The 57,671-nt window shown below is 32.6% G+C and carries 51 protein-coding genes and 1 tRNA gene (2 of these 52 cut by a window edge); 24 read left to right on the top strand and 28 right to left on the bottom strand.

Annotated elements, in window-relative coordinates; all coding sequences use genetic code 11:
* The 4 genes from AC2TDS_RS12940 to AC2TDS_RS12925 form a co-directional block, all read left to right on the top strand.
* Positions 1–156, top strand: partial view of a hypothetical protein gene (locus AC2TDS_RS12940; protein ID WP_484735998.1) — the 3' end only. Its footprint begins 783 nt before the window's first position; the window shows 156 of its 939 coding nt (coding positions 784–939); the start codon falls outside the window, past its left edge; the stop codon is at positions 154–156.
* Positions 157–322: 166 nt separating this feature from the next.
* The gene (locus AC2TDS_RS12935; RefSeq protein WP_484735997.1) at positions 323–874 is read left to right on the top strand and encodes a TetR/AcrR family transcriptional regulator; all 552 of its coding nucleotides are present in this window, start codon (positions 323–325) and stop codon (positions 872–874) included.
* A 3-nt stretch (positions 875–877) separates the two neighbouring features.
* Positions 878–1,270 carry a hypothetical protein gene (locus AC2TDS_RS12930; RefSeq protein ID WP_484735996.1) on the top strand — a complete coding sequence of 131 codons (393 nt, stop codon included), beginning with the start codon at positions 878–880 and terminating at the stop codon, positions 1,268–1,270.
* Entirely contained in the window at positions 1,263–1,706 is a 444-nt protein-coding gene (locus AC2TDS_RS12925) for a hypothetical protein (RefSeq protein ID WP_484735995.1), read from the top strand. The genes AC2TDS_RS12930 and AC2TDS_RS12925 overlap by 8 nt, the downstream gene beginning before the upstream one ends.
* A 103-nt stretch (positions 1,707–1,809) precedes the next feature.
* On the opposite strand, the gene AC2TDS_RS12920 is transcribed toward AC2TDS_RS12925, so the two are convergent.
* Positions 1,810–1,891: transfer RNA gene (locus tag AC2TDS_RS12920), tRNA-Leu, on the bottom strand.
* A gap of 740 nt (positions 1,892–2,631) precedes the next feature.
* On the opposite strand from AC2TDS_RS12920, the gene AC2TDS_RS12915 reads away from it, so the two are divergent.
* The 5 genes from AC2TDS_RS12915 (at position 2,632) to AC2TDS_RS12895 (ending at position 10,542) form a co-directional block, all read left to right on the top strand.
* Positions 2,632–4,020 (top strand): dipeptidase, encoded by a 1,389-nt coding sequence (locus AC2TDS_RS12915; protein WP_484735994.1) that lies wholly within the window; start codon positions 2,632–2,634, stop codon positions 4,018–4,020.
* 466 nt (positions 4,021–4,486) lie between these two features.
* Positions 4,487–4,858: a BlaI/MecI/CopY family transcriptional regulator gene (locus tag AC2TDS_RS12910; protein ID WP_484735993.1), complete on the top strand. Its 372-nt coding sequence runs from the start codon at positions 4,487–4,489 to the stop codon at positions 4,856–4,858.
* Positions 4,855–6,264 carry a M56 family metallopeptidase gene (locus tag AC2TDS_RS12905; protein WP_484735992.1) on the top strand — a complete coding sequence of 470 codons (1,410 nt, stop codon included), beginning with the start codon at positions 4,855–4,857 and terminating at the stop codon, positions 6,262–6,264. Before AC2TDS_RS12910 ends, AC2TDS_RS12905 begins: the two co-directional genes overlap by 4 nt.
* A 348-nt stretch (positions 6,265–6,612) precedes the next feature.
* Positions 6,613–8,523, top strand: a complete 1,911-nt coding sequence (locus AC2TDS_RS12900) for a DUF3858 domain-containing protein (RefSeq protein WP_484735991.1) — start codon at positions 6,613–6,615, stop codon at positions 8,521–8,523.
* Positions 8,524–8,529: 6 nt separating this feature from the next.
* A complete protein-coding gene (locus AC2TDS_RS12895) occupies positions 8,530–10,542 on the top strand; it encodes a DUF3858 domain-containing protein (RefSeq protein ID WP_484735990.1) in 2,013 nt (670 codons plus the stop codon).
* Positions 10,543–10,576: 34 nt separating this feature from the next.
* On the opposite strand, the gene AC2TDS_RS12890 is transcribed toward AC2TDS_RS12895, so the two are convergent.
* From AC2TDS_RS12890 to AC2TDS_RS12870, 5 genes are all read right to left on the bottom strand, one after another.
* Positions 10,577–11,443, bottom strand: a complete 867-nt coding sequence (locus tag AC2TDS_RS12890; protein WP_484735989.1) for an acyl-CoA thioesterase — start codon at positions 11,441–11,443, stop codon at positions 10,577–10,579.
* A 20-nt stretch (positions 11,444–11,463) separates the two neighbouring features.
* Positions 11,464–12,657, bottom strand: a complete 1,194-nt coding sequence (locus AC2TDS_RS12885) for a GNAT family N-acetyltransferase (protein ID WP_484735988.1) — start codon at positions 12,655–12,657, stop codon at positions 11,464–11,466.
* A 610-nt stretch (positions 12,658–13,267) separates the two neighbouring features.
* Complete coding sequence (gene leuS, locus AC2TDS_RS12880) at positions 13,268–16,081, bottom strand: leucine--tRNA ligase (RefSeq protein WP_484735987.1); 2,814 nt, start codon at positions 16,079–16,081, stop codon at positions 13,268–13,270.
* Positions 16,082–16,355: 274 nt separating this feature from the next.
* Entirely contained in the window at positions 16,356–16,784 is a 429-nt protein-coding gene (locus tag AC2TDS_RS12875) for a hypothetical protein (protein WP_484735986.1), read from the bottom strand.
* Positions 16,785–17,055: 271 nt separating this feature from the next.
* A complete protein-coding gene (locus AC2TDS_RS12870; RefSeq protein WP_484735985.1) occupies positions 17,056–18,153 on the bottom strand; it encodes a LytR/AlgR family response regulator transcription factor in 1,098 nt (365 codons plus the stop codon).
* A gap of 314 nt (positions 18,154–18,467) precedes the next feature.
* Here AC2TDS_RS12870 and AC2TDS_RS12865 point away from each other — a divergent pair, with 314 nt between their 5' ends.
* Genes AC2TDS_RS12865 through AC2TDS_RS12855 form a run of 3 tightly spaced genes read left to right on the top strand, consistent with a single transcriptional unit; the run spans position 18,468 to position 20,341 of the window.
* The gene (locus tag AC2TDS_RS12865; RefSeq protein WP_484735984.1) at positions 18,468–18,905 is read left to right on the top strand and encodes an OB-fold protein; all 438 of its coding nucleotides are present in this window, start codon (positions 18,468–18,470) and stop codon (positions 18,903–18,905) included.
* Positions 18,898–19,452 carry a YceI family protein gene (locus AC2TDS_RS12860; RefSeq protein ID WP_484735983.1) on the top strand — a complete coding sequence of 185 codons (555 nt, stop codon included), beginning with the start codon at positions 18,898–18,900 and terminating at the stop codon, positions 19,450–19,452. Before AC2TDS_RS12865 ends, AC2TDS_RS12860 begins: the two co-directional genes overlap by 8 nt.
* Positions 19,436–20,341, top strand: coding sequence for a DUF5777 family beta-barrel protein (locus AC2TDS_RS12855; protein WP_484735982.1), 906 nt, complete (start codon positions 19,436–19,438; stop codon positions 20,339–20,341). The genes AC2TDS_RS12860 and AC2TDS_RS12855 overlap by 17 nt, the downstream gene beginning before the upstream one ends.
* Positions 20,342–20,386: 45 nt before the next feature.
* Here AC2TDS_RS12855 and AC2TDS_RS12850 read toward each other — a convergent pair whose 3' ends face one another.
* Together AC2TDS_RS12850 and AC2TDS_RS12845 are read right to left on the bottom strand one after the other, a co-directional pair.
* Positions 20,387–21,151 (bottom strand): hypothetical protein, encoded by a 765-nt coding sequence (locus AC2TDS_RS12850; RefSeq protein ID WP_484735981.1) that lies wholly within the window; start codon positions 21,149–21,151, stop codon positions 20,387–20,389.
* Positions 21,152–22,674: 1,523 nt separating this feature from the next.
* On the bottom strand, positions 22,675–23,220 hold the full coding sequence (locus AC2TDS_RS12845) for a DUF2911 domain-containing protein (protein WP_484735980.1): 546 nt from the start codon (positions 23,218–23,220) through the stop codon (positions 22,675–22,677).
* Between the two features lie 904 nt (positions 23,221–24,124).
* Here AC2TDS_RS12845 and AC2TDS_RS12840 point away from each other — a divergent pair.
* The 5 genes from AC2TDS_RS12840 to AC2TDS_RS12820 all read left to right on the top strand — a co-directional run bounded on the left by AC2TDS_RS12840 (position 24,125) and on the right by AC2TDS_RS12820 (position 28,360).
* Complete coding sequence (locus AC2TDS_RS12840) at positions 24,125–25,141, top strand: hypothetical protein (RefSeq protein WP_484735979.1); 1,017 nt, start codon at positions 24,125–24,127, stop codon at positions 25,139–25,141.
* Positions 25,142–25,218: 77 nt separating this feature from the next.
* On the top strand, positions 25,219–26,244 hold the full coding sequence (locus AC2TDS_RS12835) for a serine hydrolase domain-containing protein (protein ID WP_484735978.1): 1,026 nt from the start codon (positions 25,219–25,221) through the stop codon (positions 26,242–26,244).
* Positions 26,245–26,399: 155 nt separating this feature from the next.
* On the top strand, positions 26,400–27,281 hold the full coding sequence (locus AC2TDS_RS12830; RefSeq protein WP_484735977.1) for an alpha/beta fold hydrolase: 882 nt from the start codon (positions 26,400–26,402) through the stop codon (positions 27,279–27,281).
* Positions 27,268–27,774: an RNA polymerase sigma factor gene (locus tag AC2TDS_RS12825; RefSeq protein WP_484735976.1), complete on the top strand. Its 507-nt coding sequence runs from the start codon at positions 27,268–27,270 to the stop codon at positions 27,772–27,774. Before AC2TDS_RS12830 ends, AC2TDS_RS12825 begins: the two co-directional genes overlap by 14 nt.
* Positions 27,767–28,360 (top strand): hypothetical protein, encoded by a 594-nt coding sequence (locus tag AC2TDS_RS12820; RefSeq protein ID WP_484735975.1) that lies wholly within the window; start codon positions 27,767–27,769, stop codon positions 28,358–28,360. The genes AC2TDS_RS12825 and AC2TDS_RS12820 overlap by 8 nt, the downstream gene beginning before the upstream one ends.
* 168 nt (positions 28,361–28,528) lie before the next feature.
* On the opposite strand, the gene AC2TDS_RS12815 is transcribed toward AC2TDS_RS12820, so the two are convergent.
* The 4 genes from AC2TDS_RS12815 to tyrS form a co-directional block, all read right to left on the bottom strand.
* Positions 28,529–29,779 (bottom strand): PepSY-associated TM helix domain-containing protein, encoded by a 1,251-nt coding sequence (locus AC2TDS_RS12815; RefSeq protein WP_484735974.1) that lies wholly within the window; start codon positions 29,777–29,779, stop codon positions 28,529–28,531.
* 23 nt (positions 29,780–29,802) lie between these two features.
* The gene (locus AC2TDS_RS12810) at positions 29,803–32,154 is read right to left on the bottom strand and encodes a TonB-dependent receptor (RefSeq protein WP_484735973.1); all 2,352 of its coding nucleotides are present in this window, start codon (positions 32,152–32,154) and stop codon (positions 29,803–29,805) included.
* 451 nt (positions 32,155–32,605) lie between these two features.
* Entirely contained in the window at positions 32,606–32,950 is a 345-nt protein-coding gene (locus AC2TDS_RS12805) for a hypothetical protein (RefSeq protein WP_484735972.1), read from the bottom strand.
* A gap of 377 nt (positions 32,951–33,327) precedes the next feature.
* Positions 33,328–34,632 carry a tyrosine--tRNA ligase gene (tyrS, locus tag AC2TDS_RS12800; RefSeq protein ID WP_484735971.1) on the bottom strand — a complete coding sequence of 435 codons (1,305 nt, stop codon included), beginning with the start codon at positions 34,630–34,632 and terminating at the stop codon, positions 33,328–33,330.
* Positions 34,633–34,694: 62 nt separating this feature from the next.
* Between tyrS and AC2TDS_RS12795 the strand changes: the two genes are divergently transcribed.
* The gene (locus AC2TDS_RS12795; protein ID WP_484735970.1) at positions 34,695–35,750 is read left to right on the top strand and encodes an NAD-dependent epimerase/dehydratase family protein; all 1,056 of its coding nucleotides are present in this window, start codon (positions 34,695–34,697) and stop codon (positions 35,748–35,750) included.
* On the opposite strand, the gene AC2TDS_RS12790 is transcribed toward AC2TDS_RS12795, so the two are convergent.
* Genes AC2TDS_RS12790 through AC2TDS_RS12780 form a run of 3 tightly spaced genes read right to left on the bottom strand, consistent with a single transcriptional unit; the run spans position 35,687 to position 38,194 of the window.
* Entirely contained in the window at positions 35,687–36,103 is a 417-nt protein-coding gene (locus AC2TDS_RS12790) for a DUF4296 domain-containing protein (RefSeq protein ID WP_484735969.1), read from the bottom strand. The two genes, AC2TDS_RS12795 and AC2TDS_RS12790, sit on opposite strands and share 64 nt — an antisense overlap.
* A 32-nt stretch (positions 36,104–36,135) precedes the next feature.
* Positions 36,136–37,473 (bottom strand): dihydroorotase, encoded by a 1,338-nt coding sequence (locus AC2TDS_RS12785; protein ID WP_484735968.1) that lies wholly within the window; start codon positions 37,471–37,473, stop codon positions 36,136–36,138.
* A 1-nt stretch (position 37,474) separates the two neighbouring features.
* On the bottom strand, positions 37,475–38,194 hold the full coding sequence (locus tag AC2TDS_RS12780) for a polyprenol monophosphomannose synthase (protein WP_484738951.1): 720 nt from the start codon (positions 38,192–38,194) through the stop codon (positions 37,475–37,477).
* 85 nt (positions 38,195–38,279) lie between these two features.
* On the opposite strand from AC2TDS_RS12780, the gene AC2TDS_RS12775 reads away from it, so the two are divergent.
* The 6 genes from AC2TDS_RS12775 (at position 38,280) to arsM (ending at position 43,427) form a co-directional block, all read left to right on the top strand.
* Positions 38,280–38,921: a DUF4271 domain-containing protein gene (locus AC2TDS_RS12775; RefSeq protein WP_484735967.1), complete on the top strand. Its 642-nt coding sequence runs from the start codon at positions 38,280–38,282 to the stop codon at positions 38,919–38,921.
* Between the two features lie 12 nt (positions 38,922–38,933).
* Complete coding sequence (locus AC2TDS_RS12770) at positions 38,934–39,680, top strand: uroporphyrinogen-III synthase (RefSeq protein WP_484735966.1); 747 nt, start codon at positions 38,934–38,936, stop codon at positions 39,678–39,680.
* A gap of 177 nt (positions 39,681–39,857) precedes the next feature.
* Entirely contained in the window at positions 39,858–40,739 is an 882-nt protein-coding gene (locus tag AC2TDS_RS12765) for a sterol desaturase family protein (protein ID WP_484735965.1), read from the top strand.
* A 51-nt stretch (positions 40,740–40,790) separates the two neighbouring features.
* A complete protein-coding gene (locus AC2TDS_RS12760; protein WP_484735964.1) occupies positions 40,791–41,393 on the top strand; it encodes a TIGR04282 family arsenosugar biosynthesis glycosyltransferase in 603 nt (200 codons plus the stop codon).
* An 8-nt stretch (positions 41,394–41,401) separates the two neighbouring features.
* Positions 41,402–42,217 carry a purine-nucleoside phosphorylase gene (locus AC2TDS_RS12755; protein WP_484735963.1) on the top strand — a complete coding sequence of 272 codons (816 nt, stop codon included), beginning with the start codon at positions 41,402–41,404 and terminating at the stop codon, positions 42,215–42,217.
* 241 nt (positions 42,218–42,458) lie between these two features.
* Positions 42,459–43,427, top strand: coding sequence for an arsenosugar biosynthesis arsenite methyltransferase ArsM (arsM, locus tag AC2TDS_RS12750; protein ID WP_484735962.1), 969 nt, complete (start codon positions 42,459–42,461; stop codon positions 43,425–43,427).
* Positions 43,428–43,893: 466 nt separating this feature from the next.
* Here the strand turns inward: arsM and AC2TDS_RS12745 are convergent, their stop codons facing one another.
* The 13 genes from AC2TDS_RS12745 to AC2TDS_RS12685 all read right to left on the bottom strand — a co-directional run.
* Entirely contained in the window at positions 43,894–44,454 is a 561-nt protein-coding gene (locus tag AC2TDS_RS12745; protein ID WP_484735961.1) for a lipocalin family protein, read from the bottom strand.
* 95 nt (positions 44,455–44,549) lie between these two features.
* Positions 44,550–44,960 (bottom strand): hypothetical protein, encoded by a 411-nt coding sequence (locus AC2TDS_RS12740; RefSeq protein ID WP_484735960.1) that lies wholly within the window; start codon positions 44,958–44,960, stop codon positions 44,550–44,552.
* Positions 44,961–45,610: 650 nt separating this feature from the next.
* Complete coding sequence (locus AC2TDS_RS12735) at positions 45,611–46,420, bottom strand: tetratricopeptide repeat protein (protein WP_484735959.1); 810 nt, start codon at positions 46,418–46,420, stop codon at positions 45,611–45,613.
* Between the two features lie 2 nt (positions 46,421–46,422).
* Positions 46,423–46,932 carry a hypothetical protein gene (locus AC2TDS_RS12730; RefSeq protein ID WP_484735958.1) on the bottom strand — a complete coding sequence of 170 codons (510 nt, stop codon included), beginning with the start codon at positions 46,930–46,932 and terminating at the stop codon, positions 46,423–46,425.
* 92 nt (positions 46,933–47,024) lie between these two features.
* Entirely contained in the window at positions 47,025–47,930 is a 906-nt protein-coding gene (locus AC2TDS_RS12725; protein ID WP_484735957.1) for a 2OG-Fe dioxygenase family protein, read from the bottom strand.
* The gene (locus AC2TDS_RS12720) at positions 47,884–50,658 is read right to left on the bottom strand and encodes an AAA domain-containing protein (RefSeq protein WP_484735956.1); all 2,775 of its coding nucleotides are present in this window, start codon (positions 50,656–50,658) and stop codon (positions 47,884–47,886) included. Before AC2TDS_RS12720 ends, AC2TDS_RS12725 begins: the two co-directional genes overlap by 47 nt.
* An 11-nt stretch (positions 50,659–50,669) precedes the next feature.
* The gene (locus tag AC2TDS_RS12715) at positions 50,670–52,568 is read right to left on the bottom strand and encodes an AAA family ATPase (RefSeq protein WP_484735955.1); all 1,899 of its coding nucleotides are present in this window, start codon (positions 52,566–52,568) and stop codon (positions 50,670–50,672) included.
* 16 nt (positions 52,569–52,584) lie between these two features.
* Positions 52,585–53,112: a hypothetical protein gene (locus AC2TDS_RS12710; protein ID WP_484735954.1), complete on the bottom strand. Its 528-nt coding sequence runs from the start codon at positions 53,110–53,112 to the stop codon at positions 52,585–52,587.
* A 7-nt stretch (positions 53,113–53,119) separates the two neighbouring features.
* Complete coding sequence (locus tag AC2TDS_RS12705) at positions 53,120–53,929, bottom strand: ABC transporter ATP-binding protein (RefSeq protein WP_484735953.1); 810 nt, start codon at positions 53,927–53,929, stop codon at positions 53,120–53,122.
* A 2-nt stretch (positions 53,930–53,931) separates the two neighbouring features.
* The gene (locus AC2TDS_RS12700) at positions 53,932–54,903 is read right to left on the bottom strand and encodes an ABC transporter permease (RefSeq protein WP_484735952.1); all 972 of its coding nucleotides are present in this window, start codon (positions 54,901–54,903) and stop codon (positions 53,932–53,934) included.
* Positions 54,903–56,450, bottom strand: a complete 1,548-nt coding sequence (locus AC2TDS_RS12695; protein ID WP_484735951.1) for a phosphate ABC transporter substrate-binding/OmpA family protein — start codon at positions 56,448–56,450, stop codon at positions 54,903–54,905. The genes AC2TDS_RS12700 and AC2TDS_RS12695 overlap by 1 nt, the downstream gene beginning before the upstream one ends.
* A gap of 21 nt (positions 56,451–56,471) precedes the next feature.
* A complete protein-coding gene (locus AC2TDS_RS12690; RefSeq protein WP_484735950.1) occupies positions 56,472–57,479 on the bottom strand; it encodes a PspA/IM30 family protein in 1,008 nt (335 codons plus the stop codon).
* Between the two features lies 1 nt (position 57,480).
* Positions 57,481–57,671, bottom strand: partial view of a coiled-coil domain-containing protein gene (locus tag AC2TDS_RS12685; RefSeq protein ID WP_484735949.1) — the 3' end only. The gene runs 475 nt beyond the window's last position; 191 of the gene's 666 nt are visible here — the last part of the coding sequence; its start codon lies beyond the right edge, outside the window — the gene reads right to left on this strand; it ends in the stop codon at positions 57,481–57,483.

Genomic DNA, 57,671 nt, shown 5'->3' with positions numbered 1-57,671 from the left:
TACTTAGATATGACTCCTCAAAATGAGTTATTTGATTACACCGATGGCAACCACTTATATAAAAATTCTACCACAAAAGTTTCTACGATTGTAGCAAACTGGATATCACAAAAAGAGAAAGCACAAATGCACAACAACTTAGATACGAAATATTGAAATAGTAGCCTACGCTTACTTTACTTTTTTTCTTCAGGAGCCTATAAAATAAAAACCGAGACCTAGTTCTGAAAATCATTTTTTGTTTATAAACAAACCTTATAGACGTTACCGTTTATTAAAAATTATACCATACATTCGCATTATTAAACGATAACGTCTAATAATGCCAAAAATAATAGCAAAAAAGGAAGACTGGATAGTTCTAGGATATTCGTTATTTTCTGAAAATGGAATTAACGGAATAGTCATTGAAAAAATGGCTTTAAAACTGAAGGTAAATAAATCAAGTTTTTACTGGTATTTCAAAACAAAGAAAGATTTTTTAAACGAAATAATTGCTTTTTGGGTTGCTACGGATACAGACAGAATAATTACAACGGTAGAAAGTAATCCCCCAGGTAAAGAAAAATTTAATGCATTAATAAAATTAGCATTTAAGAAAGAACCTAATTTGGATTTCATTTTTTTTCTAAAAAGGTATGCTCTTAAAGATCAGGCAATCCAAATGCTAATAGACAAAATAGATCGCCAAAGAATTGATTACACTAAGAATATTTTGATTGAAATAGGGTTTACAGAAAATGAAGCCTTGATAAAATCAAGATTATTCTACAAATATTTAATCGGTTACCACGAAATGATTCGCTACAAAAACCAAAGTGTAAACTATATGGTTGAAGTGAAAAACGAACTACATCAATTTATAAAATACTAATACATGAAGACAAAAAATAACTATTGGATAATTGCAGGAATTTTAAATACGGCAACCTTATTTCTACATCTAATTGGTGGTCAATTAGACCTCGTAAATCCTATGATTGACACATCATTAAGCCTAGAAAAAAGTTCACAACTAGTAGGTGCTTGGAATATGGTTACCATTATTCTTTTAGTGACTTCCTACATTTTATTGTCAGCCGGATTTGGAAAAAAATACTCTACAAATACTGAAATGATAAAATCAATTGGGTATCTAAATTTATTATTCTGCTTACCATTTATTATAACTGGTTTTTATTATGCGATATTAGTACCTCAATGGATATTTTTTCTTCCTATTGGAATATTTACAATGATCGGACTCAATACAATAGATAAAAATGCTTAAAATAGGCGGAATATTAAACATCGTAATTGCTGTTGCTCATATGATTGGATTATTATGGGCAGAACAAATGTTTGAAAAAACCGGTGCAGGAGAAGGAATGCAAGGACTTTCTAAAATTCATCATACATTGCCATACCTACTAACAGTTATTGTAGCAATTATATTCTTTATTTTCGGAATATATGGGCTATTTGCAGCTAGTAAAACTAGAAAATTACCATGTTTAAAATTGGGAATTTTCACAATTGCATTTATTTACCTTTTTCGTGCAATCGCAGAACAATCATACGCTATATCAAAAGGAATAACTACAACATCTGAAACTATTCAATCTAGTATAGCCTTAACTATTGGCTTGTTATTTTTATTTGGTGGGTTGAAAAAATGGAAGTCAAAAAATAAAAAACATGTGCAACATACTAGACAGCTCTCCTAATAACTAAAAAGCATAAAGTGTCTAGTTTTTATTGTTGTACCCAAGAAAAAAAATAAAGCATTTTTAAATGAAAAAAGCTCTCAAAAATTTGAGAGCTTTTTTGTACGGGTGGGGAGACTCGAACTCCCACACCTTTCGGCACCAGATCCTAAGTCTGGCGTGTCTACCAATTCCACCACACCCGCATTTATATATTTTTATGAACTTTTTCTTGCTTAAATCCTAAGTCTATCGGGTCTACCAATTCCGCTACACCCGCGTACTTTTTCGAATTGTGCGTGCAAATATAAATAAAATATTCAAAAGACAAAGACATTAATACTATTTATTGTTTTTTCTTAACACTACCTTTTTGGGAGTCTTCAATTTTATAAAAAATAAAGGCTCTACAAAAACAAAAAGCTCTCCGAAGAGAGCTTATCGCTAATTCTATTTTAAAACCCTTCTAAAAATTTTAAATAGATAACTAATGTGGTGCAAAAATAAACAAATCCACCCTATAAAAGTAAATAAATCATTATCTATTTTTTAAAAAAATAAACCACGTTTTGTATTAAAACGTGGCTATCTAAGAGAAATTCTCTTAAAGGGAAACTAAATATTTGGAAATTAAAAAAAAACTTCCCTTGTTAGAAACAAAAAACAAAAAAGAGTCACATTTTAGCAGATTATAAAAAGCTATTCTAAAAGAGCACTTTACTATAATCCCATTTCTGATATTAATTTACCGACCATAATTATCTATGCTAACTTCGAACTGGTATGTACTATATTATGAGATAGATTATATGCTAGAATTTCGAAACAGCACCATTTTAAGGTTTATTTTTGTTGACTATCGCAACGCTATACTCTTTTCTATTTTTAGGTTGTGAAAATACATTTCCTGAAAAATAAGTAACTTAGCCTACTTAATTATTTTTCTATGCAAACTATCCAAGAATATATAGCTCAGCACAAACAACGTTTTTTAGATGAGCTTGTAGATTTATTAAAAGTTCCTTCAGTAAGTGCTGACCCTGCTTATAACCAAGACGTATTAAATACCGCCGACATTATTAAAGAAAGTTTAGAAAAAGCGGGCTGTGACAATGTAGAAATTTGTGAAACTCCTGGTTACCCAATTGTTTATGGTGAGAAAATTATCGATCATAATTTACCAACCGTATTGGTGTATGGCCATTATGATGTACAACCTGCTGATCCGATAGACTTATGGGACTCTCCTCCTTTTGAGCCCATCATAAAAAAAACCAATATTCATCCAGAAGGCGCTATTTTTGCAAGAGGTGCTTGTGATGACAAAGGTCAGATGTACATGCATGTAAAAGCATTAGAATACATGACGCATACAGGAAACCTTCCTTGTAATGTTAAGTTCATGATAGAAGGTGAAGAAGAGGTAGGGTCTGAAAGCTTGGCATGGTTTGTACCGAGAAACAAAGAAAAGTTAGCGAACGATGTTATTTTAATCTCAGACACAGGAATGATCGCTAACAATATCCCTTCAATAACCACTGGTTTACGAGGTTTAAGCTACGTAGAGGTAGAAGTTACTGGACCTAATAGAGATTTACACTCAGGGTTATATGGCGGTGCGGTCGCTAACCCTATTAATATCCTAACCAAAATGATTGCCTCATTGCACGATGAGAACAACCATATAACCATTCCCGGTTTTTATGACACCGTAGAAGAACTATCGAAAGAAGAACGCGATGAAATGGCAAAAGCACCATTTTCATTAAAAGAGTATAAAGATGCTCTAGATATTGATGAAGTATATGGAGAAGAAGGGTACACTACCAATGAACGCAATTCTATTAGGCCTACCTTAGACGTCAATGGTATATGGGGAGGTTATACAGGTGAAGGAGCTAAAACAGTTATTGCAAGTAAAGCCTACGCCAAGATATCTATGCGTTTAGTACCCAATCAAAATTGGCAAGAAATTACTACATTATTTAAAACCCATTTTGAAAGTATAGCTCCTACTGGTGTGAGTATAAAAGTAACGCCTCACCATGGTGGTCAGGGCTATGTCACTCCTATAGATAACATCGGTTATCAAGCAGCTAGCAAAGCATATCAAGAAACATTTGGCGTAACTCCTATACCGCAAAGAAGTGGCGGAAGTATCCCTATTGTAGCTTTGTTTGAAGAAGAATTAAAAAGTAAAACTATTTTAATGGGATTTGGGTTAAATTCTGACGCTATTCATTCTCCGAATGAACACTTTGGTGTTTGGAATTACTTAAAAGGAATTGAAACAATCCCTTTTTTCTATAAATACTTCACAGAATTATCTGAATAAAAATTTCATTTCTTATCACATCATAAAAGCCTACAATTTTCACAAAACTGTAGGCTTTTTAATATCTCTCTAGTCTTATACCATTTCTATTGTTAATTCACCTACCCTAATTATTTGTGATAAACACCAATCTATAGGTGATACAATTTTAACGCTGAATTTTTCTCTATTACTTCACTGGTATAAAACACAAGGATCACTGCAAGGAAATGGTTGTATAATACGATTTAATCTTACTCTTAAAGCCATAGTTTTCAATGATTTACACCGATGCTTTTTTTCAAAATTTTCTTTCGAAAAACAGTCCCAGGAAACATTACAACATTAGTTCAAGAAATTTCATTTCCAAGCTTTTATAGAAAGTTAAAAATATACAATATATATTTTTTCAAAATTTTAACATCTCTACACTTGTAGAACACAAATAATACTCTACATTTGTAGAGCAATAAAATCAAAAGCACCCATGCAACTATCAAAAACCGAAGAACAACTTATGCAGTATTTATGGAAACTAGAAAAAGCTTTTATGAAAGATTTATTAGAAGCGTTTCCTGAACCTAAACCTGCAACCACAACCGTTGCTACTTTATTAAAACGAATGCACGATAAAGGATTTGTAGATTATAAGCTCTTTGGTAAGTCACGAGAATACTTTCCATTAGTACAGAAATCAGACTATTTTTCAAAGCACGTTAATGGTTTAATTAAAAATTTCTTTAACAATTCTGCGAGCCAATTCGCTTCCTTCTTTACATCAAAAACAAAATTGTCTATTTCTGAATTAGAAGAATTAAAAGAATTGATTGACACCCAAATAGAAGCACAAAAAAAATGATTATTTATTTACTCAAATCTTCAACTTGTTTAGCCCTATTCTTACTTTTTTATCGTTACTTTTTAGTTCGTGAAAAAATGTATCAGTTTAATAGATTTTATCTATTAGGAAGCACTCTATTTGCCTTCCTAATTCCTTTCCATACCATCTATACAAACTCTTTACCAAGCGCTGATATTACTCTTTTCAGAAATGAAAACCTAGTATTATCTCAAGAAGTATATCTCATTGAAACCCCAACAAATTACGTTCAGTACCTTATTGTGTTTTCATTGTTAGTTTCGAGTATTTTACTCATTCGATTTGGCAAAAACCTTTTATCTATTCTAAAAAAGATCAAAAATAATGACCAAATCCATTACCAAAACGCAACTCTTATTTTGGTCACAGATAGCATAAGCCCTTATACCTTCTGGAATTATATCTTTATAAATAAGAACGAATTTAAGCTTCAGAAAATAGAAGAAGAGTTATTTACGCATGAACTCACGCACGCCACACAAAAACATACACTAGACATTCTATTCATTGAATTTATACTAGTGCTATTTTGGTTCAACCCCCTATTCTATTTATTAAAAAAATACACACAACTTAATCACGAATTCTTAGCCGATAACAAAGTGATTAGTTTACATAAAAATATTTCTGAGTATCAATATTTACTACTAAATAAAACCTCTTGGAACAACGATTATTACTTGGCCAGTAATTTTAATTATTATTCATTAACAAAAAAACGATTACTTATGATGACTTGTAAAAGTTCGAAAACAAAAATACTACTAAAAAAACTAGCCGTACTTCCGTTACTTATGGCGTTTACGTTTCTGTTTGCGCAAAGAGTTGAGGCTCAAAAGAAACAAAACCATCAAACGGTTCATGTAAAAAAAGTGCCCAATACAGATTTAAGTTCTAGTAGCAGTAAGCACGAGAGCACTGAGGTAACCTATACTTCTGAAAATGGCATAAAAACTACTAAAAACATTTCGGAACTAACCGCAGAGGAAAAACGTCTTCTTCCTCCGCCTCCTCCGCATAGTATGACTCACAAAAAAGAAGAGCGTTCAATGATCCCTCCACCACCACCAAGCAAGAAAATCATTAAAGAAGGAGAAACTTCGGTTATTCCACCGCCACCGCACAGCAACAAGGTCATTAAACAAGGAGAAGTATCAGTTATTCCCCCACCGCCAAGCAAGGAAGGAAAGATCAGTAGTTTAATAACTAAACATCATAGTTCATCAACACTAGGGAATGAAAACACGAAAACAAGCTATTTTTTAGATAACACCTTAATTACTAAAAAACAACTGACGACTATAGATTCTAAACATATTGCCAGTATTTTTGTCAAAAAAACCAAGGACAACTCACAACGGGTATATATCACAACTAAAAAGTAGCCCTATTAATTAACTCAATTCTGATGTTAATTTACCGACCGTAATCATTTATGGTAAATGCTGCTCTTTAGGTAACACGCAAGCATGACTGCAAGGAAATGGTTGTGTAATGCCATTTACCATTTGAATTTACCGTAAATTCAAACAATAACTGGCATAACTTAAGAGACGGTATGATTGAGAAAAATCACCTGAAAATCAATATAAAAGCCTCACACAAGAGGCTTTTTTGTACGTCAAGGGTAACACTTCTTGAAAAACGGACTCCAATACTTCTCCATAAATACCTTGTTTTTTTATTCCCTCAATTTTTCATACTTTTGCACGGCTATTTAATCTAAAAACTGCATGAAAAATTTAACACCGCTTATTTTAGTAATTATTTTCCTATTACCTAAAATTATCTTTTCGCAAGATCTTGACGTATCAGCGCTTTTTATTCCTGATGAGTTAAAAGACAAGGCAAACGCTGTCATACGATCTTCTGAAAGAACAATTGAAATAGGAGCTACTGATAAACTTATCATTAAAGAAAAAAGAATTGTAACGGTGCTAAATGAGCTAGGTAAAACACATGTCAATGCCTATCAACACTATAATGAAGACACGAAAATAACCAAATTATCCGCTGTTGTTTTTAATTCCTTCGGTAAAAAAATCAAAAAATATTCTAAAAACGACTTTGAAGATGTAAGTGCTGTTAGTGGAGGTACATTATATTCTGATGCTAGGGTAAAATATTTAGACTACACCCCTACAGGTTATCCATATACTATTGTCTTTGAATCGGAACGCAAAAATACATCCACGGCCTTTATACCTTCTTGGTTTCCAATTGAAGGGTATAATGTCGCTGTAGAAAAAAGTGTTTACACAATACTGAACCCTTCCAATATTGCGTTGAGAAAAAGAGAACACGGTTTTGAAGGATATACCGTAGAAAAATCTACAATTGACTCAGGTTTAACATATAAATTAACAAATCAACCTGCAATTAAACATGAAAGCAATACCATTCGTTTTAGTGAATTTACTCCTAACTTATCAATTGCTTTAAATTTATTTGCTTACAAAGGTGTTAAAGGCGCTGCAAAAAACTGGGAAGAATTAGGTATATGGGAATATAATACATTTTATAAAGATATTGATAAAATATCGGAATCTACTAAATCAAAAATATTAACCTTAACAAAAGGAATTAATGACCCAAAAGAAAAAATCAAAGTAGTATATGAATTTGTTCAGAATAAAACTAGATATATAAATGTAAGTATAGGTATAGGTGGTTTACGTCCTATGAAAGCTAGCTATGTTGATAAGGTTGGTTATGGTGATTGTAAAGGCCTTACCAATTACACAAGAGCCTTATTAAAAGTAGTAGGAGTTGATTCCTACTTTACTGAGCTATTTGCAGGAAGTCAAAAAGAAAACATGAACTATAGTTTTCCGAAAATAGAAGGAAACCATGTCATTTTAAATGTACCAAATGATGGTGAAGATATTTGGTTAGAATGTACCAGTCAAACCATGCCCTTTGGATTTTTAGGTGATTTTACTGATGATAGAGATGTGCTTGTTGTGACCCCAGAAGGCGGGGTTTTAAAAAGAACGCCAAGCTATAAAAACAATAGTTTACAAACCATTAATGCCGATATTCAATTAAAAGAAAACGGCGATGTAGCAGTCACCTTGAACAGAAAATCATACGGTATTCAATACAATCATAAATTCTTTATCGAAGACTACACTCAGAAAGAATTGGAAAAACACTATAAGTCGAGCGTTTGGGATTATAATAACAATTTAGAGCTTATTAAAGTTGACCTAAAGAATGATAAAGACAAAATAGAATTTACCGAAAACATTGAACTAGCCATTGCTGATTTCGCCACTGTAAACACAGATAATTACTTAGTTAAAGTAAATATATTAAATAGATTTACCAATATCCCTAAAAGGTATAGAACTAGAAAAAGACCCTTAAAAATATATCGAAGTTTCACTGATGAAGACACGTATACCTTGCAACTACCCCCAGGCTTCGCTTTAAACAAAGTACCAGAAGCCAAGGAGATCACCAATAAATTTGGGCATTATAAAATGGCTATTGAAAAAATTAACAATACCACCCTTAGGTATACAAGAGAGTTTTCTTTAGTTGAAGGTGTTTACCCGAAAGAAGATTACAAACCTTATAGAAAATTTATGAAAACAATTGCCAAATACGACAACCAAAGAATTGAGTTAAATAAACTATAAAAAAACATGAAAAAACTAATCATCATCCTCATTTTTTTTCTGGGGGCCCTTACATACGCACAAGAAATAAAATTCGGTAAAATTGCTAAAAAAGAGTTAGAAGAAAAAATACATCCCATTGACTCAACAGCAGACGCTGCTTATCTATACAAGAAAAGAAAAACGTATTTCGAATACGATACTAATAAAGGTTTTGTCCTTGTAACAGAATATCACGATCGCATAAAAATATATACCAAGGAGGGGTTTGAATATGCCAATAAACAGATAACTTACTATACGCCCGAATCGGGTGAAAGAGAAAAAGTATCTGGTTTAAAAGGCTATACTTTTACCCTTATTGACGGCAAAATCAACAAACAAAAATTATCGAAGAAAGATATTTTTGACGAAAAATTAAACAAGTATAGAACTCAGAAAAAAATTGCCTTCCCAAATTTAAAAGAAGGATCTATTATTGACTTGAAATACAAAAACACCTCTCCTTATTGGAGCATTAAAACATTGAATTTCCAATATGGGATTCCAGTTGACAAGTTAGATTATCAAGTTAAAATTCCTGAGTATTTTATTTTTAACAAGAGGTCTAAAGGTTATTACAATGTTCCACTAAAAGAGAGTTCTTCTAGTGAATCCTTCGATTACACCACAAAACAAAGAGTTAGTAGTTCTAACCAGACAAGTACAACTTTCCATCAAAATAGCCACTCCTATTCAACTAAAACCTATTCTTTTAATGACACCAATATTCCTGCATTAAAAGATGACGAACCTTATGCGGGTAATATTAACAACTATCGAGGAGGTATTGATTTTGAGCTCTCTGGTACAAGATTTCCTAATGCCATGTATCAAAATCACGCTACTTCTTGGGAAGCTATTTGCAAACGCATATATGCATCTTCTGATTTTGGTGGTCAGTTAGAAAAACAACGCTATTTTAAAGATGATTTAGCAACTATTACTAAAGATGCTAAAAATGACTTAGAAAAACTATCTTCCATATTTAATTTTGTTAAAAACAAGGTAAAATGGAACGAATACCGCAGTAAATGGGTAGAAAAAGGCGTAAAAAAAGCTTACAAAGAAGGCACAGGAAATGTAGCTGAAATTAACCTGATTCTAACAACGATGTTACGTACTGCAGGCTTAAATGCAAACCCTGTTCTGGTGAGTACTAAATCAAATGGAATACCTATGTTTCCAACAAACAACGGATTTAATTATGTTATTTGTAAAGTTAATTTTCCAGATCAATCATACATGCTTCTAGATGCGACTGAAAAATATGCAATTCCCAATATACTTCCTAGCCGATGTTTAAATTGGAACGGAAGAGAACTTTTAGACAGTAAAACCTCTAACTGGGTTAGTTTAACACCTACCAAACACGCAATACAAAGCAATACGTTACATATTAAGATGAATGACGATCTTTCTATTAACGGGATGCTAAGAACTTCTTATAGCGGACATAATGCTATGTATTACAGAATGAAAAACAACGTAAAAAAGGAAGAAGATGTTATTACTAAACTGGAAGAAAACTACCATATAGAAGTTGACATTTTTAAAACTAGTAATTCAAAGAATCTTTCAAAAAACATCGTACGATCTTTTAAATTTGACGGAGATGACTTTATTGAAGAGCTCAACGGTAAACTATACTTTACACCCTTATTTTTTCTTACAGAAAAAGAAAATGTTTTTAAATCAAATGAACGTAATTTCCCTGTAGATTTCGTCTATCCTCAGCTCGACAAAAATATCATATCGATAAGTATTCCTGAGAACTATACGGTAGCATCTGCACCAAGTACACTGGCCATTGAATTACCAGAAAACATAGGGGTGTTCAAATATCAAATATCTCATAAGAATGGTAAAATCAAATTAATTTCCATTTTACAGATAAACAAAAGCATTGTAACTCCAACGCATTACCCGAACCTAAAAGATTTCTACAAACAACTTGTAGCGAAGCAACTGGAAAAAATAGTATTAGTTAAGAAACAATAAATAAAAAAGAGGTTGCTAAAAAGCAACCTCTTTTTTATTTTCTTTCTGGCCTCATCAATCCTTCTTGAGCCACGGAAGCTACTAGTTTGCCATCTCTTGTAAAAATATTTCCACAAGCAAAACCACGAGCTCCAAAAGAATTTGGGCTTTCTACAGAAAACAACATCCAGTCGTCAAAATCAAAATCACGATAAAACCACATAGAATGATCTAAACTCGCCATTTGAGTATTGCCAAAATGAGCTTTACTTGCATTGGGATATAAACAAGCTGTTAAAATATTATAATCCGAAATATAGGTTAAAATCTGTTGTTTAACCGCTAAAGCTAAATCATTGCTATGACCCTTTAACCTAAACCACACATCAACAATCGGTGGTAGGTCTTCGTTATCAAAGGGGTTTACTACTTGAACCGGTTTAAACTCTATAGGTCGGACTATACTTAAAAAAGCTTTCATCTTTTTTGGCAAAAACCCACCAAATTGATCTAACATATCCGTCCAACTTAACAATTCTTCAGGCTGCTTTATATCCTTCTTTATGGGTATTTGGTGTTCATGCCCTTCTTCTTTTTTATGAAATGAACAAGCCAGTATAAAAATCGTTTTTTCACCTTGATAGGCGGTAACACGCCTTGTTGAAAAACTACCCCCATCACGTATTGTTTGAACATTATACGTAATGGGGATTTCTAAATTTCCTGGTTCTAAAAAATAAGAATGTAATGAATGTAATATACGTTCTTCCGGAACCGTTCTATAGGCCGCATTTAACGATTGCGCCAGTACTTGTCCACCAAAAACATTAGGACTTCCAATGTCTTTACTGATTCCGTTAAAGTTGCCGTTTCCAATATCATCCAATATTAGAACTTTTAATAATTCTTGCGTATCCTTCATGATCGTTTGCTACTTTTAAATTATTGTTTGTTTTTAAACGGGTGTTTTTGTTTAAATGGGGTTGGTTTAATTTTGTTTAAAAACAACTTTAAAATTTTATTTGGTATTGTTTTCTTATGCCGTATGTAGATGGTCATTTCTTGTGGAGTTGCCCCAATAGAACTTTTAATTTCACTTGCCGTTCTTCCAAAATTTATGGTTGTTAATTTCTTGGAGATTCCAAGAGATATGTAATCGTAAAGCATACGCTGATAGATAGCATATTCTTTATTTAAATCATAATTAATACCTACAAAATGGGCATCTAATGAATGTTGATTTATAATTCCTGATGAAAACCCAACCAAGGTGTCTTCTAACCAATATCCTTTAACAAAGTAACTCTCTTTCAAATTTTCTTTAAGGGTCTTATAGGTTGCTAGATTGAAATCCCCTAAATTAAAACTAGCGTTATTAGACACTGTTTTATACAAACTCGTCATCTGAGGTAACAGCTCTTCCATACTGTCGTTAGTGACTTCTTTGACTTGTAAATCGGCACTTTTCATGAGTGCCCTTTTTGCTTTAACTCGAAATTTCGTTTTCATTGAAGCCAAATAGTCATTAAACTCATTCCATTCACTATCTATTTGAAAAAACATATTAGGATCTACTGTAATCGAATAAAAACCTTCGTCGTGCAAATCATTAGTGATAAACAGCGATTCTTCTATAAAATCTTTTATCATAAAAGCATCTATCCCATTTTTCAAGAGTGAGTTGCTAGTTACAAAATACGAGAGTGCTTTCACAAATTGTTTCAACACCTTTCTTTTGTCTTGAGCTGGATGAATAAAAATACCATGCTCTCCTGACACAAAAGTGTTTCCACAGGTAAGTATTTTAAAGGGCTTTTCAGGAGAAAGAATTCTTAGTTTCCTTCCCATACATCGCAGCCATTCAATGGCTGATTGCATATCACTCTGAACACTACCCCAATAAAAATCAACTATTTGGATTGTTGTAAAACCAACAACTTTCTGATTATCGTCTAATAAAATTATATATGCGAACTGTATTTGCGGGTTATTTTTTTCTAAGGCCTCTAAATATTTAGGGTTAAAATAAAAGTTGGTTGCACACTGCAACTCGTCAAATATTTCATGGGGTATCTCGTTTACCGAAGAAAAATAACGAGCATTGGGCGCATTTTTGTTACAGGATAAAATATTCACTAAAGTTATATGTTTTGCGTGTAAATTAATAAAAGTTTAGCAAATACACTATGTATTCATTAATTAATGAAATGCTGTTGTTTTTATGTAGAAATATTCAAGAAAAATATATTTTAGATCTAGTTACCAATACTTTAAATTGATAGTTTAAAGCTATTGTACCCAAACCACTCCTTGTTTCTTTATATTTACTTTTTAAAACCCTCCAAGAAAGAGGCTTCTCATAAGCATCATAAGCAAACTACGCTAGAATAACTCCACTTTAACACCTCTTTATTATAGCTCTGAGAAACGAAGATTCAACGCTAAACCAATATTATACAATCTTTGATGAAACTACTGTAAAATAAAATGATGCTATATTTTTAATAAAAATTAAGCATAGTATTATACCGATTCTTAGGTAACGTTACACAACCATTTCCTTAAAGGCATGCTTGTGTTTTCTAACAGTACAGTAATAGAAAAAATTCAATGTCAAAATTGTATCACCTATAGATCGGCATTTACCATAACAATAGTAGTCGATAAATCAACATCAGATAGTATTACAAAACAGAGGCATTACTGTTTGCAATGCCTCTGTTTTGTAATAGTTATAAACCCTTAATTAGCCCACAATATTAACAATCTTACCCGGTACAATAATTACCTTTTTCGGGCTACGTCCTTGCAGTTGTTGTTGTGTTTTTTCGTGAGCCATTACCGTTTTTTCAATATCTTCCTTGCTCATATCCAATGGTAAATTGAGTTTAAATCGCATTTTCCCATTAAACGAGATAGGATACTCTTTTTCAGATTCTACCAAATACTTCTCTTCAAATTTAGGAAATGAAACAGTCGATATAGATTCGTTATGTCCTAATTGGTTCCATAACTCTTCTGCAATATGCGGTGCATAAGAAGACACCAAGACTAATAATGGTTCTAAAATAGCTCTGCTATTACATTTTTGCGCGGTTAATTCATTTACAGCAATCATAAATGTTGAAACCGACGTGTTGAACGAGAAATTCTCTATATCTTCTTCTACTTTTTTAATGGTTTTATGTAGTGTTTTTAAATTTTCTTTGGTTGGTGCTACATCGGAAACATTCATTCCGTTTTCACCCACATACAACTTCCATAATTTCTTTAAGAATGAGTACACCCCTGATATCCCCGAAGTCTTCCAAGGTTTAAACTGTTCTAGTGGGCCTAAGAACATCTCAAATAAACGCAAACTATCTGCTCCATATGCTGAACATATATCATCTGGGTTGACCACATTAAACCAACGTTTAGACATTTTTTCCACCTCTCTTCCTACAATATATTTACCCTCTTCTAGCACAAATTCAGCCTCAGCGAACTGAGGTTGCCAGTTTTTCAATGCTTCAAGATCTAGCTCATCAGACGAATTGATCAACTTCACATCGACATGAAGTGCCTCTGTTTTATAATTTTCTTTAAGACCTGAAGACACATATGTATTGGTTCCAGAAACTCTGTACACAATGGCAGAAGTTCCTAAAATCATTCCCTGATTAATGAGTTTTTTAGCAAATTCATCAACTGGTAAAAATCCTTTATCAAACAAAAATTTCTGCCAAAAGCGTGCATACAACAAATGCCCCGTTGCATGTTCGGATCCACCAATATACAAGTCAACATCTCTCCAATAATTAACCGCTTCTTTACTTACAAACTCACCTTCATTGGTTGCATCCATGTATCTATTAAAATACCAAGAACTTCCTGCCCATCCTGGCATCGTATTTAACTCTAATGGGAATACATTTTTATTATCTATTCTTGAATTTTCAACAACTTGATTGTTTATGGTATCCCAAGCCCACACCTCAGCGTTTCCTAATGGTGGTTTTCCATCTTCGGTAGGTAAGTATTTTTCTACTTCTGGCAGCACAATTGGTAACTGTTGCGTATCGATCATTTGAGGCATTCCATTTTTGTAATATACTGGAAATGGCTCTCCCCAATAACGTTGGCGGCTAAATACTGCATCGCGCAAACGATAATTTATCTTTCCATATCCAATTCCACGTTGTTCCATTTCGTAGATAATGGTTTTCATCGCTTTTTTATAGGCTAATCCATTGAGCAAATCAGAATTCGCAATGATTGTTTTGTCTTTATCGGCAAATGCTTCTTCTGAGATATCTACTCCTTCAAAAATATTTGGAATCTCTAACCCAAAGTGCTTTGCAAAATCATAATCTCGCTGATCACCACAAGGTACTGCCATAACAGCTCCCGTACCATAACTAGCCAGCACGTAATCTCCAATCCATATAGGAATTTGTTTCCCTGAAAATGGGTGAACTGCATAGGCTCCTGTAAATACTCCAGAAATTGTTTTTACATCTGCCATTCTATCGCGTTCAGAACGCTTTGCTGTAGTTTCAACATAAGCCTCTACCAAAGCACGTTGTTCATCGGTAGTAATTTGAGCAACCAAATCGTGTTCAGGAGCTAACGTCATAAAACTTACACCATAAATAGTATCAGGACGTGTTGTAAACACCTCAATAGAAGCGTCATGATTCTCCACCTGAAACGCTACCATTGCTCCTTGAGATCTGCCGATCCAATTCGTTTGACTATCTTTTAAAGGCTGAGGCCAGTCAATTTTTGCTAAACCATCCAACAATCGTTGTCCATAAGCGGTAATTCTCATAGACCATTGGGTCATTTTCTTTCGGACTACTGGATGCCCTCCTCGTTCTGAAACGCCATTAACAATCTCATCATTAGCTAATACAGTTCCTAAATCTGGACACCAGTTTACCTCTGTATCCGATAAATATGTAAGACGATATTGCAACAGAATTTCTTGTTGCTTTTGCTCAGAAAAAAGCTTCCAATCCTCTGCTGAAAACGACATAATACCCTCATCACAAACTGCATTTACTCCTGTATTTCCTTCTTCTTCAAATTTTGTGATTAAGATTGAAATATCTTCTGCCTTATCAGTATCTTTATTATACCAAGAATTGAACAACTGAATAAAAATCCATTGTGTCCATTTATAGTACGCTGGTTCTGAAGTACGTACTTCGCGTGACCAATCAAATGAAAATCCGATTTTATCCAATTGTCCACGATATGTTTTAATATTCGTTTCAGTAGTAACCGCTGGGTGTTGCCCTGTTTGAATAGCATATTGTTCGGCAGGCAAACCAAAGCTATCATATCCTTGCGGGTGCAATACATTAAATCCCTTATGACGTTTATAACGCGCATAAATATCACTGGCAATATACCCTAATGGATGCCCAACGTGTAACCCTGCTCCTGATGGATAAGGAAACATATCTAACACATAGTATTTCGGCATATCAGCATCGTTACTAGCTTTAAATGTTTGGTTTTTAGCCCAATATTCTTGCCACTTTTTTTCTATCTCTTGATGATTGTATTGCATCTGTAACTTCTTGTTTTAAAGGATGCAAATTTACGGTAATTTCAGGATTATAAAAGTTTTACATACCTCAATTATAACAACATAATAAAATTAGTCTTCAAAAACCTAACTATTTATAAATGAATAGGCCTTGAAACGTTTGTAACCGATAGTATTTAGGTGTGATGCTCTGCAAAAACTGTTGTGGAAAAGTCACAAGAATAAGGGTTGAGAAAAATTGGTTACAATTTATCCCAACCCAAAAGAAGAGTAGTAGTCAGTACACTAATCATTCTTAATCCAAACATTCCGAAAAGTTACCTCCCCTTTTAAGCAACGTTTCTCGGACTTCTCCATTAACACTAAATTCTACAATGTTATTATCACACTTAAATTCTACTTCATAATCTACAATCTGACCAAAATTCATATCAATTGTTAAAAGCTCTCCTGTAGGATAGTATTCGTGTCCTACATTACCCGTATTTGCTTCATCAAACACACCGGAAATACCATAAGTGGTAAAGCGTTTACCTGAGTTAAACGCAAACATTACCCTATCTTCAAAACCTTTAAGAAGCCATTGATCTTTTTCTAGCAAGTCAATTTTATCATGAATAGTTGGGTCCAAAGGCAACTGCTCTTCTGAATCGTTACAACTAACGATAAGGGTTAAAGTCAACATAAATAAAAAGTAAATGATGGAGTGAGTGGATTTTTTCATGTGAGTTCGTTTTTAAAATTACTCCAGCAAATAACCCACTAACTCCTAGTTTATACTAATTTAATTTATTAAAAGGGGATAAATAGGCTTTAAAAAGGAAAAAATAGCGTTGAAAAAATCAAGACTACGTCAAACATGGTATCATTTGAATCCACCATTAATTAACTATATACACATGTTTATTTTTCAATATGGAAATTTTATTCAAAAAAACATAAAAGCGTTTTTGATTTCTCAGGGTTAATCAAATTATCTAGAAAAAAGATGTTCTCTACATATTTAACCACTGTTTAAATTCAGCAGCTTTGTTTTTACTAATAATTATTTCTTCTGGTGTATTCGCGTGTAATACGATTTTTAGTTGTCTATTTCCATACCGTATAATTTTATCAATAGCAGCTATACTAATAATAAACTGTCTATTAGCTCTGAAAAACAATGTTGTATCAAAACCTGCATACATGTCATCTAAGCTAGCGTTAGATGTGGATTTTTTCCCATCGAAACAAACCACATAAGTTATGGTGTTTTCTGTATATACATACGCAATATCATGTATTAAAACAGGCACTAGTTCATTTCTCATATAGGTAAGAATACGTTTTTTGTTTATTTCTGAGGCTTCTAATTGATTCTCACTTCCTTTTTGTTCCACCTTTTGCTTGTACGAAATCAAATCGATATTCAATTTTGACAAATTAATAACTTCAGATGCTAGATCAGAGTTTTTAAGTTCTAGATGTTTTTCATATCGACTGCCAATAATTCTCACTGCAAAAGAAGACAAAACGATCACTAAGACCCCCATAATAAGAAAAATCATATAGAAGTTTCGTTTCAGTTGTTTCATTTGTTCGTGAATGCTATTGATATTGACATTGGCTGCAACTATAAGATCTGAGCTTCGAATGGGGGCAATATGGATAACTTCAGACCTAAATTTGTTAAAACTTTGACCTTTAGAATTAGATACTAATACGTCGTATAAATTGTCTGAGTTGTTTTTTTCTTTTAATGACGATAATAAATTGGGGTTAGAGTTTATCTGTTGTCCTAATTTCGTAATATCGGGATGACAAACCTTTTTACCTGACCAGTCAAAAATCGATATAAACCAGCTATCCGAATTAGTTTTAGATATGGTACTTTGAAGATTTTCTAAAACCGTGTTTCTATCCAATTTATTGATTAATTGAAAATCAATTAACTCTGCCAACTCGTTTGCTTCTCTTTTACTAGATTCTACCTGAACTTCAATTAATTGGTTTGCACTAACCCTTATAAAGTATGAAGAGGCGATTACAGATATGACTAAAAAAACAACGGATATGGATACTATTGTTAAAAAATATAACTTGTCTTTTCTCATTGTTAAAGTTAAAAATCGAAATATAATACTATTATATCATTTTCCATTTGTATGTACCGTTATAAAACGTCCTTTTTCCCTTTCTATTTTAATATAAAAAGAAATCATAGCTACTGCTATTATTGATTTTGCTGTCTTATATAAAGAAAAAATATTCATTTTCTTTTACAGTAAATTCAAACAATAACTAGTATTATTTGGTCTTTAACAGCTTCTTTTTTCCTCCTCAAGCAATAATTCCCCCTTTTCACTCAAATTTGTTCGGAAAATATCATATAATTCATTTTCTTTGAATATCAATTCAGCATACCCCAATGAGTAAAAAGAGGCTACTGTTATTTTTTGTTTTTTCTCTATTGATTCTTTTCATTGGGTACTATTTTTATCAATCGCTATTCATTAAAGATAGATACTCAGAAAACTATTACCCTGAATTAAAAGTGACATCGTTTGAGTTGGTAAACACTTATTTAAACAATGAAGTAAAAGCAAATATTATGTTTACCGATAAAATAATCGAAGTATCTGGATTCATTAAAGAAATAACGTATTTAAATGACCGAAATACTATAATTCTTGAGGGAAACACCCCTAATTCAGGAATTATTTGCGATATTAATGACAGTCAATTACATAAACTAACCTACCTAGAAACCCATCAAATGTTATATGTAACAGGAGAATGCAAAGGTTTTTTAAAAGATGTTATTCTACTAAACTGTTACATAGACACTATTAAAGCTAATGAATAAACTATATCTACTATTAATTCTCGTATCTTTCTTTACCAAACGTGATACGTCTCCAAAACAATTTATTGCCAGACAAGGCCAAATAACCTTTTTCTCGTACGCCTCTGTTGAAAATATTGAAGCTAAAAACAATCAGGTATTAAGTATTCTTGATATTGAAAAAAAAGAAATAGCTGTGAGTATGCTAATGAGAGCCTTTGTGTTTAAAAAAGACTTGATGCATGAGCATTTCAACGAGAGCTATATGGAATCCGATATCTTTCCAAAAGCAACGTTTGAAGGCTTCATAGACGATTTTGATCCTGCAGCAACTACCCCTCAAACCAAAATGATTAAGGGAGTTATGACAATTCGTGGGATTTCTAAAAAGACAATTATCAAAACAACCATTGAAAAAACTAGTGAAGGATATCATGTTTCTGGAGAGTTTAAGATTACCGTTAAAGACTTTGACATTAAAATCCCTCCTATTTTATCTAATAATATTGCCGAGGTTGTCTCTATAAAAATTAATTTCCAATACCTTCCATATGATGAAGAAAATTAAACATATTCTTACCTCAATAGTAGTTGTTTTTTCTTTTGCTATAAATGCTCAGAATTTATTAGATCAACTAGAAAAAGAATTTCCAAAAGAAGCCGTATATGAAATAGCCACTTTTAAAACCACCCGAATAGGTTTGGGGCATTCAATAGAAACACGAAACCAAGGTGCCTTAGAGATTTCTGTATTTAATAGGTTTTGGAACCATGAAGAAGGAACTACTCAACGTTTTTTGGCCGATGAGATAAGTTCTCGGTTTGGTCTTGACTATGCCATTACTAATAATTTGACATTTGGAGTTGGCTATACCAACTTTGACAAAATCTCTGATGCTTTCTTCAAATATACGATTTTAAGGCAACAAAAAAACAGTACGAAAGCACCTATAAGCATGACTCTATTTCAGGGTACCTCTTACAGAAACAAAAAAAAGACGTATAATGATTTGTATAATACAAACACCATTAACACGAATATTTATAGCTTTACAAGTCAACTATTAATCGCTAAAAAGTTCACTACGAAATTCTCAGGACAGCTGAGCCCCACCTACATACATCGAACGAAAAGTATATTCGAGGAACAGCCTAAAAGCCAATATGCCTTAGGAATTGGAGCACGATATAAAGTTGGCGGCCATGTTTCTATTGTTTCTGAATATTATCAAGTATTCAATCCTGTAAAATCCGTTTCGACATATAATCCTTTTCTGATTGGTGTAAATTGGGAGTTGAGTCATTTACTTCTCCAGTTCCAAATTACTAATGCAAGAAATTTTGTGGAAGATGCGTTTATTACACAAACACAAAATAACTTTAATTTTCATGATGGCAATTTTCATTTTGGCTTCAATGCAACCTTCGTATTGCATTTAAGCAAAAATAAATTATAACGTATCACATTTGTAATTTAAATGATTGTATCAAAATGGTGGTTTTTATGGAATTGTTACCGCAAAGCTAGTATTCGTTCCGTTTAAGATACTACACGTGAGTCCGGTTTTTCCGGCATTACCTAGCATTAGCACATATTTTTGCGAGGTATTGGGTTTGTAAAACTCAAGTACATGTGTCGCAGGAGCATATAAATACTCAACAACTTCTTTTAATCCCGCACCAAAATCAAATTGAATTGATGCATCTGTAATTGATAAAATCTCTTTACCAACCGATACCCCCATAAGTTCTCTATATTTTCCAATAAATGTTCGTAAGGGCACTGAATTGAAATACGTAGCTCCAGTAACGAAGGTTTCTTTGCCATTCTCAAATACCATTCCTGAAAAGGATACTACTTTTCCTATATTATAGCTTCGAGAAAAGTTTACATCTAGCACACCTTTAATAACGAGGTTGCCTCCATCAAAAGATGCTACTTCATCAAAAGAATATTCCTTCGAGGTTTTACCATCCATCGATAATGCTATAGTAACAATGGGTACCATAATAGTAAAGACTCTATGTTTTACCATTACTTCAAACTTATAATTTACGGTATTAATTGATAAAAAAGCATTACTATGTACGCTATCCATTACATAATAACCAGACAAATAGATTAACTGTACAGCGTCTATTTGTTCTTCTAACAGTAAATTATCCACGTTATTCTGCGTCGGATTATCAAACTGAACAATTTTTGATGCAAGATCTTTCTGAAGCATTGCAAATTTTTGGATCGGGAGAGAAAATGTATTGGTCATAATTAAAAAGTTTTCATTTCAGTTAACGTTATTCTATTTATCAATAGGCACACAAACACTTAACTAAAAGGCGCTTACATACAAACACCTTATACAACTATAAGCTACATAATTTATAAATCAAATTATTGATTCGTGTAATTTATAGTGATATCAGTTTCAAAAATTGCTAACAGTTGATGAAACTCTTTGTTTAAATTATTGGTAGAAACTAGGTTCAAGTACAACGATTCTCATTTTTTTTATAATTATTACCTTATGAGAATATGCACTTGTGCTAGTTGTTATCTTTTATTACTATATAGAAAGCAAACTATTGAGAAGAAAATTGAAATAAAACGTTACAAATCAAATCGACAACATATTCTTAGCACTAAACTAAAGTTTTAAAATTCTCACAAATTCACAAAAAAGCAAAATTGCACTAGTACTATCTAACTAGAAAAAAAAGAAAAAAGGCTCTCTACTACTAGAACCTTTTAAACAGTCATACTATAACAAAACCTACTACCTATTATATGTTATAGTATTAACATATTGCAATCTACAACTATGTTCAAATTAACACAACGGGCAGTTTCACTGGGATTACACTCAGTATAAACCCTACAATTAACTACTCAGTTTCCCTATCCATAAAATTAAAACTAGAACGACCTAGCTTTAAAATTATTAAAACAATCATCTACTTAATCAATACTTTAGGGTTTTTTTCAATATTTAGATACCTAAATACCCTTAAAAGGCAATAAGGGGTTTCCATTAGAAGACATGCAGGCTTAAACTAGTTAATCTTAAAAAAGGGGGGTAACAAAAAAGTATGGTTAATACCGTTGTCTGCAGATTTTTGATATCACAACTAAAAAAATGCGCTTTTTAGGATCAATTTTAAACTCATTATTCCTAAACAATGAGCAATCTTTACTAAAAAGATGTGCTGTTTTAAAGAAGGCACCTCGGGCTTTATGCGTCTAACAAGAAGTTCACAACCATTTTACAAGATACTTTGTGGGTTTCCTTGAAATACCAAGGTTCTCTTTCTATGGTATACACCTTACTTTTATAAATAAAAACTACAAAGTGCGCGTATTTGTGAAGCTCGAATCTTTTCAATTCACAATTTATTGTGAAACTTTTCTTCAATTATCGGGCAAATAGGCTTTGAAAAAATAGTCTAAATGTTTCTTTTTAGGGATCTCTATTTTATTGGTCGAGATTTACTTTATGTTTCATTTAAACTGTTTATAATAAACCAGAAATAGTTGGTAAATTTTATAAATGCTAATTAGCTTTGAATCACAATAATAAGACCCCATTATTTCTCATAGGTCACATAGTTACGCAAAAACGAAGAGTTTCTTTAAGTAAAAGCCCGTTATGCAATAGCAACTAACGACTTATTAGCGTTATGATTTTGCCCCCCTAATGAAGCTATAATACATAATACGCCGTCTACAGTTTCTTTTTTATTGAAAATTTCAATATTTTTCTTGTGTTTGCTCTATGACAAAAAAATATTTCTATTAACCATTTTTTATAGGAACAGTAACCATTACGGTGCCCCAACCTAAATACATATTAAAGTAATCATCTTCACCATCGAAAGTAATTGAAAATGCCTCTAATGTGTTGTTCAGTTTTGAAACAGTCCCTGGTACACGAACAACATCTTCACTTTCTTTATAAAAATACGCTCCCCATACATTTATTGCACTACTTAAAATTATAGTCCATTCTTTTTCGCCTGGTATCGTAAACAAAGAATACGATCCCGCTTTCACTTCCTTGTCTCCAAAAATTACATCTTTATAAAACGTTATTTCTACCGCTTCATTAGCTCCTGTTCTCCAAACCTTTCCTGCTGGCGCCAACTTAGCAACACTTCTATTTCTTAATTTAGGGCGACTATATATCACTTTCACTGTTTTATCCGACACTCTATAACTGGACGGATAAGAAGCTGCATCCATTGGGCTTTTGTCTAAACCAGAAAACTTTTGTGCTGTTACTTTATTTGAAAATAAAAGAGTTAAGACAGATACAATAACTGGTATGATTAAATTTTTCATGATTCTGCGTTTCTATGAATTATGGTTATGATTTGTCTCCAAATTTAAGACTCCTTACATTAATTTTCATATAAAAAGTTTCAATTTAAACTTCTAAACGGCAAAAAGCATCGTTTATGCTCCCATAAGTTCGGAGTGTTCTTTTAGATTTCAAGCTGATATATTTGAGATATAAAACACAATAAAAGGAGTTTTAGTTTTGATCTTGACAGCACATTAATTCCTAACGGACAAGAACTTGATAATAAACAGAAGTAAAATTGCTAAACTATTCGGAATTGCGGAAATAAGAAAAAGGAACACGTGAATTGATTTCTCATCTGCAGAACCAAGGACACAAAATTCATATTTACACTACATCCTTTCGCAGTAAAAGAAAATAAGACGGACTTTAAAATATTATGGAATAAAAGTAAGCCATATTATAAACGAAAAAGAAAACAGAAAGGCTTTAAAATTTCTAAATATTAACTCTTCAAAGTTTCCGCCAGCATTTGATTTTGATGTACATATTGACGATTTAAAAGGTGTTGCCATTGAGAGTAAAAAATTTAACTTTAAAGCAATTATTGTTGAACCGACTGACAAAAATTGGATTGAAAAAATAAAAAATGCAATAACAAACATTGGGTAATACCCAAGCATGTGATCTACTATATTTTATGTTGAAAACAAAAAACCACACATTGGCACACCCCTTTTTCAATTGCATAAATTTTGTATATTTATACCGGTTCTTAGGTGAAATTACTCCATTATTTCCTCGAAGTCATGATTGTGTTTTACCTACAGATAGACGTTTACCATAAACAATCATAGTCAAAATTAAGATCAGATGGTATACTAAGAAATTGTAATTAAGCAAAGCTTACAACACACATAACAGTGTATTAAAACAAACCCAATGAACAAAACATTAAACCTTCCAAAGAATATAGTCATCTTTGGAATACCACTTCTCATAATTGGATTGATGGTTGTTATCTCTAAATCATCCCTTTATCCTTTACACCCAAATAGTTTGTCAACCGGAATCACATTTGATTTATTACTAACTGTACCTCTTGTATATTTTTTATTAATAAGAAAAACAAGTATTCCAAAAACAACGGTTGTTCCTTTCATGATTTTTGGCATGGTAATATGTTCATTGATACTTCCTATTGAAAATCAATATTACCTGAACCTTTTTAAAACATGGGTGTTTCCCATTGTTGAAGTATCCATTCTATCATTCGTGATATACAACGTTAGGAAAGTAATAAAACGCTACAAATCGCAAAAAAACAATTCGTTTGATTTTTTCACCACGTTGAAAAGTACATGTTATGAAATACTCCCTAAAAGTGCTGTAATTCCTATAGTGACGGAAATTGCAGTATTCTATTATGGGTTTATCAATTGGAAAAGAAGAAAATTAAAAGAAAACGAGTTTTCATACCATAAAGACAGCGGAACAATTACATTGCTAATTGCTATTATATTTATGATTGCTATAGAAACAGTTACTTTACACTTTTTACTCCTAAAATGGAGTAGTATAGCAGCTTGGATCCTAACTTTTTTAAGTATCTATTCTGGAATTCAGATTCTAGGCTTCTTAAAATCAATGTACCAAAGACCCATAGCTATCGAGGGAAACAAATTGCATCTTCGATATGGGGTTATGAACGAAACAACTATTGACTTGGCTATAATTGATAGCATAGAAATTTCTTCTAAAGATATTGAACTGAACAAGCAAACACGAAAATTATCATTTTTGGGAGAATTGGAAAGTCATAATATTATTATTCGATTGAAGGAAGAAAATACATTGGTTGGGCTTTATGGAATAAAGAAAAAATTTAGAGTTTTAGCCTTATATATAGATGACAAACACAAATTTAAAAACACCCTAAACAAGGCCTTATCGCTTTAGCTAATACCCCATAGATTGAAAAACAACCCAACTAAGCTTACATATCCACCTTAAAAACTGTATAAAACAAAACTTTAGTGATCACTGAAAACAAACTTCATATTTTATTGACAGCCTTACTATTGGCAGCTATATCCTGTAGAGAAATCAAAAAACAGGAATCAAAAAATATACTATTTTCTGAAGAAATAACACCAACAGAAAACTACATTTTTTCTACCTTGGTTTCTAAAAAAGGACAACTTGTATTTGAGCAATACTATAACAACAAAACAAAAGATAGTTTATGTAATGTTCAATCATTAACAAAAGGAATTATGAGTGTTCTTGTAGGAATGGCCATTGACAAAGGGTATCTTAAAAATGTAGACGAACCAATAATAACTTACTTTCCTAATGAATTTAAAAATTTGGTAGATGTAACAAAGCGCCAGATAACAATTAAACATCTTTTAAATCAAACTTCTGGGCTTTCATGGAAAGGGTATTTAGAGCACGAAGCTTGGTTAGCAAGTAAAGACCCTATTTTATATGTTTTAAAAAAGGATTTGGAGAATAACCCAGGTGAAAAATACAACTACAATTCTGGAGCAACTCATTTACTTTCAGTAATCATAAGTAAAGCAACGGGTAAAACAACATTAGATTTTGCAAAGAAGTTTTTGTTCGATCATTTAAATATTAATACTCTTGATTGGCAAAAAAGAAATAAAGGATTCTATGATGGTAGCGGCCTTGGACTCAAAATGAAACCAATTGATTTAATGAAAATAGGTCAACTATTAGAAAATAATGGAAGTTGGAACGACACAACAATAGTTTCAGCCAAATGGATTAAAAAATTATTTGACAAAAAAGAAAAACATGAAACTCAATGGGGACTAAGAAGTTCCAAACATGGGTTCTGTTGGTACAAATCTGAACATAAAGGGATTTCTATTGATTACGGAATGGGCTATGGTGGGCAGTTTATAATTCTGATTCCGAGTAAAGAATTAAGTATTGTTGCAACACATAACCATGACACTCCAAACGGGATTGAACAACAAATGATATTTTTAAATGATAAATTGCCTGAACTGATAGAAACATACAGCAATTAATATCAAGACATCGAAAAAATAGCTAATCTTGATTTATCAATAATTTTACATTTACACGCTTCGGATGGTATAAATTCAAAAAAAATATTTAAAAGTGTAACAAATACTATGTTTTTTAATCAAAAGAACACAGATACCAAAAAAACAATAGTATTATGACCAAATTAATTACAATCCTACTAGCTATTACCATAAACACCACTAATAGTTTCGGGGTACATAGAGATGCAAATCTATCCAAAACAACAGCGCCTAAACCTTTTATCATAGAAACCGTTGGACAGGGAAAACCTATTTTCTTCCTTCCCGGGTTTACAACGCCTGGTTCTATCTGGAAAGAAACTGTTGAAAACTTAGCGATAGAAAGAAAATCTTATCTTATTTCATATGCAGGTTTTAATGGAAACAACCCCATAAAAATGCCTTGGTATTCAAGTATCAAAAACTCAATAATTAAATATATAGAAAACAATAATATGACTGATGTCATTATTATTGGTCATAGTATGGGTGGAAATTTAGCGGTTGATATTGCATCTGAATTACCTAATAATATTTCAAAAATAATTATACTGGACGCATTACCTTGTATGCGTGAAGTAATGATGCCCAATATCCCTGCAGAAAGTTTATATTATGATAGCCCATACAATAAACAAATGCTTAACATGAACGAACAACAATTTAGAAATATGGCCGTTAGGATGGCTTCGAACATGACGTTCAACACCAATAAAAAAGAGGTTCTAACAAATTGGATTCTAGAAGCCGACAGAAAAACTTGGGTTTATGGATATACCGATTTATTAAAACTCGACTTAAGAAATATTTTAGGTAAGGTGCAATGTGAAACTTTAATATTAGGTGCATCTTTTCCTGATGTACAAAAAGCAAAAGAAAACTATGAAAATCAATATACAAACTTATCGAACAAAACCATAATAATGTCATCTAACAGTAAACACTTCTTAATGTTTGATCAACCAGAGTGGCTTTATAAAACTGTAAACGAATTTTTGATCAATGAAAAAAAGTAATAACGAACCTTTTGAAACAATTTATCGCCAACACCACCCTATGGTTTTACAAATGTGTTTGGGATTTGTTAAAGGAGATAAAGATATTGCCAATGATTTGTCTCAAGAAGTTTTTATGAGTGTATGGAAAAACTTAGATAAATTTAGAGGAGCCTCATCATACAAAACTTGGATTTACAGAATAACGGTAAATACCTGTTTACAACATGTAAAAAAAGATAAAAAAGAAAGAACAATTTCAACATTAGACATAGAAAATCAAACATCTATTATAGCGCCTGAAAAAACTATAAATCACAATGTCTCCAAACTATACAAAGCCATTGGAGAATTAAAAAAAATAGATAGATTAATCATTATGATGGTTCTAGAAAACCAAGATTATGATAGTATATCAGAAGTTATTGGGATAAAACCTACCAACGTAAGAGTTAAAATCCATAGAATAAAAAAACGTCTTGAAACAATTTTAAAAAACAACACAAATGAGTAGCGATTTTAAAGAACTGCAAAATAACTGGGAAAACAGCAAAAAACATCTTGATCTTTCTGCTATAGACTTTGATCGTTTTTATATTAAAATAAAGAGAAAAGAAAAAGAAAATTACGTTTTCTATTATGGCACTATTACCACATTATTATTCACGCTTATAGCCATTTCTCTATTCTTTTATTATGTTGCCCCGGTAAAAGAAATGTTAAGTAGAATAGGTGCAGGATTCATGATTTTTGGTTTGATGTTTAGAATTTTCATCGAAATAATTAGTATTTATAAAGCCAAACAAATAAACAACCTTGATAACACTTTAAAAACAGCGGAAAATACTATCCATTTTCATCAATTTAGAAAAACAATTCACACGATAATCGCTCCTATAATTATTGGATTATATACTATTGGTTTTTATATGATTACACCTGAATTCAGTTTGTATCTGGAATTTTGGAATGTCGTGTTAATGGACATTTCGTATGTAGTAATTGGCATCATCCTTTTTATTGTAATTAGAAAAGGAGTTAAAAAAGAAATGCAAAAACTTACCGAGATTATCAAATTAAAAAAAGAAATCATCGAATAAAAATCAGCAAGGAAAAAAGACGTTTTATTACGGTAAATTCAAATGGTATTAATTACCGATGATTAGTTGGAACCTTTTATTCAACGAAACGAAATTAAAAAATGATTTCAACTAATCATCGGTATAAAACACAAGCATGACTGCAAGGAAATGGTTGTGTAATACGATTTACAAAGATTTGTTCTCTAAAACTTTCACCTGCTTTGATGTTAACAACTCATAAAACAACAACACTAGTAGGCTCATTCCAAAGAGTGGTAGTATGATACCAAGCACTGCTAATACGACAATTACTACCCTACCCAATGTAAAGTTTTTAGCAACTCTGGGTAGCCCCAGCTTTCCTTTTGGCTTTCGAAGAAAATACGAAATAATGGCTCCAATACTCATAAACATTAACAGGATAGCAACCCCAAACATTAACCACCAATTCCAACCACCAAACTGTCCTTGATGAAATGCCATTAACCAAAGCCTTGCCTTCATCAATATCCCAATATCACTCCAACTATGCGTTTTGATAAGTTTTCCTGAATATTGATCAAAATGTATTTTCTTTTGTGCCTTTAAATTGAACGTTTCATTAAAAACACTAAAAGTACTTTGGAGTGATTGCGGCAAGTCAATATTAATAATGCCAACCAAATGTTGTTCCCTTGCTATCTCCACCATTTCATCGAGAGTTAACGGGGTTTTACCAACACCAGAACTTAAACCACTACCATTCCAGGTTTTTGGATACCCTGTATGAGATACTTTTTGTAACCATGTAAACCCACTCCCAAAAACATCCGTCCATGGCAATCCTCCTGCCAGTGTTAATAGTAATAATCCTGACATCCAAAATCCTATTACTGCATGTAAGTCTCTAAAAAAAAATCTTCTTCCTTCTTTTAATCGGATAGTAAAAACCCCTTTTATCCCTCCCTGAGATGGCCACCAAATATACAGGCCTGTTAGAATGAGTACTACCATCCAACACGCAACCAATTCAACGATTTTTGTCCCCACCTTTCCTCCTAATAATTCACCGTGTAGCTTCCTCACCGTATACATCCATGTATCTTTTGGAGTAAATGTTCCTGTAACAGTCCCCGTATAAGGATTGATAAACACTGATTTCTTATGACTAAACTTACCTGATGAAAATTCTGTGCACTTATCATCATCATTTGACAGCACCATGGTTTTAGGCAGCCCATGCATTTGTAGTTTTGCGATTTCCCATTGATCTTGATACGACATAGCAACGCTTCCATTTTGTATACTTTGCAGTGTGTCTTTCGCTTGTTTTTCTACTGTTGGGTTAAACAAATAAATAGCTCCTGTTATTGATAATATCAGTACAAAAGGGAGTGATACCAATCCAGCAATAAAATGCCATTTCCACAACCATTGGTTTAATTTTTTATTTTTCATTCTTTAAAATTTATTCAGCATCATTAAAAAGTATAGTGCATACCAAAATGAAATGCCAAGGGGTTTCCAATAGTATAAGTGTTTTGTTTGCTCCATTTATTATAGGAAGCTCTTACCGCATATATTTCGTTAAAAACATTAAGCGCTTGCCCCCATAATTCGACTTTTCTAAAGGTATAGCTAGCCTTAAGATTAAACACATTATGCCCCTTGTATACAGACGTACCAAGAATAGTACTTCCCATATCATCAACACCAGTGGCTGCCTGCCCCTCAAAACTTGTATTGTATACACCAACTTGTTCATGTTCTAAGGTTAGTAATAAGCTTTCAATGGGCCTATAATTAACCGAAGTAGTAGCGATGTAATTAGGGGCCGTTTGCATCTCAGTATTGGAATAATCAATATTATTATCAAAAAAAGAAAGGTATTTGTGCGATGCATAACTCCCACTATAGCGAATATCTGTTTTATCATTCATGGTATATGCAATACCTAGCTCAATTCCTTTAGATCGGGTTTTCCCCGCATTTTTTTGAATAAAATTACCCCAATCATCTCTTATGGAAATCAATCGGTCTATTCCGTCCAATTGATATACAGCCAGATCAATTTTTAATTTTGACGGCATCATAAAATATCCTCCTATTTCGTAGTTATGGAATGTTGCTGGTTGTAAAGAGAAAGCACTCCCTGTAGCATTTTTTCCATTTCTAAACAAGGTTGCAATTTGAGGAGGTGTAAACCCCTTAGCATAGTTTGAATATACCCCTGTATTTCTGCTGATGTTTAGGTTTACCCCAAGTTTCGGAGCCCAGTTTGTATATGTAACCTTTGTATCAATAACTCCTGAATTACCTTCATCTAAGTTATCGTAATCATAAGTAAATCCATCATAACGAATCGCTCCGGTTAACGTAACTTTATCTAAAGGTGTTATTTCAAATTGAGCGTACCCAGCATAATTAAAAATGTCTGCTTGATAATTTAAAATATAGTCTCCGTTTCTCAGCGTATAATTCGTATTCTTAGCGGTATCTGGATTTACCACGACATCAATTTCCTCTGCCTTGTAGTTCTGAGGTGTAAAATCAGCAGTAGTACCAACAACCAATCTAGCTTTTGAAAAATTCAAATCGATTTTATGCTGAACCAAGCCTACATAACTCTTAAACTTATTTGAATTTATTTCTCCATTACCAGTTCCATCGAGCACTCCATTGACTCTGTTCTGTTTAATTCGATAGGAAGGTATTTGATTCATTTCATTATTTCTGAACACAACATTAAACGATGTTTTATGGTTATCATTCCAAGTTTTATCCAACGTTGAACGAAATCGGAATGCTATAGCTTCGCGTTCTGTAAATGTTTGGTCACTCTTATAACTTGCATCAAAATAATTCTGTTCCGAAATTGATCCAGACATATCAGAACGGTAATCTATGTAGGTAATATTATTTGTCCATCTCAAATTGGGAGAGAAATCATTTACATTCTTAAAAGAGACCGCAGTTTTTTCGTAGTTCGAATGTTCAACTGGGCCATTGTTCCTTTTTACATGATGTGTTCCGATATAGAACCCGTATTTTTCATTTGTTGTTGTAGAAGTTTCTAATTCATACCTTGTTAAACCTAGGTCATTGATTTGAAACCCTAATGAACCTCCAAATTTTGTACTCGGGTCCTTAGTTATAAAATTGAAGCTTCCCCCAATCGCTTCGCTACCATAAATACTAGAGGCAGGTCCTTTTACAAGCTCAACTCTGTTGAATACGGTAGTATTCATTTCTAAAAGTGCATTATGATTAAAAACGGCTACAGGTCTTATCGGTATTCCATCTTCAAGATATAGGAATAGTGATTTTGTTGATATTGGTGATCGGGTTGCCATAAAATGCTGCTCATTACTAGCGGCTTTAGAGGTACTCATCAATACACCTGAAATCTGATTTACTAATTGTTCTATCCCAAAAGCGTTGGTTTCTTTTATTTGAGACGCTGTAAGCAAACCTATTGAAGCAGGGACTTCTTGTCTTTTTTGGATTTCTCTACTTGCTGAAATAACAACTTCCTCAAGACTCTCTGTTGCTTGATCTAACACTATGATGCTAATTGTAGATTTTAAAAGCACCTTTTTGGTTTGATAACCAATCATGGATACTGTTACTTCATTGGTTTCAAGTTGTATGGTGAAATTTCCGTACGAATCTGACATCGTTCCCTTATTCATATCTAGTGTTGAACTAATTGTAGCATCTATTAACGGTACATTTTCCTGATTAACCACCTTACCATTAAACGTAGTTTGTGCGGTTGTAGTAATCGCCATAAATAAAACGACAATTACTACTATTACATATGATTTTTTCATTGTTTTATATTGTTGACACACCATAGAAAACCAACTTATTCCTACTAATAACAGCTGATTTCTATAATATCTTCATTCATTTTTTGTTTAGAATTTACCCAATTTGCAATGGTTGTGATCACAATAAAAGTCACCTCTTTATTATAAAAAAAATGATGATCATTGTCATGTATCATAATTTCTACATACAAATTAGGATAGCGAATAACGTACGTATCATTAACTTTAATGATATGCAAGCAAGTTTTATATGTAATACCATTATGAATTCAAATCACCATAACACAAGCTCTTTCCTTTCGCTACTGTATTATAAAAGAAACTATTAACTAATACTATGCTTGATTTCTATAGAGAAAAATTATCATTTTGCTCTACAGCCAGATCGATTGAAGTTTTAACCCAAAACGGAATAGGAATAGAAAAAATGCAACCTTAAAACGGTATGATTTCAAATCATATATGGTATATATAACAATGAAACAGTAGGCGGATGAAATACTTCTTGGTTGAATTGGTAGCCGTAGTTTGATGTATAGAAAAATTGGCTGCTTTGCGCTAAAGTCAAGTTCTCATTATTTTCCAGATGTAGAATATTTACAAAACCTATTGGATATTCTTCCATGGATATTTGTAGCGATTTGTAATCGTTTTCTTGCTGTCTTTCCAGTTCTTTCATTAACTGACACTTCCCCTTACAGCTCATTTCTGGTTTGTCTTTATTTATACACAAGACTTTAGAAATGTAATCGTAGTTAATGGCATACTCTACATAGGGTGCTACAGGTCTTAACATAGCAACTAAGTATAGAAATACAAAAAGATAAACTGTTGTTGTTTTTAACAAACCGAAGTGCCTTTACATGATACAAAAATAACGAGCTCTCTTGATCAGACAAAACATTTTTTTGATTTTTTATTTTTATTTATTCTTAATAACTTATATTTGCACAGAATTTTTAGAAAAAAGCATGATTGTTTTTTATACTGATACTAAAAAAGTTACGTCTGTTGTTTCAATGAAAACAGTGCAAAAAAGCGCCGTTTGTGAATCTACATGTAGTTCTAACTGCATAAAGCCTAAAAGTAAATGCTGTAATAAATACCAAAAAAAAGGCATCAACTGTAAGCGATGCCCTTTAACTTTTGACTTAAAAGCTGTTTCTTAATTTCTTATTCTACTTTTAACAAGAAGTAATTTTTCCTTCCTCTTTGTAGTAAAACATATTTATTTGCTATCAAATTATTTGCCGTGATTTTAAAATCTTCTTTGACTTTTTCCTTATTTACGGCAATTGAATTTTCTTTTAAAGCTCTACGCGCATCACCATTAGATTTTAAAAAACCTGTTTTAGCCGCTAAAGCTCCAATCATATCTAGCCCTTCTTCTATATCTAACGATGAAACTTCAGCCTGCGGAACACCATCAAATACATCTAAAAATGTTTGCTCATCTAAACTTTTTAAATCTTCGGCTGTTGATTTTCCAAACAAAATATTTGATGCCGCTATTGCTTTTTCTAATTCTTCTTTCGAGTGTACAAAAATAGTTACCTCTTCTGCTAATTTTTTCTGCAAAACTCTTTGATGTGGTGCTTCTTTATGCTCTTCTATTAACGAATCAATTGTTTCTTTATCTAAAAAGGTGAAAATTTTAATATATTTCTCGGCATCTTCATCAGAAGTATTTAGCCAAAATTGATAAAACTTATAAACCGATGTTTTAGCGGTATCCAACCAAACATTCCCACCTTCTGATTTACCAAACTTAGAGCCGTCTGCTTTGGTGATTAATGGGCATGTTGCTGCAAAGGCTTTTGCTTCTTCACCTACATTCATTCTTCTTACCAATTCAGTACCTGTGGTGATATTCCCCCATTGATCAGAACCTCCCATTTGTAGTTTACAATTATATGCTTTGAATAAATGGTAAAAATCGTATCCTTGAATTAACTGATAAGTAAACTCTGTAAAACTCATACCACCTCCTGATTCTGCAGAAATACGTTTCTTTACAGAATCTTTTGCCATCATATAGTTCACTGTGATCCTCTTACCTACATCTCTAGCAAAATCGATAAACGAGAAATCCTTCATCCAATCATAATTATTCACCAAAATTGGTGAATTCACCTGTCCGTTATCGAAGTCTAAAAAACGACCTAAGGTTCTTTTTATTCCTGCTACATTGTTAGCTAAGGCCTCTTCATTTAACAAATTTCGCTCATCAGATTTTCCTGAGGGATCTCCAATCATTCCTGTCGCTCCACCAACTAAAGCAATTGGCTTATGCCCTGCTTTCTCTATATGCACCAATAAAATAATTGGCACTAAACTACCAATATGTAATGAATCAGATGTTGGATCAAAACCAATATACGCAACTGTCATTTCTTTCTGCAATTGCTCTTCAGTTCCTGGCATTATATCGTGAATCATTCCACGCCAACGTAATTCGTTAACTAAATTCTTAGTCATATCTTTGTGTTTTAAAGCCACAAAGATACATTTATAAGATAAAAAAATTCTATTTTCGTTCTATGATTTTAGTTACTGGAGGAACAGGTTTAGTGGGTTCGCATCTTTTGTATCATTTGACACTTACAAATGATCGTATTTTAGCTACTTATAGAACCAAAAACCGCATAAAAAATGTTGAAAAAGTATTTTCATACTACACAAAAGAAGGGAAGCCTTTATTAAAAAAAATCACATGGATTCAGGCTGATATTACGGATATCCCCTCTCTTGATGTGGTGTTTTCACATCCAATTACCCAAGTTTATCACTGTGCAGCACTGATCTCTTTTGATCCGAGAGATTATAAAAAAATGAGAAGAATCAATATTGACGGCACTGCCAACATTGTTAACTTTTGTATTCATCACACTATTAAGAAGCTATGTTTTGTAAGTTCTATTGCTGCTGTAGGTGACTCTATAAACGGCGCTCCCATAAATGAAGAAGATGAATGGGTTGATGTAGGAGAAAGTCATGGTTACGCCATTACAAAATATGGTGCAGAAATGGAAGTTTGGCGAGCCAGTCAAGAAGGAATAGAGGTTGTCATTGTAAACCCAGGGGTGATTTTAGGAAGTGGTTTTTGGAATGAAGGTTCAGGGAAATTATTTACCCAAATATACAACGGATTTAAATTTTACACAGAGGGTGTTACAGGGTTTGTAAGTGTAAAAGATGTGGTTAATGCGATGATTCAACTTACTAATTCTAGGATTAAAAACGAACGTTTCATTTTAGTTTCTGAAAACAAATCATTCAAAAACATTCTTTTTAATATCGCTAATAGTTTTGATAAAAAACCGCCTTCTATAAGAATTGGAAAAATAGCAACCGCTATTTTTTGGAGATTAGATTGGGTCATTACTAAAATCGCTAGAAAAACACCTCTTTTAACAAAGCATTCCGCTAAATCGTCCCATAGTACATCGTACTACTCATCTGACAAAATCATAACAGCTCTAGACTTTAGCTTTGCGCCTATTGATGCAGTTGTTCAAGAAATTTGTAAAGATTACCTCTTTGACTCCAACAACTTCTTCTCCGATTTCACTTTGCCTAAATCTAAACTTCTCTGATTAGGGGCTTTTAATAACATCGGCTTTGGCTTGTCTAAAGAATCCTTAATACGTTTTTGTTCTGCGTATATTTTGTGTAAGCTATCGATATTCTTTTTTACGGTTATAAGCATTTCAGAATATTCATCTACTCTTGAAGTATAATACTTATTACTCACATGAAATCTGGTCGTATCTATTTTATATTTCTCATATACTAGCGTCATATAATTAGACTCCATTTTTAAGAACTTATTTTTATTGTTTTTGGCTGATGTTGCCAAATACATATCTGTTAATAAGTTCACCATAGAATCTTTAGGTATTAAATTTTTAGGCTTCTTATAGATGGTATTACTTGTACAAGAAATCATAAAAACTAGGATAAAGACGTATGAAAATTTGTTCATGATCTATTAAATACTAAGCGTTTCCCTTTTATTTCTTCATTAAACACGCCATCCTTATACATTAAATTCCCATTTATAAAAGTGTGTGTAATCTTACTAGAAAATTTTTCCTTTTCAAAAGGAGACCAACCGCATTTATATAAAATATTCTCTTTCTCTACGGTCCATGAATCAGTAGGGTCAACTAACACCACATCTGCAAAAAAACCTTCTTTTATAAACCCTCTCTTGTTTATTTTGAAAATTTTCGCTGGATTATGGCACATTTTTTCAACGGCTTTTTCAATAGATAATACACCTTCTTTTACCTTTTCTAAAATGGCAACTACCGCATGTTGTACTAAAGGACCTCCACTTGGTGCTTTAGTGTATACATTATCTTTTTCTTCTAATGTATGTGGTGCATGATCTGTAGCAATAATATCTATTCTATCATCTAATAACGCTTTCCATAAACCATCTCTATCTTTTTGCTCTTTAACAGCTGGATTCCATTTTATATGCGTTCCTTTTACATCATAATCGGCATTTGTAAACCACAAGTGATGCACGCATACCTCCGCCGTTATTTGTTTCTCTTCTAGTGGGATGTCATTTCTAAACAAATGTGTTTCTTTTTCAGTAGACAGGTGAAAAATATGCAAGCGGGCTCCTGTTTTCATTGCTAGTTCAATAGCTTTTGAAGAAGACAAATAACAGGCTTCTTCACTTCGTATAATTGGATGGTATTTTACAGGAATATCATCACCATATGTTGCTTTGAACTCTTCCGTGTTTTTTCGAATGGTTTCTTCGTCTTCACAATGTACTGAAATCAACAACTTGGTTGAAGAAAATATTCTCTCTAGAACCTCTTCATTATCTACCAACATATTTCCTGTGGAAGAACCTAAAAACAATTTAATTCCTGCTACATTTTTAGGATCTGTTTTTAACAATTCTTCTAAGTTGTCATTGGTTCCTCCAAACATAAAAGAATAGTTTGCATACGACGTCTTTCTTGCGACCTCAAACTTTTCTTCTAGCAACTCTTGTGTTGTTGCTTGCGGAACTGTATTGGGCATTTCAATGAAGGAGGTAATTCCTCCTGCTACTGCAGCCTTACTCTCAGTAGCTATAGTTGCTTTATGTGTTAATCCAGGTTCTCTGAAGTGTACTTGGTCATCAATCATACCAGGTATCAAATATTTACCTTCGGCATCAATAACGATAGCATTTTCAGCTTCAATATTGGTGGCCATTTGTTTGATGTATGCTCCTTCAATTAAAACATCACTCTTAAAAACCTTATTTTCATTAACGACCTTTGCGTTTTTTATTAAGTACGATAACATATTATTTGGGCAATCCGTTTAATCTCATTTTTATAACTCCAAAAAAGGCTTCATAAACAATGCCGCCATTCATTTTGGATTCTCCTTTTGTTCTGTCAGTAAAAATCACTGACACTTCATTTATTTTGAATTTGTGTCTCCACGCTTTGTATTTCATTTCTATTTGAAATGCATATCCTACAAATTTAACCTTATCAAGCTTTATAGTTTCTAGCACTTTTCGTTTCCAACAAACAAAACCAGCCGTTGTATCATTGACATGAATTCCTGTAATAAAACGAACATATTTTGAGGCAAAATACGATAATAGTACTCTTGACATAGGCCAATTCACCACATTTACCCCTATTGAATAACGAGAGCCTACTGATACATCAGCACCCTCTATCGCACAAGCTTGGTACAAACGAATCAAATCTTTAGGGTTATGCGAAAAATCAGCATCCATTTCAATGATATAATCATATCCTCTAGACAATGCCCATTTAAAACCATGAATATAAGCAGTTCCTAATCCTTTTTTTCCTTCTCTCTTTTCTAGGTGTAATTTACCTGCATACTCTTCCTGGAGTTTTTCTATAATTAATGCAGTTCCATCAGGAGAGTTATCATCAACTACGAGTACATCAAACTCCTTTTCTTGGTCAAATGTAGCTCTAATAATAGCTTCGATATTTTCCATTTCATTATATGTAGGAATAATAACTACAGTATCTGAGATCATAACTTTTCATCTAAATAAGGGCAAAGATACACTAATTTATTACTAAATTTGTGTTAATTAAAAGCTCTAAAAATTATCTATTTTGCAAGCAATTGAACTTATTAACAATCATGATAGTTGGTTTACTCTAGTAATTATATTTGCTATTGTATTGCTTGCGATTCTTAAGCTTATAAAAGCAGAGGAGTTCTCAAGCTACTCATCAGCATTCTTTGTTCCAGGTTTTTTTCAAAAAAAAGCAGAAGAACCCATTTCTCTTTTTACACCTTTTAATTTTATCTTATTTACGTTTTGCTCTGTAATACTTTCTTTGTTTTTTTATTCGATATTAGATACATCTATAATAAGCACGCATAATTTTGTTAGTTTCCTCAGTATCCTTAGCGTAATTTTTTGTTATCTGATAGTTAGGTATTGTTTAGATATAATTATTGTTAATACATTAGGAATTAAAAGAAGCATCAATTATTTCTTACATGTGAAATACGGCTATTTATTTACATTGAGTATATGGCTATTACCGGTAATTATTTTGTATAAGTACAGTGTTCACGGCACTCGTTTTCTACTTACTTTCTTCATTATATTGTTTATTTTCAGAGCTTTTTTAATATTATTTAACAACAAAAGCATTGTTATAAGTAAGTTATTTTATTTTATTTTGTACTTTTGCACACTTGAAATAGCACCGCTATTGATTCTTTATAAAACAACAACTACATAAAGAGAAAAATTTATGAAAGTGAAAACTATTTTAGTGTCTCAACCAGCCCCGAAGACAGAAACTTCTCCTTATTTTGATTTGGCAGAAAAACAAAAAGTGAAAATCGATTTTCGTTCGTTTATTCACGTTGAGGGCGTACCAGTAAAAGAGGTAAGAGCCCAAAAAGTAGATTTAAACAATTATTCTGCGATTATTTTAACAAGTAGAAACGCTGTTGACCATTTCTTCAGGATTGCCGAAGAAATGCGTTTTACCGTTCCAGACGCCATGAAGTACTTCTGTCAATCAGAAGCTGTGGCATATTACCTACAGAAATACGTGGTTTATAGAAAGCGTAAAATTTACGTGGGTAACAGAACATTTCCTGAGCTTACAAAGCTCATTAAAAAACATAAAGATGAAAAGTTCTTACTGCCTTCTTCTGATAAATTAAAAGCATTGATTCCAGAAGAGCTTAATAAATTGGGAGTTGATTGGAAACGTGCGGACTTGTATAGAACTGTTGTAAGTGATTTATCTGATTTAGAAAACGTTTTTTATGATGTATTAGTTTTCTTCAGCCCTTCAGGTATTGATAGTTTGTTTCAAAATTTCCCTAACTTTAAACAAAATGATACAAGAATAGCAGTTTTTGGAAATTCAACGATTAAAGCTGTTGAAGACAGGGACTTACGCGTTGACATTGCAGCTCCAACACCTGAAACGCCTTCAATGACTATGGCCTTAGAAAGGTATATCAAGGATGTAAATAAAAAATAATGGTTTATAATTAATAAAGCATTGGTAACCGCTAAGATTTTCTTAGCGGTTTTTTTGTAATAATACCATTTGCCATTTGAATTTACTGGTATTAACCGTCAGTAAAGTATATAATTTTTCTATCTTTAGAATTCATTTTTCAAAAATTGAAAACCTCTAAGTATACAAGAATGTCTTATGAATAACTATTTAGAACTTATCAAAAATTCCTATACCGGATATTGGAATTATCTAAAACAATCTGTGTTGTTCGAAATTCACTGGGATAATTATTTCTATGGCTTAATTTTGATCTCATTAATGGTTTGGGTTCTTGAATTATTATTTCCTTGGCGCAAAGACCAATCTATGTTTAGAAAAGACTTCTGGTTAGATACTTTTTATATGTTTTTTAATTTTTTTCTTTTAAATCTTGTCGTACTTATTGCACTATCCAACACCGCTGAACAACTTTTAAAGGACACCTTAGCGCTCCTAAACTTATCTGTAGCGAATTTTCAATTGATAGATATAGATAGTTCTCCATACTGGCTACGAATTCTTTTATTCTTTATTGTTCTTGATTTTATACAATGGTTTACCCATACTTTATTACACAAATATGATTTCTTATGGGAGTTTCACAAAGTACATCATTCTGTAAAAGAAATGGGGTTTGCAGCGCATCTTCGTTACCACTGGATGGAGCCAGTCGTTTATAATTCCATGAAATATATCTCTTTAGCCATTATGGGAGGCTTCACTGTACACGATGTAGCCATTGTGCATTTTTTCAATATAGCTATCGGCCATCTTAATCATGCCAATATTAACTGGGATTACGGTTTTTTAAAATACCTTTTCAATAACCCCAAAATGCATATTTGGCATCATGCCAAAGAACTTCCCTCCGAAAAAAAAAACGGTGTGAACTTTGGTATCACTTTAAGTATATGGGACTACCTTTTTAAAACAAACTACATTCCATATAGCGGACGTGATATAGAAATTGGTTTTGACGGTGATGACGTATTTCCAAAAAGTTTTATTGGCCAAGAATTATATCCTCTAAAAAAATAACAACTATATATTATTGTATTTCCTCTAAAAATTATCGATAAAAAACAATCTATGTCTAAAAATTTGGTGTTAATATTCACGAGAAACCCAGAACTTGGTAAGGTAAAAACACGTTTAGCGAAAGCTATTGGAGATGAAGCCGCTTTAGAAATCTATAAATTTTTATTGAAGCACACCCAGAAAGTAACCCAGCATGAACCTTTTGATAAAGCAGTGTATTATTCTGTAGAAATTCGTGACAACGATCTTTGGGATGAAAACATATATCAAAAATTCACTCAAAAAGGAAATGAGTTAGGAGAGCGGATGCAAAATGCTTTTGAACAAGCCTTCAAAAATCACTATCAAAAAGTAGTAATTATTGGAAGTGATTTATATGATTTAAAAGCTTCACATATCCATGCTGCTTTTAAACAATTAGACGCCAATGATGTGGTAATTGGACCCGCTGAAGATGGCGGTTATTACTTGTTGGGCTTGAAAAAAACATGTCCGAAAATTTTTAAACACAAAACTTGGGGAACCTCTTCGGTACTGCAAGATACCCTGCAAGATTTAGAAAACGTTTCAGTACATTTGTTAGAAACCTTAAATGATATTGATGTATTCGAAGACATTAAAAACATCTCAATATTCGATCAATTTTACAACTAAAATCCATCATGAAAAAGCTACAACTGCAAGAAACTAAAACATATCTTCAAGATCAAGGCATTACGAATCCACAAATCGGTATTGTATTAGGAACTGGTTTGGGAAAACTAGTCGATGATATAGACATAGAAATAGAAATTGCGTACACTGATATTCCTCACTTTCCACAAGCCACGATAGAGTTTCACTCGGGAAAACTAATTTACGGAACACTTTCAGGGAAAAAAGTTCTCGTTATGTCAGGACGTTTTCACCTGTATGAAGGGTATAACTTATGGGAAATTACCTACGGAATACGTACCATGCATCAATTAGGCATTACAACCCTATTAATTTCCAATGCCGCAGGTGCTGTAAATTTAAATTTCAAAAAAGGAAGTCTTATGCTCATAGAAGACCATTTGAATTTACAAGGAAGTTCTCCTCTTGCTTTTAAAGGGGCTGGTGAGTTTGGTGATTTGTTTGCCGACATGTTAGAGCCCTATTCAAAAGAATTAAACACTAAAATGAAAGCAATTGCCAAACAAAACGACCTAGATTTGAAGCAAGGGGTATACGCAAGTGTTACTGGACCTCAACTAGAGACAAGAGCTGAATACAGAATGTTACAAATTCTGGAGGTTGATGCTGTTGGCATGAGTACAGTTCCTGAGGTTATCGTTGCAAAACATTTACAGCTGCCTTGTGCAGCGGTTTCTGTTTTAACAGATGAATGTGATCCTAAAAACTTACACCCTCTAAATATTGAAGAAATTATTGAAGTTGCAGGGAAGGCAGAACCTAAAATGATTACCTTATTTACAGAATTGATAAAAACAATATAAAACCATTTAAACCTGAATTGTGTATTGGAACTTAGAAATAAGGCTTGAAACCGCAATAAAAACAATGGTTTTCTTAATTTTAGTATAAAAAATCAAAAAAAGCACCGAAGTGTTTCGTTTTAATATTATTTCAGAAATACTAAATTGTATAAGGCTTAATTCGAGTTAAAACAACGCGAGGTTGTTTACGAATGAGATTGCGATTAATTTTCATTACGAGCGCTAACAAATTAATTAAAATATGAGTTATTTAGAAACGACAAAAAATGTATATAAAGAAGCAGCATTAACTCCTGATGTAGGCTTATGTTGCACCACCAACCCTATTTGGGAATTGCCTGGGTTAAAAATTCCTCGTATCATGCAAGAAATGAACTACGGATGCGGTTCAACGGTGCACGCTCGTGATTTAACCAACAATCCGAAAATTTTATACGTCGGTGTTGGAGGTGGTATGGAGCTATTACAGTTCTCTTATTTTTCTCGCCAAAAAGGAGGGGTAATTGGGATTGACGTGGTAGATGAGATGCTGGAAGCTTCTCGTAAAAATTTCGTTCAGGCCGAAGAGCAAAATGATTGGTTCAAGAAAGAATTTGTTGACCTACGAAAAGGAGATGCTCTAAACTTACCTGTAGACAATAATTCTATTGACGTAGCCGCCCAAAACTGCTTGTTTAATATATTCAAAACAGATGATTTAAAAAAGGCCATTGCTGAAATGTATCGAGTTCTAAAACCTCATGGTCGTTTGGTAATGAGTGATCCAACTTGTGAGCAAAAGATGAATCAAACCCTTCGTGATGATGAACGCCTGCGTGCCTTATGTTTAAGTGGAAGCTTACCTATAGCCAAGTATGTAAAAATGCTTACGGATGCAGGTTTTGGAACGATAGAAATTAGAGCGAGAAAACCGTATCGCATCTTAGACCCAAAAAACTACCCAACAGAAGAATTGATTTATATAGAATCTATTGAGGTAGCTGCGATAAAAGATCCGATGCCAGTGGATGGACCTTGCGTTTTTACAGGCAAAGCTGCTATTTACTATGGAGATAACGATTTTTTTGATGATCAAAAGGGCCATACACTACTAAAGAATCAACCTTTAGCAATTTGCGATAAAACCGCAAAAGCATTGAGCGATTTAGGAAGAAGTGATATTTATATCAGTGAATCCACTTTCCATTACGATGGTGGTGGGTGTTGTTAAAACTATTTCTAAACGAATACTGTTGGTTATGAGGTAAGATATATAGGTTATTAACTGAGTTCTCTCAATTACTATATAGATACAATGTCCATTCTTCGGTAAACCACCTAGTAGTTTCCTTACGACAATGCCCATGTTTACCAATGACAGCTTAGGTAAATTAACATCACAAATGATATAAAGCATTAAAAAGCTGTAGGATGAGGCAAGAAACAAGAGAATATTGATAGTAAATCTTTAGGTCTAATAGACTATATAGAGGTTAAAATCAGTATTAAATGAATACTGTTTTTAACTCGAACCCGAGTTAGAACAACAGCATTTAATACCGATCTATAGGTAAAACAACTCAATCATCTCCTTCCTGTCGTGATTGTATTTCACCTATAGACGGTATCTACCATAAACAATTATAGTTGTTAATTAACATCAGAAATAGGATAAAATAGCTACGTCATTTGCTTGACTATCTAGTAAACTCCATCACTGCTTCTACCTTCATCGTTGTAGAAATCCCCGAATCATCTTCCGTTTCATTTGTAGAAATGCGAATACGTAATGTAGTATCGGTTAACTCTTCAATAGTAGCCTCTTGAGCAACATTCGTGTTGACTATATCTACAGGAAGTGCCACTGTATACACCGCCCCTGAAAACGTTAAAACATTTCCATCTCTTGACCAATCACAAGAAGACTCAAAATTACTTATACTCATTGTTTCTGTACCAGATACCCCAGAAACAACACTTGTTACCTCAAGATCGTAAGATGCCGACGTTAAAACTATATTGGGGTTCTCAGTAAAAGTCATTGTGCTATTTATATTTGTGCCTTTTCCTGTAAAGTTGGCACTATAAATAATCCCTAGACCGCTCACCGTAGTTTTACCGTCATATTTGAACGAAACCATGTTCCAAGTACCTAATAAGTCACCACTAGTATCACTTAACTCTTCATTTTTACTACACCCCACTAACAAAACCGCCAAAAATAATACGGTTAACCCATACAAATTCCTTTTCTTCATATCTAATATTACATTTAATTTACTTTTATAATTCTGACCCTATATGAAATACCTGTTAATACTACTTCTTCAACATCGCAAAATAGTATGGTAATTTAATTATCCGAAATTTCAAAATACATTTTTTCCAGATAGGTTTCACCGTTATCAAAAGATCTTTCTACAGTTAATGATTCTCTAGTAATATCAGAGATTTTAAACAATGATTCAGAGAAAATCCCTGTATTTACCATATTTTCTACTCGGATAATTCCTCCATCCTTATCTTCCCAACTCCAGTCTCCTGTTCCTTTTACTTCTACTCCAAAAATAGAGTACTTTTGTTGGTAAACTCCATTACTTTTGAAATAGATATCCGCATCAATATTCGTTGAATCATACCACCATTTATCAAAAATAGTCGTGATATCTACTGGGCCTTTAAGTTCTTCATCGTTACCGCTACAACCAACAAATAAAACTGCCAAAAATAATACGGTTAAACCATACAAATTCCTTTTTTTCATATCTAATATTACATTTAAAATTTACTTTTTCATTACAGATCTTTTTCCTAAACGCCTGTTAAAACTCCTCAATCTTTTAAGACTAAGAAGATTCAATTTATATCTACATTTACCCCACTTACGCTGTGTCGTCGTCAAAAAAAATCAAACGACCCTATAGTAAAGTGCAAATACCCAAATACTTTTTGATTATAGCAAAGCAATTTTTTCCATCTCATTATTTTCAGACACCTTTAAAAAACACCTGTCGGTAGCTCTCATCTTGTATGGGCTTCTAAAAATATATTTCTATCATAACAATCAACACCATAAATACATAGTTATCAAAACTATACATAGGCAAACGTACAATTTTTTATTGGAAGTAAACATACTTTAACATTAATTCGAGCAAAAAACATGTCTATAACCAGGAAACAACTTCACTGATTTTCAATTTATTCCAATGTTTGATTGTTGAAAACTCTTTTTTCCATTTTGTTTTTGGGATTGGTATAGATTATACCATTCTGACTACCGTTTTTATAATATTTTGAAAAACAGCGGTTAGGGATTCTGGTTTTGGGATGTATTTTTTTCCTTTTTCCTTCGCAAAACGTTAGCTTAAAGAGATTAATTTTTTTTCGAAATGGAAGGAATTGCTAACAACATTAGTCCAATTTTCTAAGTGCTTCTTTTATATCCGACAAATACAATTCGTCTTGAACTTCATTATAATGATCTTTAAGTGCATAGCCTCCATTAAATACCTCTAATGATTTATGGAAGTTAAGCTTGGAGCTATCACGGAGACCCAAATCCAAATAAACCAATCCCTTTTGAAAGTATGCTTCTGGTGACATGTCGTAACAAAATTGTAAACAAGCATCAAAATTTTTTATCGCATTGTCTACATCTCCTTTCTCTTTGTAAATTATTCCTTTATACAAAAACAAATTATGGTTTACCAAAGCGGAATCTTTCTGTGTTTTTAAACTTTTATCAAATTCTATTAATGCGAGATCGTGTTTTTTCAAACCCTTATAAGAAAGCCCTAAGAGATAATGAATATTTTCACCCCAAGGAGCATCCACAAAATCAGGCGTTAAACTATCGAGCCTTTTGAGATCTGAAATACAACCTTCATAATCCTTAAGTTTAACCAATTTTAACCAACCACGATACCCTAATTGCAATTCTGGGTTAAGCTCAACTGCTTTGTTTAACCATTTAAATCCGCTTTGATAATCGCCTCTTTTATTATAAGCAACGGATTTTTCAAAATAAGCATCCGAGTATGCTGGATATTGAAAAATTAAAATATCAAACAATTTTTGAGACAACAAGCTTCCTTGTGAATGTTCAGCAATCTTAAATCGTTCTTCTTTAGGAGAAAAAAACAGAAAATAGCAAATTCCTAAAACACGAACAACGAATAGTGCCGATAGCACTGACTTTATGATTAATACTAATTTTTTCATAGCTAGAAAACATCTATTATTATTCCTTTATTTATTTTAAAATTAATCTGAAAATAACTGTCCACTCCCTTACCACTTTTCAATTTACCAGCCTCCCAGTCTTTTAATCTTAAAATGCCCTTTTTAAGTTTTTCAACCTCCTTTTTGTTAAACGATGTTTCCGAAAAATCGTTGCGAATCTCTCTTATCCGAAACCATCCTGTTTCTCCCTGACAATTTATTATAAACCTAAAGGTAATATATCCTGATTGTTTATCGAGTTGTAAATTTTCTTGTTTTAAAGTACCTAAAAGATCTTCTCTCATTCTCTTTCTACCTCCTAGATATGAAGTTTTCACCGAATAATACTCAAAAACCTTGTCTGTATTACAAACCTTAAAAGTTGGGCTATCTGTACGTTTATCATAGATGATTTCTCCAACACTATGAGTAACTAAATGATTCACCCATAAGGTGAGTGATAAAAAAATCAAGAAGCTTATCCCTAAAATTATATTGATTCTTTTCTTCATTGCTTTAAATTTATTGTTCTCGAATCTTAGATCCTTTTACCATTGCTTTTAAAAATACAGCTTTTCTACAAAAACTACTCAGTTCTGCATATTTATTTTAATAATTCAATATCAAAACCTATGATATCTCTAATACCTCTTTCCGCTAAGTCAATAGGTTCAATAGGGGTAACGTAATGCCACAAGTCGTTACCAAACGTTTTTTCTTCACCAGTGTCTGCTTGAAATGCGAACTCCCCCATTTCCAATTCTCTATTAAAAACAAGCTCCTTTTTATTGTCTATTTTCTCAAATATTTGAGTCTCTCCACCAGTACAATTTTTTCTATTCACTACCAACGCAGAAATAATATACTGTGCACCGTCTTCATGCATTCCTTCGGGAGAGTTTTCTCCTTTAATCACTCCTTGTGTTATGGTACGCATAAAATGACTCGTAATCTTTAATTGTTGTATTTCAGGATGGATCCTTGCCACTAATTCAAAGGCTTTTTGTAACAGTTGGTAAAACAATTCATTTTCAACTGCCTTATTTGATGCTTGTGTAAACACGCGTTTCCAGCTTCTAAAATCATCAACATTTTGCTCAAAATTACTTGGTTGATTACGCTGAATTTGGTAAGTGTTGTTACACTTTTCTATGGTAAATGATGCAATACTTCGCTGTCGTGTAACGGTTGATGCTCGTTTAAACTCATCTTTTTGACTGAGATTTAATCTATCGATCCATGGTTGTAATACCTCAATTCCAACCTCTCCTTCAAAATACGGTTTATGGTGTTTTTCTAGGATCATTTCGTCTTCTGGAAAAAGATTTTTCAATAGTAGTATTTGATTTTTTTTCACCAAATAGACATCATCATCTAATTCTTCAAATAACGGCTGAAAATAGTTCAAGAAAACTTCCTTATTTATAGTTAAATCTGTGATACTTCCGACACGAATAGGGGATTTAATTTCTCTGTTTATTCGCCTCGATATGTTTTTTTCTGTAAGCATTTCCAAGTTTTTTTAGTATATAATCAACACAGGCTGTTTTATTTAATAACCAATAAGCATAAGGTATTGTGATAATTTGTGTACGTGTTCGAAACAAGGTTTTATATTGTTCAATTGAAAAAGATTTCTCCATTTCTCCTGGATACCCAATTAAATCAATACAAACGGTTTTATTATTATAGGACAACACAATATCAAAAAAGTAACCTGCAACAGCGTGATTAAAAAGTATCTCTTTTTTATTGACCCCCAAGGTAATTAATTCTCCAAATACCTCTTCGGCAAAATTATCGACAAAGTAATCTTCATTTTTAGGAAGATTACTTTGTTTTGATCTAGAGAAGTAATCTATTAATAAATGGTTATTACTAAATTTCTTTGGGGAAAAGGAGTAGTACAAGTTTTGTTTAGATTTAGCTCTAGTTATACTAACATTAAATACATTTTCCCTATTCAAATATTGAAAAACTGTACTATTAGTATCATTATCTATAACCAATGAAATAAACATTATATCTCTCTCTTCTCCTTGAAAATCAAATGGAGTTCCAACAGCAATCTTATGTTTTTTGATGGCTGTTATGTCAAACTCTTCTAACTTTTTCTTTAAGTAATTTACTTGGTCTCGGAAAGGAGACAATATCCCTATACTTGTACAAACAGTAGTTTCAAGTTCTTTTTCATTATCCATAACTTTTTGTATGTCGTATAATAACAGCTCTGCTTCTTTACTATTATATCCTTGTTTATCTTTTACCCCATTTGTTACATGCCAATCAATTCCGTTATTGGTATTATGTATTTTTATACTAGACATTATTTTTAGTTTATTATCATAGAACTTATGATTACTATAACTTATAATGCTTGGGACACTCCTATAATGTTCATCTAAAAAGAATAAATTCGCCTGTGAGTTTACCTGTTGTATAACATAATCTAAAAAACTATGTTTCCTGTAATTTAAAACGTCTACATCATGAATTAATCCAAGTTGTGTAGCGGTATTTTCCATAGCGGATTGTGATAAAAAGGATACGTGCTTTAATTGCTTAGGATCTCCAACTACTATTACTTTTTTTGCTCTAGCAATAACAGGAATCATGGTAGCAATATCACTTTGAGAAGCTTCATCAATAATTACCACATCAAAAATATCATTTTTCAAAGGCAAAATACTGCTAATGTCCGTGTTTTTGGATATCCAAATTGGTAAACATTCCAATAGATATTTAAAGCTAATTGATTCAAATAAACGCTCTTTAACCTCTGGATTATTTGATTTTGCTAGCTGCAATAAGTCTTTAAACATTTTTCTATTATAGTGAATAGCCTTCTGATTCTTATAAGACATTGTATAACTAACAATCTTCTTTATCGTTGTATTTCTTTTTTGAATATAATTATTTAAAAGTTCTATGAGTTGCCAAAAAGGCACTTCCTTTAAGATTTTGTTGGAAATATATGTTTTCTTTATTCTTTTAAAGAAAGAGGGATTATAGTCTAAGAATAATTGGGCGTTTTCAATTTCTTTGGTTTCTCTTCTTTTAATTTCCTCTTCAATTTCTTCAATTTTTTTATTAGTTTTTAAAAATTCTCTTTTACAATAAGAAATTGTTTCTTCATTGATATTTTGACGGCTAGAAAAATTTAAAATGGATTCGAGTTTTTTTCTCAATTTAGCTTTATAACTCCTACCAGTTCCAACTCTTATGGATAAGCCTTTAATCCCTAAATCGTTTTTAATTTTATCATTTACTACATCTACAGCTTGATCTGATTTAGAACAAATTAGCACACTTTTATTATTGTAAACTAAATCTATAGCTAACGAAGCAATGGTATATGACTTTCCTGTCCCTGGAGGCCCAACTACAACGGTAAATGGAGCTTTTGATTTTGCCTCATGAATAATAGCACTTTGTGCCGTACTCAAATTGGAGGGAACATAAATCATCTCTTTTTCATTGTATTTAGACGTGTGATAAACTTCGTTTTTATTTCTAGAAAACAAGGCTTCTAATGTACTATTATATAAATGATCTTCTTTTATACGATCAATTTCAAACAGTACATCTCTACTAGATTTTGTTTTCTCAACAACACCAATAGCAATGGCGTTATGAACACACAATTCTTCTAATTTATGTCCTTCTTTCAGCGTATTTTTATCACATAAGCTTGGTAAATCATCCAATCTCTCCCCTTTTATAGAAATATATTCTTTTAGTATGCTAACCAGTTTGAGAATGTCATCTTTATTCAATATTTCTTTTGTAACTAACTTCTTTATCCGAATAACAAAAGAATCATCTAGGTTAAAATTCTGTTTTAGCAGACTTAAAAGCGCTTCATTAATTCTATTCCCATCAAAATGATAATCAAAGTAATAAACACCGTCCGCATTAATTTTTAAGTCTACAGGAGTCATTATAAGTGGTGCACAAATAGCTCTTCTTTTTCCCAAAAAATTAAGTTTTCCTGTTACGAAAAAACTACCTGTAACTAATGTTTTATCCTTTTTATGTATTTCCAAATATCGATATAAATCTTCTCCTAAGTCAAAATCAAGAAGTGTTTCTTCCTTCTCTTTTAAAACACGGTCTAACTGTTGAAAGTACAAACGTTTATATACACTAGAACCAAAAAAATTTAGTATATCACTATCTTTAAATTCTTGTTTATAACAATTTTGGTAATACGAAATAACTTTTTCAATATACATCATAGGCTTAATTACTACTCTTCCTTTTCTTGAAATTGCAAATATTTTTCTACTGTTTTATTAACTGGTGGTATGTCTTCTTCCGTAATTGTTTTTAAAATTTCTATTGTAATAGGACTCACACTTACAATCCGATTGGCTTGGTATTCGATGATCTTTTCAAATAAGTTTCTGGCAACTCTGGCGTTTCCGAAATTCTTATCTTTCTTTTCATAAAACTTATCAAAAATAAAATGCAGTTTCTCCTTCGCGTCATCGGTAAGTACAAAATCGTTCTTTTTGCAAAACAATTCAAAAATTCCAATGAGTTCACTTGGTTTGTAATGATCAAAAGTAAAGTAGCGATTAAAACGCGATTGCAACCCGGGGTTGGAAGTGATAAAGTCTTTCATTTCATCAGGATATCCCGCAACAATAACCACCAATTCTTTTCGATGGTCTTCCATCTTTTTTAATAAAACTTCTATAGCTTCATTACCAAAATCTTGCTTGTTATCTTTTGCCAATGCATATGCTTCATCAATAAACAATACTCCATTTAAAGAGGTGTTTACTATTTCTTCAACTTTCAATGCTGTTTGACCTACATAGCCTGCTACCATTCCACTACGGTCGGTTTCTACTAAATGACCTTTTTCTAGATATCCTAAGTGTTTGTATATTTTTGATATTAAACGGGCTACCGTTGTTTTCCCTGTTCCTGGAGGTCCCATAAAAACGGAGTGCAATGAATTGTTTACCATTTTTAAACCTTCTTTATCTCGTAGCTTTTGAACTTTCAGGAAATTTGTTAGCTCCTGAATTGCATTTTTTATAACATCTAAACCTATGAGTTCGTGCAACTCATCTAATACATCTTGTAAGGTTTCATTCTCATCAACTTCCGTTTGCTTTACTCCCTTTAATTCTTGCTTGGGATGTAATACACTATGGTTAATTTGCTTTAGTGTATTTTGTTCTTCTTCTGATATGGTTCCGTCTGCTTTGGCAATTAGTGAGGCTATTCGGTAAAGAAATGCTCCTGAATTGGTAAAGTGTTTACTGTTGAGTTTTTTTAAGATGAGTGGTAATAAAAATTCATTTTTATAGTTGTCTCCTAAATCAAATAATGAGGCTTTTTGAATGATTTCAATATTCTTATCAAAGCTATTTGAGGTAACAAATGTGTTGATACGTTCTATGGTTAGACTGCTGATGATGTCGTTTCCTTGTAGTTTTTCAAACAAAAATGCCAGCAGAAACTTTACTTTTAGAGTTGAGGCTTCATCGTTCGTATCATGCAATGCATAGGTTTTATTATACACCTTGATGATGTCTTGTAAAATAACATGCTCTGCTTTAAACTCAATGGCATTGTCACTTTTTTGAACGATGGTATTGATCACCTTAGAAAAATGATTATTTTGATTTAAATCTTCTGCCAGTTGTTGTATTTTATCGCCCTCTTCTTTTAATATTTCTAAAAAGTCATGGTCAATGGCATAATCTTTATCTGAGCTTTCTTTTTGATTTACAAATTCCTTGAATTTATTGGTGAAATAGTCTAAATTCTTTTTCTCTTCCTTTTGTTGCAACTGCAAAGCCTCTACCAATTGCTTTAGCATTGCCATGTGTTCCTTAGGGAATTTAGTAAAAAACGAATCGGTTAATGATGCTCTTTCTAAAGGCCACACTGAATTTGAAGTATGGATTTTTCCTGAAGTAACTATAACATCTATTTCAGTACTTTCTTTTTTAGAAGAATACAATAATAACAAGTCTTCTTCCTTTAATTGCAACGTAGGAAAGGTACTTGATAGTGCCAGTATTTTTATAGGGTTTACTGTTTTTCCTTTAAAGAAATATACTTGATCTTTTGCTTCTACTTGCCTAAAAAAACGATCAATAAGTTTATAGTGTTTTGCGTTGTACATAGCTGATTTCTTAGTATTAATCTTTTAACTCTGATAGAAATAATTGTTTTAATGTATTTCTCTTATCTCGGTGCTTTAATATATTTTGGAGCCATATTTGAGGTTGGTCAGTTGAGCTTTTACTGGTTCTATTACTATATTCTTTGAATTCTAAATAATCATACCAGTTTTTTTTATGGATTTGTTGAAGTGCATACACAGCAACCTCTCCGACAGTAGCCGTAAAAAACGGGCAGGTATGCACTTTTGTCGTCTTTTTATCTGATAATTTTGTCACTAAAAAATGTGTCAGATCATCTTTATGAATTATTGAGAATGATTTCCAGTTTTGACCACTAAAAAAAAGCTGTGGTATCTCTTTTTGGTTTTTTTCTAGATACTGTTGCCCACGTAAACAACCTCCTTGATCGAATACCAAATTATTCCATTGGTCTACTATCAAATTCATTTCGTTATCATTTTCAAAATCAGATATCTCTTGACATACTGTACTATTTCCAAAACCTATAATGAGCAACCAAAAAGCTGCAGATTTAAATCTCAACAACATCTTAATTACCAGCGTCTATCTGCATCATCGCATCTTCAACATGGTGTACTAATTCATCAAAATGAGCCAATCTTTTCGTTTCTCTAGAACGATTGAAAGGTAAATCGACATTAATGTGTTTCACAAAATTAGACGGTGCGTGCTTCATTATATAGATATCGTCAGCTAAATACACCGCTTCTTGAATATCATGAGTTACAAACAAAATAGTAGGGCTAAATTTCTCCCAAATACCAATTAATAGGTCTTGCATTTGCAAACGTGTTTTTACATCTAAAGCTCCGAAAGGTTCATCCATCAATAGAATTTCGGGGTTCGACATTAGGCTTCTTGCAATGGCAACTCGTTGTAATTGCCCTCCTGATAAGTTAGGGTATTGGGCGTATTTTTTTTGGTGTCCATCCAAGCCAACCAATTGAATCATTTCCATGGCTCTCTCATCTCTTTCTCTTTTAGAGATCCCTTGAAACTGCAATCCTAACCCCACATTATCTAACACCGTCATCCATGGCAAGGAAGAATATTGCTGAAATACCATACTTACTCTATTCTCTTTGCTAACAGGCTGACCTTTTACCAACACCGTTCCCGAAGTTGGTTCTTGCAATCCTGCGATATACCGCAATACTGTTGATTTTCCACAGCCTGACATTCCTAAAATTACGGCAAACTGCCCCTGCATTGGTTTATCTTCAATCAATAAATCTAGGCCTTCGATAATTTGAGTTTTCCCGTTGTTATAGGATTGATCTATATTACGTAACTCTATAATATTCCCTGTATGCGGGTTATCTAAAAATTCTAATGCCATAGCTAATGTTTGTTTCCTTTATTTATGTGTTTAAATGGGAAAAGTATTTTGTCTATCATAACAAATAACCTGTCTTGCAACACCCCGATAAGTACAATAATTATTAAAATAGCAAACGCTTTATCTATTCTACTTTGCCTTTTTGCCATCCATATTAATTCACCAATTCCACCACCTTTATTCAACATCTCTACAATGGTAATATAGGTCCAAGAAATTGCGGTCAATACACGAATATCATCAATTAGTTTAGACAGTACATAAGGAATGTATACTGTTTTAATTGTTTGCCAAGGTGACGCTCCGAGAGTAAATACAGTATTTAAATATACTTTTTGCACCTCATCAATACGTTGTACTACCACAGGTATTAAATACACAATAATTCCGAATGCCAGAAAAGACACTTTCATTTGACTTCCCAAGCCCAACCACATAATAAATATTCCTGTTACGGCTGTAAGCGGGATAAAACGGTAGGAGTCTATTATTTTACTAAACAGACCTCTAAACAAGGGTATTAGCCCTAATAAAAACCCGATAGGAATAGCTACTAATATTGCCAATAAATACCCTAATAAATTTAGCTTAATAGAGAAAAAAGTATTTCCTATTACATCATCTTCTCTATTCAATTCTGGAAATGCCTTGATTACTTTTATCGGCGACGGTAATAAAGGGTATACCTTATTTTTTATCAATCCGTACTGATTAAGATCTTCTTGACTTAAAACCTCCAACTTACCATAATTGGCCACTAAAGTAGAATCACTTTCATAGTACAATTTATTGTCTTCTTTTAAGGACGATATGCGAATGGATTCATTTTGTGTTACCACTGTTTTCGATAAGACTTCAGCTAATAAAAACCACAATAAAACAAGAATTACGCTTCCCAATATGGTAAGCGTAATTTTTTGTTTAGATTCAAGTTCTCCTCGCAACTCGAACAATTTTTTAAAATTGCTATTCATTAGTCAACTACTAATTCAAAATCAGTTCTTCTATTCTTAGCTTTACAGTTGGCATTCTGATTGCCTTCGCAACCAGCCACTGGTTTATCAGGTCCATTACCAATTATAATGAATCTGTTTTTAGGCATACTGTGCTCTGTAATTAAATAATCAGCTACGGATTGGGCTCTTTTTTTAGATAAGGCTACGTTAGAATTTCGGTTTCCTACATTATCTGTATTTCCTTCAATTCTAATACGTGCATTGGCAAAAGCTCTGGCAATAGGCGTAAATTGAATATCAATTAACTGCTTGGCATTTTCCGTTAATCGGTATTCTCCAGTTCTGAAAGAAATTCTCACTTTTTTAGAAGAAAGTGATTCTTTTTTTGCTAAATCATCATTGACTGCTGTAAATTGCTTTTGTTTTTCAGCGTTGTGATTTGGACCTGCTAATGATTTTGTTCTCGATACTAAATCTTTTGTCGACAATAATCTCCAACTTTTTGCACCAGCCGTATTATAACCTAAATCATCGTATTTCACCTTCATTTTATTGTACAAATCTTCTCCAGTAACTCCGTTATAACTTTGATTTAACCCAAAGAAATTTAAGTTATCTCCATGCGTTGCTAAACGCACATTATTGATAGCATCATAACAAAAGTCTTCCGGTAAGGATAATCCTTCTGCCAATATTTTCGTTGCTTTTCTTTTATTAGTATCCGAATTATTTAATTCAGAAGCACCAATCATCCAACCTTCATATAATTCACGCAGTTGATCTTTATGAGTTTCAACAAACTCTTTTTTCGCCACAAAAACGTCTGCAATAATATGGGTAGCATTTTTCGTACTTTCTAATACGCGTGCCCCAGCAACTTTACTTACACAATCTGCATCATCCGGACTCCAAACTACTGCTGCATCAACAGTTCCACTTTTAAAAGCATCAGCTGCATCAATAGCACTTGGTACCTCTACAATAGTTACCTGCTTCGCGGTAATATCACCCGCTTCTAGCAACCATATTAAAAAAGAGTGAGAAGGTGTCATTGGAGCTACTGCTATTTTTTTACCTTTCAGATCACTTACCTTATTAATTCCTCTTCTCGCCACGATGGCATCACCTCCACGACTCCAGTCTGCCTGAAACACCACTTGTGGTTGATATTGTGATAGGCCTTCTACTTCTGTTGGAAAAGCATCAATAGTTGCCCACATTAAATCGATAACGCCATTTTTAAACGCATCTCTAGAAGCATCAAAATCATCAATTACCGTAAAGTTTACTTTAAACCCGTAATCTTTATAAAACCTTGAAGCTGTATTCGCTTCAAAACCTTCATTAAAATATTGACCCGCAGCATAACCTCCCCAAGTCACAACCCCAATATTCAATACATCTTTGTATCCATCTTTCGATTTCGCATTTGACATTGATGTAACTTCGTTAATTCTTTCTTTTACCTTCGGGTCTCTTAATTTATTTAATAAGTAATATACCCCTCCAATTATTACTAAAACAATTAGTATTTTTGATAATGGAGTTAACCTTTTTCCTGCCATAATTTATAGTTTGATTTGTTGTTAAAAATTGAATAAATCTGAATATTGATTATCTTGATTATTTCTATTTTGTTTTAATATTGGCGCATCTAAATCAACACTATGACTATCATTTACCAAAATATCTTTTTGATTTCCTAAGATTAAAGAAACCCCCTCTTTTTCCCATTTTTCAAGTAGTTCTAAACCTTCTTCTTCGAAAATTCCGTTTTGTAAGTCGATAGAGTCCATAAAATTATTCGACATTTCCATGAATCGCTCCATTTCACCAATTTTCATACTAACATCATCTGCAATAGCTTCCAATGCTCTATCAAACATTTCCTTTTTATCTGAATTTCCCGCAATAATATCCATCGCTGATTTCATGGCGGAATGACTGGCTCTAATGGCTTTTCTTTCTTGCTCTTTCACCATTACCTGATCTTCGATATCTTCTACTAAAATTTCAGAATTTTCGTACATTTTTGTCAATACTCGATATAATATCTCTAACTTTCGATAAAGCTCATCCAATCGCAGATTAGACTCTTTTAATCGTCCTGCTTTTCTAGACTTCAGAATCATAATTCCTTTCTTATCCTTCTGTTTTGCAGCATTAGCTAGCTTTAAATTGCTATTAATGTTTTTCTTGTTATCATTTATAATTTGTTGCAATCGACGCATTTGACCTTTTAAAACTGCAATTTGTTTATTCATTTTCTTTAAATTGCTTTTTAAATCGTCTATATAGCTTTTCAAAATACCAATAGGGTCAATTTGAATAAACAAACCAGTAATCCAGCGCATAAATGATTTATACATATAGAAGATTAAGTTCCGCATTTTAGGATCTAATATCATGTAAATCAACGCCCCTAAAACTGCTAATAGAACGCCCAGATACAAGGTGTTTTCAACAATAGTAATGAGATAAGGCAACACTTTATACAATCCATACAAGGCACCTGCTCCTAATAATCCAGTAAACAACACACCGGTTTTACCTTCTGGTCTTTCCCAAAAAGATTTTGGCTTTAAATTTTCCATATTATTTTAAGAATTGTTTCATTTTTTCAACATCCTGCTCTAATTGCGTTCGCAAATGAAGATATGACATTTTAAAATCGTTTTTGGTTTTATCTATTTTTGATTTACTCTCATCAACCACTTGCCTTAGTTCCGAAATCTGTGCTTGGTGCTTGGTAATTTCTTCGGTTAGTTGCTTAATTTTCTCAGATT

This window comes from Tenacibaculum profundicola (assembly GCF_057220795.1).
Note: the sequence above shows the minus strand (reverse complement) of the source record. Positions and strands in the feature narration are given on the sequence as shown.

What these genes read in the sequence shown, in the direction of transcription:
- AC2TDS_RS12865 (WP_484735984.1), top strand. Translation starts at nt 18,468, where the DNA reads ATGAGTAAAAAGAGGCTACTGTTATTTTTTGTTTTTTCTCTATTGATT.
- AC2TDS_RS12690 (WP_484735950.1), bottom strand. Translation starts at nt 57,479, where the DNA reads ATGGAAAATTTAAAGCCAAAATCTTTTTGGGAAAGACCAGAAGGTAAA.
- AC2TDS_RS12860 (WP_484735983.1), top strand. Translation starts at nt 18,898, where the DNA reads ATGAATAAACTATATCTACTATTAATTCTCGTATCTTTCTTTACCAAA.
- AC2TDS_RS12730 (WP_484735958.1), bottom strand. Translation starts at nt 46,932, where the DNA reads ATGAAGAAAAGAATCAATATAATTTTAGGGATAAGCTTCTTGATTTTT.
- AC2TDS_RS12875 (WP_484735986.1), bottom strand. Translation starts at nt 16,784, where the DNA reads ATGAAAAAATCCACTCACTCCATCATTTACTTTTTATTTATGTTGACT.
- AC2TDS_RS12745 (WP_484735961.1), bottom strand. Translation starts at nt 44,454, where the DNA reads ATGAAGAAAAGGAATTTGTATGGGTTAACCGTATTATTTTTGGCGGTT.
- AC2TDS_RS12755 (WP_484735963.1), top strand. Translation starts at nt 41,402, where the DNA reads ATGAAAAAGCTACAACTGCAAGAAACTAAAACATATCTTCAAGATCAA.
- AC2TDS_RS12740 (WP_484735960.1), bottom strand. Translation starts at nt 44,960, where the DNA reads ATGAAAAAAAGGAATTTGTATGGTTTAACCGTATTATTTTTGGCAGTT.
- AC2TDS_RS12910 (WP_484735993.1), top strand. Translation starts at nt 4,487, where the DNA reads ATGCAACTATCAAAAACCGAAGAACAACTTATGCAGTATTTATGGAAA.
- AC2TDS_RS12895 (WP_484735990.1), top strand. Translation starts at nt 8,530, where the DNA reads ATGAAAAAACTAATCATCATCCTCATTTTTTTTCTGGGGGCCCTTACA.
- AC2TDS_RS12830 (WP_484735977.1), top strand. Translation starts at nt 26,400, where the DNA reads ATGACCAAATTAATTACAATCCTACTAGCTATTACCATAAACACCACT.
- AC2TDS_RS12725 (WP_484735957.1), bottom strand. Translation starts at nt 47,930, where the DNA reads ATGCTTACAGAAAAAAACATATCGAGGCGAATAAACAGAGAAATTAAA.
- leuS (WP_484735987.1), bottom strand. Translation starts at nt 16,081, where the DNA reads ATGCAATACAATCATCAAGAGATAGAAAAAAAGTGGCAAGAATATTGG.
- AC2TDS_RS12770 (WP_484735966.1), top strand. Translation starts at nt 38,934, where the DNA reads ATGAAAGTGAAAACTATTTTAGTGTCTCAACCAGCCCCGAAGACAGAA.
- arsM (WP_484735962.1), top strand. Translation starts at nt 42,459, where the DNA reads ATGAGTTATTTAGAAACGACAAAAAATGTATATAAAGAAGCAGCATTA.
- AC2TDS_RS12925 (WP_484735995.1), top strand. Translation starts at nt 1,263, where the DNA reads ATGCTTAAAATAGGCGGAATATTAAACATCGTAATTGCTGTTGCTCAT.
- AC2TDS_RS12700 (WP_484735952.1), bottom strand. Translation starts at nt 54,903, where the DNA reads ATGAATAGCAATTTTAAAAAATTGTTCGAGTTGCGAGGAGAACTTGAA.
- AC2TDS_RS12735 (WP_484735959.1), bottom strand. Translation starts at nt 46,420, where the DNA reads ATGAAAAAATTAGTATTAATCATAAAGTCAGTGCTATCGGCACTATTC.
- AC2TDS_RS12845 (WP_484735980.1), bottom strand. Translation starts at nt 23,220, where the DNA reads ATGAAAAATTTAATCATACCAGTTATTGTATCTGTCTTAACTCTTTTA.
- AC2TDS_RS12790 (WP_484735969.1), bottom strand. Translation starts at nt 36,103, where the DNA reads ATGATTTCTTGTACAAGTAATACCATCTATAAGAAGCCTAAAAATTTA.
- AC2TDS_RS12855 (WP_484735982.1), top strand. Translation starts at nt 19,436, where the DNA reads ATGATGAAGAAAATTAAACATATTCTTACCTCAATAGTAGTTGTTTTT.
- AC2TDS_RS12900 (WP_484735991.1), top strand. Translation starts at nt 6,613, where the DNA reads ATGAAAAATTTAACACCGCTTATTTTAGTAATTATTTTCCTATTACCT.
- AC2TDS_RS12795 (WP_484735970.1), top strand. Translation starts at nt 34,695, where the DNA reads ATGATTTTAGTTACTGGAGGAACAGGTTTAGTGGGTTCGCATCTTTTG.
- AC2TDS_RS12890 (WP_484735989.1), bottom strand. Translation starts at nt 11,443, where the DNA reads ATGAAGGATACGCAAGAATTATTAAAAGTTCTAATATTGGATGATATT.
- AC2TDS_RS12905 (WP_484735992.1), top strand. Translation starts at nt 4,855, where the DNA reads ATGATTATTTATTTACTCAAATCTTCAACTTGTTTAGCCCTATTCTTA.
- AC2TDS_RS12805 (WP_484735972.1), bottom strand. Translation starts at nt 32,950, where the DNA reads ATGTTAAGACCTGTAGCACCCTATGTAGAGTATGCCATTAACTACGAT.
- AC2TDS_RS12850 (WP_484735981.1), bottom strand. Translation starts at nt 21,151, where the DNA reads ATGACCAATACATTTTCTCTCCCGATCCAAAAATTTGCAATGCTTCAG.
- AC2TDS_RS12695 (WP_484735951.1), bottom strand. Translation starts at nt 56,450, where the DNA reads ATGGCAGGAAAAAGGTTAACTCCATTATCAAAAATACTAATTGTTTTA.
- AC2TDS_RS12870 (WP_484735985.1), bottom strand. Translation starts at nt 18,153, where the DNA reads ATGAGAAAAGACAAGTTATATTTTTTAACAATAGTATCCATATCCGTT.
- AC2TDS_RS12930 (WP_484735996.1), top strand. Translation starts at nt 878, where the DNA reads ATGAAGACAAAAAATAACTATTGGATAATTGCAGGAATTTTAAATACG.
- AC2TDS_RS12705 (WP_484735953.1), bottom strand. Translation starts at nt 53,929, where the DNA reads ATGGCATTAGAATTTTTAGATAACCCGCATACAGGGAATATTATAGAG.
- AC2TDS_RS12915 (WP_484735994.1), top strand. Translation starts at nt 2,632, where the DNA reads ATGCAAACTATCCAAGAATATATAGCTCAGCACAAACAACGTTTTTTA.
- AC2TDS_RS12820 (WP_484735975.1), top strand. Translation starts at nt 27,767, where the DNA reads ATGAGTAGCGATTTTAAAGAACTGCAAAATAACTGGGAAAACAGCAAA.
- AC2TDS_RS12825 (WP_484735976.1), top strand. Translation starts at nt 27,268, where the DNA reads ATGAAAAAAAGTAATAACGAACCTTTTGAAACAATTTATCGCCAACAC.
- AC2TDS_RS12935 (WP_484735997.1), top strand. Translation starts at nt 323, where the DNA reads ATGCCAAAAATAATAGCAAAAAAGGAAGACTGGATAGTTCTAGGATAT.
- AC2TDS_RS12840 (WP_484735979.1), top strand. Translation starts at nt 24,125, where the DNA reads ATGAACAAAACATTAAACCTTCCAAAGAATATAGTCATCTTTGGAATA.
- AC2TDS_RS12760 (WP_484735964.1), top strand. Translation starts at nt 40,791, where the DNA reads ATGTCTAAAAATTTGGTGTTAATATTCACGAGAAACCCAGAACTTGGT.
- AC2TDS_RS12810 (WP_484735973.1), bottom strand. Translation starts at nt 32,154, where the DNA reads ATGAAAAAATCATATGTAATAGTAGTAATTGTCGTTTTATTTATGGCG.
- AC2TDS_RS12720 (WP_484735956.1), bottom strand. Translation starts at nt 50,658, where the DNA reads ATGATGTATATTGAAAAAGTTATTTCGTATTACCAAAATTGTTATAAA.
- AC2TDS_RS12815 (WP_484735974.1), bottom strand. Translation starts at nt 29,779, where the DNA reads ATGAAAAATAAAAAATTAAACCAATGGTTGTGGAAATGGCATTTTATT.
- tyrS (WP_484735971.1), bottom strand. Translation starts at nt 34,632, where the DNA reads ATGACTAAGAATTTAGTTAACGAATTACGTTGGCGTGGAATGATTCAC.
- AC2TDS_RS12715 (WP_484735955.1), bottom strand. Translation starts at nt 52,568, where the DNA reads ATGTACAACGCAAAACACTATAAACTTATTGATCGTTTTTTTAGGCAA.
- AC2TDS_RS12765 (WP_484735965.1), top strand. Translation starts at nt 39,858, where the DNA reads ATGAATAACTATTTAGAACTTATCAAAAATTCCTATACCGGATATTGG.
- AC2TDS_RS12785 (WP_484735968.1), bottom strand. Translation starts at nt 37,473, where the DNA reads ATGTTATCGTACTTAATAAAAAACGCAAAGGTCGTTAATGAAAATAAG.